This is a genomic window from Anoxybacillus tepidamans PS2, from assembly GCF_000620165.1.
Lineage (GTDB): Bacteria > Bacillota > Bacilli > Bacillales > Anoxybacillaceae > Anoxybacteroides > Anoxybacteroides tepidamans_A.
On record NZ_JHVN01000012.1, the window covers coordinates 1 to 57,671 of the forward strand.

Sequence of the window (57,671 nt, forward strand, 5' to 3'; positions counted from 1 at the left end):
TAGGTCATGTGTTGTTGGATTTGTTTACAGGTAAATCGAACGGAACGAAACCCTTCTAGGTATTGGATCATGAGGATTTTTACCAAGATTAAAGGGTCGATGGAAGGACGGCCTGTGTTCATCGAGTAAAACGGTTGGAGTAAGCGATACACATGATTCCAATCCATGAAACGATCGATTTGAACCAACACATGATTCGAATCGACCATGGACTCATACGCTCGACGGTTTTCTTGAATTTCTAAATTCGATCGGTAGGAATACATAGGGGAGCTCTCCTCATCGGTATTTCCTTCATATATATCATAAAAAAACGATTTTGTCGTTGACAAAATCGTTTTTCAACAGTCTGACACGCTGCCGTATTCATACGGCAGCGTGTCGTTATTGAAGCACTTTTTTCAATACACTTATATTCTCTTTCATAAGCGTAAAATAGTCTTTGTTTTTTTCTACATCTTCTTTTGTCCGCGTTTCTAAATTGTGAAGGCGGAGCACCTTTGCGCCTATTTCGTCTTTTACAACATCCGCCACTTTAGGCGTGACATTTTGTTCAAAAATAACATAGTGGATATGATGCCTTTCGGCTATTTTAACGATTTGTGCCAACTCTTTTTGTGACGGTTCGTTGCTTGGTGAAAGGCCGGTGATGCTTAGCTCCTTAATGCCGTACCGCTTTTCCCAATAGCCGTAAGCAGCGTGAGAAACAAGAATTTCTTTGTTTCGTGCGTTTTTAGTGACTGTTTGAAATTGTTGATCAAGCTGTTGCAATTGCTGCTTCAAAGAAGCAAAATTTTTCTCAAAGGTTTCTTTTGCTTCTGGTTTTAATTCGATAAGCGCATTTTTAATGTTTTCGGCGATTTGAATGGAAAGAACGGGATCAAGCCAAACGTGCGGGTCTTTATCGCCGTGGGCGCGCTCTGCTTCATGATCGCTATCATGCTCATGGGCAGAGTCAAGAAGTTTAATCCCTTTCGCTCCTTCGATCAATTTTACATGTTCGTCTTTTAGCATTTGAATCGTTTGGTCGACAAATCCTTCCATTCCTTTACCGACATAAATAAATGCATCCGCATCGGCCAAGTTTTTCATTGTCTCGGTTGTTGGCTCAAATGTATGTGCTTCGACCCCAGGAGGGTAAATACTTTCAGCTTTTATGTAATTGCCGCCAATTTTTTGCGCGAAATCTTGCAACGGATAAACGGTTGTATAAACGATAAGCGTGTTTTTATGTTTTTTTACATTTGGCGATGCCTCTTGTTTATTGCAGCCAAATAGTACCATTGTTATGGCAAGAATCATAGATAAAAGCGTTTTTCGCTTCATGAACGTTCCCCTTTCTCATTTTTACAAGGCAGAAGGTCAGCACTCCTCGTTTATTATATCGTAATCGTTACGATTTGAATAGACGTTCTTAAATAAAGTATGAGCTAACAGTGATTATTTTTTAGGAAAAATAAGGGGTTTTCAGCATATTTACCGAGAAGTTTCCCGTCTCTAAGCGAAACATAGGTGAGAGGAGGTCATCATCCCGATCCTTATCCCTATTAGCGCAATGTGCATACGCAAAAGATTGATTTTTCATGTAGGCGAAAAATAGCGCCATGAAAATAGTTAACACAATAAGGATGATTGTTTCCGCTTCGTCTGGCAGCGCTCGGCATAGCTTAAAATGCACGAAAATGATGTGATCAGCACAGGCAATGATGGGAAAAATGATTCAACGAAGCATAAGATAAGCAAGATGTTCAAAAAACATGGCATCGCTTGCGCCTATTGGACCCGAACATTCTAATTGACATGATGTGTACAGAAACGTTAGATTTAGTTATGAGTAGCTATACAAGCGATAAATTATTTTCGGTCCTCCCATTTTTCCGGAACAGGGTCGAATCCCCCTGGATGAAATGGGTGGCATTTGGCAATGCGCTTGATCGCCAGCCATCCGCCTTTTACGGCTCCAAATCGCTTAATCGCTTCAAGGCCGTAATGAGAGCATGTTGGGTAAAAGCGACATGTCGGCGGCTTGAGAGGAGAAATAGCGATTTGATAAAAACGGATGAGAGCGATGAATAGCTGTTTGAACATTGGAACCACACCTAGCGAATAAAATGTACTATAAACAATGTATCATAAATAATGCAGGACATCACTTTTACTGCCTTTTGAGTAATTCATATAAAATTGATGAAAAAAATCGGATTTATGTGTATCATAGTATTTAGAAAATGATTATAGGAGTGATACGATGCCTTCAGTAGAAAGCTTTGAACTCGACCATTGTGCTGTAAAAGCCCCGTATGTAAGACATTGCGGTGTTCATAAAGTCGGCAGCGATGGGGTTGTGAATAAATTTGACATTCGTTTTTGCCAACCGAACAAGCAAGCGATGAAGCCAGATGCGATCCATACGCTTGAGCATTTGCTTGCGTTCAATATTCGAAAGCACGCGGAGAAATACGATCATTTTGACATTATCGATATTTCGCCAATGGGCTGCCAAACAGGCTACTACTTAGTTGTCAGCGGCTCTCCAACAGTAGAGGAAATTATCGATTTACTTGAAGATACAATGAAAGATGCCGTAAACGCGACTGAAGTTCCAGCGGCAACAGAGCAGCAATGCGGCCAAGCGAAGCTTCATGACTTAGAAGGTGCCAAACGTTTAATGCGTTTTTGGTTAGAGCAAGATAAAGAGGAACTAAAAAAAGTATTTGGATAAAAATGAAGGCGGCTATGACTCGCCTTCATTTTTTTCTTTTTCTTCGATTCTCGAAAGATGGGGATTGTTGTCGACAGGGTCAACGGTATGTCGATACTGGTATGCTTTTGAAGTGGTCGCTACCGCCAACGCAAGTACGACAATAATGATAATGATCGAAATCGCTAAAATCGTAAACATCATTCTCAATTCTCCAGCTTTCTTTGTTTTCTTTTATTTTAACATACATACCGAGAACTCTTGAAACGACGTGTAGGTGGGAGAGGTTCATTGGATATGGCCAATAGAAGTAGAGCCCAGAAGATTGATTGAAAGAGAACAGTTTTTTTATTGATTGGGTATATACCTATGCTCCTTTCTTCCTAATTTCATAAGATAAATAAAGGATGAAAGGAGGGGAAGAAGTGAATAAATATTCGCTTTTTCTAGGAGTTTCGTTGATTGGTTCATTTGTTTCATGCCTATTTGGGGGCTTGGACTTATTAGTTGTTATTTTAGTTTGTTTTGTCGTTATTGACTACGTAACAGGCATTGTCGCAGGGGCTCTCGAAGGAAAGCTTTCAAGCGCATTTGGTTTTTGGGCCATTGTGCGCAAGCTGCTCATTTTTGTTTTAGTCGTCGTATCTCATTTGCTTGATTTGGCAATTGGATGGGACAATCATTTTATTCGTAACGCTACTGTGTTTTTTTACATGATGAATGAAGCGATTTCCATTGTGGAGAATGTGGGAAGAGCAGGATTGCCTGTTCCTGACTTTTTGAAAAAAACGATTACGTTACTGAAAGATCAGTCTAAATAGGCATAATTTTTCTTGTACCGTCCACACTACGAATAAGAAAGACGAAAAAGGAGATGGGTAGCGTGGCGGAGCAAAAAAAGAAAACGTATTACGTATCGATGGCCCACGGTGAAATTTCTCAGGTGAAAACGGCTTCCCCATGGGATTTTCAAATTGAAGCCACCGACGATGAAATTATTCAACTGCGCGAGTATTTTGATCAAAACTACTCAACTGACTGGCAAGGGTTTTGGCGGGCGCACGTTCCGTATGTACAATATCATTACGATCGTGAAAACGATGCGTACGATGACACGCTTAAAAAAATTTATCAGTTGATTTACAAGCTGGGAAATGAAGAAGCGAAACAGCATATTCGTTCGATGGGATGGGTTGAAGAATGAAGAGAGGTCACCGATTTTGGTGACTTTTTTATTATAGTACAGAAAGGGGATTATTTCCCTTGACAGAAAACAGAGGTTCATTATAATAAAAAATAAATTGAACCGAGAGATTGATAGCTAAATTATAGCGACAGATGGCTTTAGCGTTTTTGCTATAAAAGGACGTGGCAAAGGCGAAAAGCTTTAGGACTTGTCGGATCGTTAAAGCCGATCAGGATCGGTATGTTTCACTTTTAGCGAATAGTGGAGCATGCCGTTTTTGTTTAGAAGGGGGAGAAACGCACAATGAAATCTAAGGGAGAGATGGAAGACCAAATTAGCCGCACCCTGACACAATGGGAGAAGGAGTATTTAGGAAGAGGTCCGATATCTGTAAAAACAGATATTGTTCGCAATATGATCATCGTTCAACTGCGAGGGATTTTAACACCTGCTGAACAAAAGCTGGCGGAAACAAGAGAAGGGTTGCTAGCGATTAAACGAATTCGCTCGGATTTAATTGAATCTGGAAGCGAGCAACTAAGAGAAATCATTTCCAATATTACAGGAAAGCACGTTGTGAGCATTCATACGGATATTAGTACTCGCACTGGGGAACGGATGATTGTCTTTTTGTTGAATGACAACTTTGAGGAAGAATTTCAAAAATGAAAATAGACCGATCTTTCAATGATAGATCGCGCGCGGGGATATAAAAACCGGAAACACTTTTTGCTTCAAAAGCGTTTCCGGTTTTTTTACAAAAGTTTGTCTAAGCGTGTGCTCCCGAATCTGCTTCATTGTAATAGAAGCGCTATATGACTTTTTAACGATAAAGCAGCGAATTGAAAAGAGTGAAAATGAGCTACATCCAAGTATAATAAATAAGGAAACTATAACGATGGAGTTTGATGACTATGTTTGCTTTTCGGGATTATTATGGGAATGAAGTGCTGTTGTCGTTTGCTGATCACCCGTTCTCGCAAACGCCAGATCACGTCTGGGTCGTGTGCCGCTATCAACAGCAGTGGCTCTTGACCAATCACCGTGAGCGCGGTCTTGAATTTCCGGGTGGGAAAAGGGAAGAAAACGAAACGACTGAACAAGCGGCACTCCGTGAAGTTAAGGAAGAGACGGGAGGCATTGTTGAACGGCTGACGTACATTGGGCAATACCAAGTTGGACAAACCTTGACGAAAAATATTTACTTTGCGGAAGTGAAAGAGTTAAGCAAACAATCTACTTATTTGGAAACAAACGGCCCCGTGCTGCTTGATGAATTGCCGGATGATCTTACGAAAGATGAGCGATTTAGCTTTATTATGAAAGATAAGGTGCTCACTTACACGCTTGCAGAAATAAAGAGACGTTCTTTATAATCGAACGCCTCTAGCGATTTTTGATCAGTTTTTTTTCGATGAACGCAACGATTTGATACATAACAGTTGCCAAAAAAGCGATAATAAGCAAGCTTAATAGCACAAGGGTAAACTGAAACACTTGAAACCCGTAAATAATCATGTAACCTAATCCTTGTTTGGAAACGAGAAATTCGCCGACGATGACGCCGACCCATGACAACCCGACGTTGACTTTTAGAGTGGAAATAATGGTTGGAAACGATGCGGGTAAAACCGCTTCTTTAAAACATTGGAAGCGGCTTGCTCCGAATGTTTGCAATACTTTGAGATAGTTCGGGTCGACTTCGCGGAACGACGTATATACGACAATCGTGGTAATAATGACTGAGATGACGGTTCCCATTGCGATGATGGAAGAAAAGCTTGGGCCGAGCGCCACAATCAGAATAGGGCCGAGCGCCACTTTGGGCATGGCATTTAAAATCACTAAGTACGGGTCGGCAATTTTGGAAAACCGCGGAAACCACCAAAGCAATGTAGCAAGGCATGTGCCAAGCAATGTCCCTAGTACGAAACCGAGCACTGTTTCAAACAAGGTGACGCTGCTATGGACAAGGAGCGAACCATCGGCCAGCTTTTTGATAAATAATGCCCAAATGGCGGACGGAGAGCTAAATAAAAGCGGGTCGACCCATCTATAGTGGCTCGCTGCCTCCCAAAGCGCGAAAAATGCGACAAAAATCAATAACTGGTAAAAGCGTACATATCGTTTTTCTTTGCGGAGCGACGCGACGTATCGACGATGGAGAACGTCAATGCGGTTATTTTGCTGTTTCAAGGGAATCGAGCTCCTTCCAAAGAAATTGGAACAGTTCAGAAAATAATGGGTGTTTTCGAGCATCCAACGGGGATAATTGTCGCAATTCGCCCGGAACGAGAAAAGTGCGGACAAGGCGCCCTGGCTTGGCGGAAAATAAGAAAATGCGATCGCTCATGGCGATGGCTTCTCCGATATCGTGAGTGACAAGCAGGGCTGTTTTTCCGTAATCTTTCAGCGTTTGCCAGACGAGTTCCTCTAATTTTAGTTTTGTTTGGTAGTCTAACGCGGAAAACGGTTCATCGAGCAGCAATATTTTCGGATCGGTGGCCAACGTTCGCACTAACGCTGCTCGTTGGCGCATGCCGCCTGACAGTTGCTGCGGATAGTAGTGTTCCGTTCCTTGTAATCCGATCCGTTCTAGAAGCGAAAGCGCATTTTTCCTTCGTTCCGCCGTGTCGATCCCCATAATTTTTAATCCAAGAAATAGGTTCTCCTGGATCGTTTTCCAAGGGAACAAATAATCTTGTTGCAGCATGTAGCCGACAGATGGATGAATGGAATGAATTTTTTCACCTTCTAACATGACCGTTCCTTCAGTCGGCTGAATAAGCGAGGCGATAATTGAAAGTAATGTTGTTTTTCCGCAGCCGCTCGGGCCGAGAAAAGAGACAAACTCTCCTTTTTCAATCGAAAGCGACACATTGTCTAATGCGGTAATAGCCGTTTTTTCGGTAAAATACGTATGACTGATGCGGTGGACGACTAAAAAGCTCATCATTTTCACCTGCCACGATTATTTAGCCATCGCTTTTTTCGCAAAAGACGTATTAACGAGTTTGGAATAATCAACATGCTTTGGCAGCTCTCCCGCTTCGTCCATAATCGCTTGCAAGTTGTTCCATTCTTTCTCGTCAAGAATTGGGTTTGTGGCGTAGGAACCTTGCTGTTTATAGCGATTCACGACTTTTTCAATCAGCTGAATATCCGTGTCTTTGAAATACGGTTGAATCGCTTGGGCGATTTCGGCGGCGCTGTGAGCTTCCACCCATTGCTGAGCTTTATAGAGGGCGCGTGTAAATTTTTCGATGGCATTTTTATTGTTTTTGATAAAGCTTTGTTTTGCCATAAACGATGTATATGGGACATGGCCGGACTCCGTCCCAAACGAGGCGACGATATAGCCTTTTCCTTGCTGCTCAAAAATGCTGGCGGTCGGTTCGAATAGCTGGACGTAATCGCCTGTGCCGCTGGCGAAGGCGTTGGCAATATTCGCAAAATCAACATTTTGAATCAACTGTAAATCTTTATGCGGATCGATGCCGTGTTTTTTTAAGACAAATTCACCAACCATTTGCGGCATGCCGCCTTTTCGCTGTCCAAGAAACACGCTTCCTTTTAGTGAATCCCACGAAAAATGGTCTATTTTTTTGCGGGAGACGAGAAATGTTCCATCGGTTTGCGTCAATTGGGCAAAGTTGATGGCGGGATCGTTTGTTCCTTGGCTGTATACGTAAATCGACGTTTCTGAACCGACTAAGGCGATATCTGCTCCTCCTGATAGAAGAGTCGTCATTGTTTTATCGCCGCCCCATGTCGTCGTTAATTCGACGTTGAGCCCTTCTTTTTTAAAAAAGCCTTTAGAGAGGGCAACATATTGAGGGGCGTAAAAAATCGAGCGCGTGACTTCAGCAACCCGGACCTTTGTCGTTTCTTTCTCTTGTTTGGCACAAGCCATTGGAATGGCTAAAACAACAACCAAAAATGAGATCATCGTAATGCGTATCCATTTTTTCACGGCCGTCAGACCTCCTTATGATGAAGTGGATATGTACCTTATCGTATGCTGATGAAAAAAATGTGTGAATGCCTATATGAAAAGGAGGAACGTCATGGATGGACAAATGATTGAGAAACAGCGTTTTCCATCTCCGAATCCGCATATTAATGTGTTTCTCGTCACCTATCTATCGCAAGGGTTGAAGGTGAAAGGGTTTTTAGCGGAGCCGAAAGCGGAAGGAACTTATGATGGGTTTCTGTACCTTCGCGGCGGCATTAAAAACGTCGGGAAGGTGCGCCTGGCGAGAATTACGCAATTTGCAGCGGAAGGGTTTGTCGTCATGGCCCCATTTTATCGCGGCAATCAAGGTGGGGAGGGAAACGAAGACTTCGTGGGAGAAGACCGCTATGACGCATTGGCTGCTTTTCGCCTTTTACAAGCTCACCCGAAAGTGGTTCGTGAGCGCATCCACGTATTTGGTTTTTCGCGTGGAGGCGCGATGGCGCTCTACACCGCTATTTTAGAGCGTTCCGTTTGTTCCGTTGTTGTCTGGGGAGGGGTATCGGACATCGAGCTCACTTATTGGGAACGGCTCGATTTGCGAAAAATGATGAAACGGGTCATTGGCGGCACCCCGACCAAATATCCGAACCGATATAAATGGCGCACGCCGCTTTATGACATCGAATACATCGAAGCACCTGTTCTCATTATTCATGGGGAACAAGACCGAAACGTATCCATTGAACACGCACATCGTCTAGAACGGCGGCTGAAGGAAACGGGGAAACGAGTGACAACATGGTATTTTCCTCACTTTACCCATTACTTTCCGCCAAAAGAAAATCGAGAAACGGTGCGGCGGCTGGCGGAATGGATGAAACGGCAATAGTCTGGTACTATAAAGAGAGAACGAATAGGAAAGGATGTATGTTCAATGGGGATGCCGTTGGAGTTTCAAACGATGATTGTAACAAAGGGGAAAGAAAAGCGCATTGAAGATAATTTGTTTGTGCTAGAAAAAGAAGGGTATCGCTTGTACCCGATCGATATTCCGCTTGAGGTGAAACGGACGCTGCAAAGCGAAGCGAGCGGACAAGCGGTTGTCAAAAAAATTGAACTTGCCAATCATCGCACGATTGTGACGTACGAGTTGATTTCGCTGCATTCGATTAACTAATCAGCGAAGCAAAACGATTTTGCCACAGGGCAAGGTCGTTTTTATTTTTGCATATAGAGTGTCCGTTTAGGTATATGGCGATTTTAGTATGATTGTGTCAATTGTTTTTCATTAGAATAGGTCAAATTATAATTTTATGAGGAAATAAAAAGAGTGTGTTTAGAGATTCTATCTGATATGACTTGTATTACTAGAAATCTATAAATTTTTCCATCTATCATATTGACATTTTTTACATTTTAGTAAAAAATATAATTGTATTAATATTACAAAAAATAAAAAAATTAACAGAGGGATTTTTATGAATTTATTAAAAAAACTATCTTTGGGTATTATTGGAGGTAGTCTACTACTAGGTATTAGCGTGTCGACTGCCTCTGCGGCCTATCCTGTTGATGCAAGCATTAGCCCTGCGAATGAAACAAAGATAGGCTCTTCGGCAACGTTTACAAAAAAGTTATCTTGGGGAGGTGGATCAACGAACGTATATTATGTATCTTACTATAATGGAATGACGACATCCTATTATGATCCACAAGCTAACTATTACTCTGCAACTGATAGTTCCTACTATACTAAAGGATCATTGAGTACAAAAACATGGAATACATCACTTTATGTTTCTAATGGTTCTTCGACAACTGTTTATGGAAGTGTGACATTGAAAGACCGTTAAGGATGACGTAGTGAAAATAGGGTAAAGTGACAACGAGGCTGTTCGATAAGAGACTAGTTCATGATTCATCGTTTCTGAAATCTAATATACGCGATGTTTCATGGCATGACTCTTTCAAATGTTTACACAGCCTCGTTTATTGATGAGGAGGAAAAAAGTGATCAGGCTAGAAAACATCAGCAAATCTTTTGAGCACCATTCTAATAAAATCAAAGTTTTAAACAGCATTGATCTTACAATTGACCAAGGAAGCTGGGTATCGATCGTTGGACCATCCGGTTCAGGCAAATCTACATTATTAAAAATTATATCTGGCTTATTAAAACCAGATACAGGAACAGTCAATTACCGTAATGTAAATATATACCAACTGAGTGAACGAGAAAAAAGCGATTTTCGCCGCCGTCACATCGGTTTTGTATTTCAAGACTTTAAATTGTTACCATATTATTCGGTTTTAGACAATGTTATTTTGCCTTTATATTACGATGAAAAAAAGAAGGATCTATATGAAAAAGCGAAAGTGTTGCTGCCATCGCTTGGCATTCAGGAGCCGCTGTTTTCTCGGTTGCCGAATGATCTATCCGGTGGGGAAAAGCAGCGTGTCGCTTTTGCTCGAGCGCTCATTGCCAATCCGGATGTATTAGTTTGTGATGAACCGACAGGAAATTTGGATCGCGAAAATCGTGATAACGTGATCGAGATTCTGCTCCAACTAACCAAACAAGGGAAGACAATTATTTTAGTCACTCATGATATGGAAGTAGCCGTTCATTCAGACAATATTTACTTGTTAAAGGATGGTTTTCTTCTGTCAAATGAGGTGAAGGTATGATTCGAATGGTTTGGAGTCGCCTCTTTCATCGAAAAATGGCGACTATTGCCATGTTGGCCGCCCTAATCAGCGTCTATACTTTGATTCCATTTGGCCTTTTCCAAGCGAAGGAAGCAAAATCGACTGTGAATCACAGCATTGAGCAATATGGAAGAGGTACATACGATTTATTAGTGCGCCCGGCCTCATCAAGAACGCAAGTGGAAAAAAAGCTTGGCATCGTCGAAGAAAACTATATTGGCGACAGCAAAGGAGGCATTTCTATTGAGGAATGGAGGCGTATTAAAGCGGACTCAATGATCGAAGTGGCTGCCCCAGTCGCTTCGTTAGGTTATTTTCGCGGAAAGCGACTTTCGTTGGAACTTCCTGTTTTGAAAAATCCAACAAGATTTACTTATCAATTTTATACATCAGACGGATATAAGAAATACCCAATCGGTCAACCCGGAATGCTCACCTATTTTGAGCAGTCTAGACCTGGAATGATCCAATATATTGTGAATCCATCGACGCAGTCTCATTTTTCTAGTATAGCCATGATGATACTTATGCCGGATAATTATTACCTTTTAACCGCCATTGATCCGGAAAGCGAACAGCAATTAACTGGCATTGATTTTTCCGAGTTAAAGAAGCCGCTAGAATTGGATAACAATCAAGATCCAAGAGCAGTGGCATTAAAAGCAATGCTAAAAAATTACGGAAATCCGCCAATTGTAAAGGTTCTTCAACGTGATAATTTGAACATCCCTATTTTTCTTCGGCTAAAAGCCGATACACTTCATGTGAGTACCGAGGATTATCTTCGCAAACTTCACTTACAAAAAGGACAATGGCTCATGGAAGCCCAACCAGAGCAGGTTACTTCAGCTTTAAAGGAGCTAGAAAAGGAACCCGCTACCCAATCTAAAACAATTGATTTAGATTTATCAAAGCTTCAAAAACCGTTTGATGGAACGGCATTGCTTCTCAACGATCAATGGCAGCCTTCCATCTCGCAACGATATATGGCCGATAGTGATACGTCCGTTTATTATGTAGCGTCGAAAATTGCTTATCATCGCCTTGATTCGATTCCGAAAGTGAACGTTGTACAATCTGGCGAGCCGCCATCTTATAAAAAAATAGAAAAACGTGGCGTTTCAATGTTAACATCCTTTAAGATTCCTTTTTTCATTGAGCAGGTAGGAACGTTTTCGCCTAAAACAGGATCTCACAGCAAACTCGCAGCAAGCCCGTTAGGCATTTACGGCGAAATGGAGGCGAAGACGGAAAACGGCCGCACATTAACGCCGACCACCATTCCAGGCAGCTTTATTCCCGCACCCGCCAGCGGTGTGACGACGTTGGAATCAGCCGAACTGATCAAAGGAAAGAAGCCAATTGACGCGATTCGCATTCGCGTAGCCGGAATCAAAAAATACGATGAAGCGGCACGACAAAAAATAGAGAAAGTCGCAACGAAGTTATTGAGGCAAGGATATGAAGTAGATGTAGTGGCAGGCGCTTCGTTTAAGGAAATGACGCTTGATGTTGAAAAAATCGGAAAGGTCAAAGAACCGTGGACGACGTTAGGAATAGCCCAGCAGTTGACATATAAATGGAATCATATGAATCTTTTAACAACAGTTCTTTTTACGTTGTTTGCGATGCTTTGGCTTGCCATGAGACTAACTTTTGAAAAAAACGTGTTGGTCCTTGAAAATGAATGGCTTGCCCTTATAGGATGGAGAGAGCAGCACATTCGTAACAGGAACTGTATAGAGCAATATGTACTCATGACGGTTGCCTTCGTTGTTTCTTTAGGCATTTTATACTTATTAGACATGGCTTTGCCATTGTACGGATTAGCCGCGGGCCTATGGGCATTTTCACTGATACTGGCAACTTATTTGCTTCAGCGGAGGGAGAAAGGAACACCCCAGATTGTGGCTGATCAACGTTTTGCTTCGCTTCGTTATTATCGGCGTTGGATTGTACCGACATCAGGAATTTTGCTGCTTTCGACTGTGCTGATGGCTGTGCAGGTATCCGCTTTGGCTTCTGCCTTGCAGACAACAGCAGTAACAACCTTAGGGGAATATGTGAGAGATGTGACTTTTTGGTTTCAAATCTCCGTTATTGTGTCTTCTGCCTATCTTGCCGTTATCGGCGTCAGTGAAGGAATCAATACATTATTAAGAGAAAGAAAAAGTGAATTTCAAATGTATCGTATGATCGGTTGGACACGCAACACCGTATTGTGGCATTTCGCGAAAGAAATTGTCATATGGGCGCTTTCTGCGATGGTTCTCGGGTTAGGGCTTGCAGGCACTGTTCTTTACTTGCTGCATATTTCGCTCATTTGGATTACCATTGGTCTGAGCAGCGTGTTTTTTGTATTAGCATTGATGATTGTAGCGATTGTATGCACAAGGCGATTGGAGACGGTTTAGTGCAGCAAACAGGCGTAACGGTAATTCCCTTCAAAGGGACCGCTATGCACAAAAGATATTTCCATTTAGATAAGAACAATACCATATTTGAGAATACCGGATGTACAATGAAAAACGGACTAGCGGTGTAATATAGGAACACGAAAAAGGTTGATCAATTCGAACAAATCTTTTTTGTCTAGGCGGAATGATTGGATGGTGCATAAAAATAAAAGAAACAGATGATTATTGATGTGAAAAAAGGACCAAAACAATAAATTTCTAAAATAAAAGATGAAATATTGATCAAGTTGTTGTATAATTAAAGCAAACTTAAAATATCGGAACATACGCATATCTTTTTATAAAGGGAGCTCTTCAAAAGCTAAGGTGGAATTCACCTAGGCTTGTTGAAGGGAAACCGAACTATAAAAAAAACGGGAGATCTCGCAACCATCTGTTAAGAGAGTGGTTGGATGAAGATAAACCGGCTATGGGGAATTGATTGGCAGCGTGCCGTCTTTTGATGCAAAAAAGGCGGTGTTGCCTCAATGACATAGCCGGTTTTTTCTTTTCTTTCCGAATTTAGGAAATGATGCGCGTGATGAGAAGGGGGAGGAGAACATGGTCTTGCACGAATTATTTGTATGGATCTGGTTTGCTGCACTCGTCGTTGTGCTAGTCAGCAGCGTTATGTTTTTGCATCCACGCATCCGAGAACGTTATGTGTACACTCATGTCGGTTTGCTATTACTGCCGGCGGCCGCAGCGCTCATCGGCTGGATCGGAGCCGGAGCAGGGGTGGAAATAGGCCCTTGGCGCTTTGACGGTCTGAGCTGGCTTATGGGTTTCTATATTTCGATGCTTAGTTGGATGATCCAGCGGTTTTCAATACGTTATTTGCATGGCGATCGCGCATACCGGCACTATTTTTGGCTGTTAACATGGACGGCGGTTGCCGCGTCTACGATATGGAGCAGCAATGATTTGCGCATTGTCGCTGTTTGCTGGGGAATGCCGTTCGTCGGTCTTGTTGCTTTGACATGGTTGAAAAAGGAATGGGCACCATCAAGGGCGGTTGCTATACAAATGGGAACGATGTTTCTCATCAGTTGGCTGGCGATCGCGGGTACGGCTGTGTGGCTCTGGGCGGCTTTCGGTGAATGGAAGTTGTCGTTCGTTTTATCTCCGTCACATGTTGGCAATCTTAGCATTTCGGAGAAACTAACGATGAACAGTCTGCTTTTGCTCGCTGCTATCATTCCAGCTGGGCAATGGCCGTTTCATCGCTGGCTGCTCGAATCAGCAGTGACGCCAACGCCTGTATCAGCGGTGATGCACGCTGGTCTTGTCAATGCGGGAGGCTTGTTATTGGCGCGTTTTTCTCCATTGTTTAACAATATTGAGGCGCATGTGCTACTATTTATTATCGCCTTTGTATCTGTTCTGCTCGGTACGGGTATTAGCTTTGTGCAAGTTGATTATAAACGGCAGCTAGTGGCATCGACGATGGCGCAAATGGGCGTAATGTTTGTTCAATGCGCGCTCGGCGCTTATGGGGCAGCGGTGGTTCATCTGATTTTGCACGGTTTGTTTAAAGCCACTTTGTTTTTGCAGTCTGGTTCTGTCGTGCCGCGCCCGGGACGCGCAGTGCGTCCGTCTTCGGTCGGATCTTGGTGGGGTGGCGCTTTGCTTGGTTTAGCGATAGGAGTACAATTTTGGCTCATATCGCCTGAAGAACCAAATCGTCTTTTCAGCGCTCTACTTTTGGGAGCGTCGATAACAGTGGCATGGGGGCGGCTTGCTGATTTCCGCGAAGGACGTTGGCTTGGATTGGCCGCTGTTGCGGTGATGGCGCTTATTTCGGAAGGAGTAAGACATCGCTTGACGATGTTAATTCAAGGAGCATTACCGTCTGGAAAGGTGCCGCCGTCTGCGCTCGAATGGTTGGCGTTTTCGTTGTTTGTGGTTGCGGCCATAGCCATTCTCTGGCTTGTCCGAAATCGTTCGTCCAGACTGTTTGTCCGCTTTTATATGTGGCTTGTTCATTTTGGCGAGCCACGCTTATCGGCTGTCGAACCACATCCGCACTATTTGAATGTTTATATGAAGGGGGGAGCTATCGATGAGTAAACACGCGATTTCACTTGAACGTCCGCGCGAACAAGAGAAACGAAAAGGAATTTCTATAGTGGAACGGCCGATAAAGGAGATTGTCGAACAGGCGAGCGCAGTTATTGCTCCGCTCTGGCCAATTTCCACGTTCATCGCCCGTCATCCATGGATGGGACTTGAACATTTGCCGTTTTCAGAGGTGGCGGACCGGTTTCAGCAGATGCAGGGCATTGATTTATATCCAACGATGGCATCCTTCTTCGCAGCGCACGCTAAGGGAGAAATCGCTGCAGAACTTCTTGAAAGCCGATTGCAGCATTGGATTGATGAACAGCATCTTCCAGTGTCGCGCCATAAAGCGGAACAATTGTGCCGTTCGCTTCTTTGGAACGAAACGGTGCCAGCCGAATGGCTCGCTTCCTCTGACTTGATCGAATTGGCTTCGGAAATGTCAGAATCCGTTGTTTCTTGGCGTCGTTCGGCTATTCAGCCAGCCAGTGCACGCGATAGCGAGCAAGGTCGTCGGCTTGACCAACAAATGATCAAATGGTGCAAACTATTTTTAGATGAAGGACAGTCGGCTTGGGAGCTGCCGTTTCGGGATCGCGGTTTGTTCGGCGCTTGGCGACAGTTAGCAAACTATGATCCAGCGTTGACGAAAGAAGAGCGCAAGCGGCTTTCCGACTGGCCAGATGATCCAGAACGAGCATTGCAGCGCGCCCTATCATACCTTGGCGTTGACGAGGAGAAGATATTACACTATCTTGAAGCGCATCTTCTCGCCTTGCCTGGATGGACTGGTATGTTGTTATGGCGTTCTCGGCAAGCGGGCCAGGGTGTTGCGTTGCTAGTAGATTACTTAGCAATTCGTCTCTCACTTGAATGGGCATTTGCTGCACCGCATTTGCCGCTAGATTTTACAATAAACAATGACAAAGGTACCTCTGATGTGCTTCCATTATTAGCTGCCTGGATCCATTGGGGAGACATGACGGTTACACAATGGCGACAGTTGAAATCGGAAGAACAAGGCGCCCGTTTAACATTCGCTGACCGCTTTTGGCGAGTTGGTCGTTACCAGCTTTGGTTGGAAGCGTGGGAAGAAACGTATGAAGAACAACTAAAGAAAGCGATGATGTCGAATTGCCCTGAAAATCAGCAGGAGCCTGTCGCTCAATTTCTTTTTTGCATCGATGTCCGGTCCGAGCCGTTTCGCCGATATATTGAACAGGCGGGACCATTTGAAACGTACGGCTGTGCCGGCTTTTTCGGATTGCCAATCCGAACGCGCGAACTTGATAGCCATCACACCCACCCGTCGTGTCCAGTGATTGTTGAACCGCAGCAGGAAATTTGCGAATTAGCTGCACCGGAACACGTTGCTTCCTATCGGCAAAGACGCAATGTGTTCCGCTTTGTCGGACACATATTTAAAAAAGTGAAACAACATTTATTAGCCAGTTTATTGCTTCCAGAAATGAGCGGATCTTGGCTTGGACTGCATACAATTGCGCGCAGCATCGCTCCTTTGCAGGCTGGTCATTGGATTCGCGAAGTGGAAGAGACGGTCGAGAAAAAACCGCAGACGGTATTGTCGTTGGAACGCCAGGGGCAATCAGATACTTCTGGTTTGCCGGTCGGCTTCTCCACAGAGGAGCAAGTTCAGTACGTTAAACAACTGCTTAGCAGCATTGGATTGACCTCATCGTTTGCCCCATTGGTTATCGTATGCGGTCATGAAGGCGCGACGGTGAACAATCCATACGCTTCGTCGCTCGATTGCGGGGCATGCGGCGGGGCAGCAGGTGCGTTTAACGCCCGCGTGTTTGCTGCGCTTTGCAATTTACAAGAAGTGCGCCAAGGGCTTGCTAAAGAAGGGATTGTTATTCCGGATGAGACGGTATTTGTGGCCGCTGAACATATTACGACGGTCGATGAGCTTCGCTGGCTTGAAGTGCCATCGTTATCCGAGAGAGCACAAAACGCCTTTAGCATGGTAGAAAGCGTGCTCCCAGAAGTAAGTCGCATGGCGAACAACGAGCGGTCTACAAAACTGCCGCACGTCGGCGAAAAGCCGAGCGATCCAGTGTCTGACGCACAGCGTCGCGCTGTTGATTGGAGCGAAATTCGTCCGGAATGGGGGCTAGCTGGAAACGCTGCGTTTTTAATCGGTCGTCGCGAACTGACGAAATATAGCCGTTTAGATGGAAGAGTATTTTTACACAGCTACGATTGGCGGGAGGATCCAACGGGCGAAATCCTCGCCAACATTATCGCTGGTCCGGCGACTGTTGGCCAATGGATTAATTTGCAGTACTACGCCTCCACCGTCGTTCCGCACTATTACGGAAGCGGCAGCAAAACGACGCAGACAGTCACAGCTGGTATCGGTATTATGCAAGGAAATGCAAGCGACTTGCTTGCTGGATTACCGTGGCAGTCAGTCGCCTCCTCCGATCGGGAATTGTTCCATTCGCCGCTTCGTTTACTTGTTGTTATCGAAGCGCCGCGGCATTATATTGAGAACTTGCTTCGCACCGATGCATCATTTTATCAAAAAGTTAAAAACAGTTGGCTTCGTCTTGCTTCGATTGATCCGGATAACGGAGAATGGATTAAATGGGAGCCATCCATGCTTTGACGATGAAAACCGCTTGTTGAATTGTTTCGACAAGCGGTTTTTATAGAGAAAATGAATTTGTGTAATAAAATTGCCGGTTACGTACGTGCTGTAGAAATGGTTATGCAATCAAATAGAGCAAATAGTGCCACTATTTGTTCGTCTACGCGGAAATTTATCGGCGGATGAATTTCGATTGATTGGCGAATGAAGCTCCCCCATCTACACGCCGTTAAGAAGTGAGAGACTTCTCGGTAGGTATGTTAAATGAACACGGTTTGATTATGAAGAAAGCAAGAGAAGCATATTTGTATATATAGTAAAAGAGGATGTCCCGTTGTCTTTGGGACACCCTTATTGTCTTTAGGCGATTGGTCCACCCAATTTTTCGATGTTTGGATCGATGTTCGCAAATTTTTTGAAGTTTTCGCGGAACTTCTCAGCAAGCTCTTTTGCTTTCCGTTCGTATGCTTCTTGATCAGCCCACGTGTTTTTCGGCAGTAATACTTCGTCAGGTACACCTGGAACGTGCGCTGGAATTTCAAGGCCGAAGATCGGGTCTTTCACTGTTTCAACGTTGTTAAGTTCGCCCTCAAGTGCGGCTTGCACCATCGCGCGTGTATATTGCAGCTTCATGCGGCTACCGACACCGTATTCGCCGCCCGTCCATCCTGTGTTCACTAAGAACACTTGCACGTTGTGCTCGTCGATTTTTTTGCCGAGCATTTCCGCGTAACGAGTCGCTGGAAGCGGCAAAAACGGAGCGCCGAAGCAAGTTGAGAACGTGGCTTGCGGAGACGTGATGCCGCGTTCTGTACCGGCCAATTTGCTTGTATAGCCACTTAAGAAATGATACATTGCTTGTTCTTTTGTCAATTTGCTAATTGGCGGAAGCACGCCGAACGCGTCTGCTGTCAAGAAAATAATTGTTGTCGGATGACCAGCAATGCTAGGGTCAACGATATTATCGATCGATTGAATCGGATACGCTGCGCGCGTATTTTCTGTAAGCGCCGCATCATCATAGTTCGGAATGCGTGTATTTTCGTCAACAACCACATTTTCAAGTACCGCTCCGAAGCGAATCGCATCAAAAATTTGCGGCTCTTTTTCACGAGTAAGGTTAATACATTTTGCATAACAACCGCCTTCGATGTTAAACACTCCGCTACTTGACCAACCGTGCTCATCATCACCGATCAAGCGGCGTTTTGGATCAGCAGAAAGCGTTGTTTTTCCTGTTCCGGAAAGCCCGAAAAAGAGCGCGACATCGCCTTCTTGGCCAACGTTCGCCGAGCAGTGCATCGATAAAATATCTTGCTCTGGGAGAAGGTAATTCATAACCGAGAAGATCGACTTTTTAATTTCGCCCGCATATTCCGTTCCGCCAATTAATACGATGCGGCGTTCAAACGAAATAATGATGAACGTTTCGGATTTCGTTCCGTCGACCGCAGGGTCCGCTTTAAAGTTTGGAGCGGAAATGACCGTAAATTGCGCTTCATGTGTTTGCAATTCTTCTTGCGTCGGACGGATAAAGAGCTGATGGGCGAACAGGTTATGCCAAGCGAATTCATTGATTACTTGGATTGGCAAGCGGTATTTTGGATCGGCCCCTGCAAATCCTTTAAATACGAACACTTCTTCTTTAGTCATTAAATAATCAAGAACTTTGTTGTATAATTTATCAAAAGCTTCTTCTGAAATTGGTTGGTTTACTGTTCCCCAATTAATTTTTGTTTTTGTTGAAGCTTCTTCTACGATATATTTATCTTTAGGAGAACGTCCTGTGTATTTTCCCGTTGTTGTGGCAACAGCGCCAGTTGCTGTTAGCACCCCTTCTTTACGCGCTAAAATTTTTTCTACTAGCTGTGGAACAGATAAATTTTGTTGTATATTTTGCTGTTGCAGTAGCACCGCTAATTTATTTGTGACGTCAACAGTACTCATGTACAAAACCTACCTTTTTGTTTTTGATTTATAACCTTGAAAATAGTATAACACATTTAAATAAATATTCCATACTATTTAGCGTAATTTTTTGCTTTTATTTTTGTCCATTTTGTTACAAACTAATATGGAAATTAGCATATAAAAAATTTTGCCGAATCTTGTTGACTTTTCTTTATTATTTAAGATAAGATAACATATTGAACGGTTACTCTTATCCCGAGTTGGTGGAGGGACAGGCCCAATGAAACCCAGCAACCGTCACAACAATTGTACATGTGAAATGGTGCTAACCTGTGGCAAGGCAGAGCCCTTGAACGATAAGAGTGAAAGGCGCGATATGAAAACAATCACCTTTCCTCGACATCGAAGGAAAGGTTTTTTCGTTTATAGAAGCGGGGAAATGAGTGCCGTATCAATTTTTCAGCGATAAGAGGCGCAAGGACGGCGTCTCTCGAACATGAACAATAAAGAGGAGGAAACGAAAGAATGTCAGCCAAACGCCGTTTATTTACTTCTGAATCTGTTACAGAAGGCCACCCTGATAAAATTTGCGACCAAATTTCCGACGCGATTTTAGATGCGATTTTAGCGAAAGATCCAAACGCCCGCGTAGCATGCGAAACGAGCGTAACGACTGGTCTCGTATTAGTGAGTGGGGAAATCACGACATCAACGTACGTAGACATTCCGAAAATTGTCCGCGATACGATTCGTGAAATCGGTTATACTCGTGCGAAGTTCGGTTTTGACGCTGATACGTGCGCAGTTTTAACGTCAATTGATGAGCAATCTCCAGATATTGCTATGGGGGTTGATAAGGCGCTAGAAGCGCGCGAAGGTCAGATGACTGACGAAGAAATCGAAGCGATCGGCGCAGGCGACCAAGGATTAATGTTTGGTTTTGCTTGCAACGAAACGAAAGAGTTGATGCCGCTTCCGATTTCGTTGTCACATAAATTAGCTCGCCGTTTAGCGGAAGTTCGCAAAGAGGACATTCTCCCTTATTTGCGTCCAGACGGAAAAACGCAAGTGACAGTTGAGTACGATGAAAATGGAAAACCAGTGCGCATCGACACGATTGTTGTCTCTACACAACATCATCCGGAAATCACGCAAGAGCAAATCGTTCGCAATATTAAAGAACACGTTATTAAACCGGTCGTTCCAGCAGAATTGATCGACGAAAATACAAAATACTTTATCAACCCAACAGGCCGTTTCGTTATCGGCGGTCCTCAAGGGGATGCAGGATTAACAGGACGCAAAATCATCGTTGACACATACGGCGGCTACGCTCGTCATGGTGGCGGTGCGTTCTCTGGAAAAGACCCGACAAAGGTTGACCGCTCGGCAGCTTATGCGGCTCGCTATGTGGCGAAAAATATCGTTGCGGCTGGTCTTGCAGAGAAATGTGAAGTACAATTGGCTTATGCGATCGGTGTAGCGAAGCCTGTATCGATTTCGATCGACACATTCGGCACTGGAAAAGTGTCAGAAGATATTTTAATTGAAGTGGTGCGCAACAACTTCGACCTTCGCCCAGCCGGAATTATTAAAATGTTAGATTTACGCCGTCCAATTTACAAGCAAACGGCTGCTTACGGCCACTTTGGACGCACAGATATCGATCTTCCTTGGGAGCGCACAGACAAAGCGGAAGCGTTAAAAGAACAAGCTTCGGCGTTGGCGAAGTAATGAAGAATGGAAAAGAGAGTTGCATCTTTATGTAACTCTCTTTCTTTTTTGCGCCCTATTTATGGATTGGGTGAAACGAATGTTTTGCCGGCTTCGACTAATTTATTGTAACCAATGGTTAAAATAAATGTAACGTTTCAAATGGACAAATATATGATATAATTTTCGAGTTGAATATAATGAAGTAGGTGAAACGGCATGTGCGGTTTTATTGGTTGTATTCATGACCATCCAAATCCAATTGATGAACAGTGGAAGCAAACATTTGAAGAAATGAATGATATGATTACACATCGCGGTCCCGATGACGATGGATACTTTTTTGATGAGCACGTCAATTTTGGCTTCAGACGTCTCAGTATTATCGATTTAGAAGCTGGACACCAACCGCTATCGTATGAAAACGAGCGGTATTGGATTATTTTTAACGGTGAAATTTACAACTACATCGAGTTGCGCGATGAATTGTTGGAAAAAGGTTACGAATTTGCGACACATTCCGATACGGAAGTCATTATCGCCTTATACAGCGCTGAGAAAGAGAAAGCGGTTGAAAAGCTTCGCGGCATGTTTGCTTTTGTCATTTGGGACAAAGAGGAAAAAACGATTTTTGCGGCGCGCGATCCATTCGGCATTAAGCCATTTTTCTATATGGAACAAGACGGTCGCACGTTTTTTGCTTCCGAGAAAAAAAGCATTTTACATGCACTCGAAAATGAACTGCTGAATTATGAAGCGCTACAACATTATTTAACGTTCCAATATGTCCCTGAGCCGATGACGATGTCAGTGGGGATTCAAAAATTAGAGCCTGGTCATTACATTCAAAAGAAAATTGGCGAACCGCTGACGATCCATCGTTACTGGAAAGCAAATTTCCATCCGCTCGTTCAATCGGAAGACGAGCTTGTAAAACAAATTCGCGACGTGTTGTTTGATTCTGTGAAAGTGCATATGCGCAGCGATGTGCCGGTTGGATCATTTTTATCTGGAGGTATTGATTCATCACTGATCGCTTCTATTGCAAAACAATTCCATCCAGGCATTAAAACATTTTCTGTCGGCTTTGAGCGGGAAGGCTTTAGCGAGATTGACGTGGCGAAAGAAACGGCTGAAAAACTAGGTGTTGAAAATATTAGTTATGTCATTTCGCCGCAGGAATATATGGACGAGTTACCGAGAATTATGTGGCATATGGATGACCCGCTTGCGGATCCTGCCGCTGTGCCGCTTTATTTTGTGGCGCGGGAGGCGAGAAAGCATGTGACGGTCGTTCTTTCAGGCGAAGGGGCGGACGAGTTGTTTGGAGGCTATAATATTTATCGCGAGCCACAGTCGCTAGAAATCTTCGAACGAATGCCTGATGCGGCCAAATCTGCTTTGCGAGCGATTGCCCGTATTCTTCCGGATGGGGTGAAAGGAAAGAGCTTTATTGAACGCGGTTTAACACCAATGGAAGAACGATATATCGGCAATGCGAAGATGTATAGCGAAGAAGAAAAACGCTGCTTGCTGAAAGACTACCGCAGCGGGTTGGATTATACTGCGATTACGCATCCTCTTTATCAAGAGACAACTCATTATCCGCCAGTGAACCGCATGCAATATGTAGATATTCATACATGGCTGCGCGGCGATATTTTGTTAAAAGCGGATAAAATGACAATGGCGCATTCTTTAGAATTGCGTGTTCCGTTTTTGGATAAAGCCGTGTTTGAAGTGGCAGCAAAAATTGCTCCTGAATGGAAAACTGCCCATAACACGACGAAATATATTTTGCGGAAAGCAGCAGAAGGCATTGTTCCAGACCATGTGCTACACCGGAAAAAACTTGGCTTTCCTGTGCCAATTCGCCATTGGCTGAAAAACGAAATGTACGATTGGGCTAAAAATCTCATCAAGGAAAGCGGTACAGACCATTTATTCCATAAAGAGCAGCTATATCGCCTTCTTGATGAGCATTGCGCAGGCAAAGCTGATCACAGCCGGAAAATTTGGACGGTCCTTGCTTTTCTAATTTGGCATCAAGTATATGTTGAAAAAAAATATGACTTTTCCCATTTATACAAAAAAGACAAACAACCGTTATCAATCTAATTTGATTGATACGTAATTGCTTGTCTTCCCATTTGCGTCCAAGCGTCTAAAAAGTCGGCCTTGGGCGCTTTTTTATTTTTTTCGCTTGTAAGCGGATCGTTAAAATAAACGTAGTCATTGTCATACCCAGTGATGACAACTGAGTGCTCATAATATGTGATTTTGATTGGTCCGCTCGGTGTGTCCCAATCGCGGAATGCTGAATCCGGGAGTTTTTTGAATGTGCTGTTTGTAATAATCCAAATCGGTGAACCGTTTGAGAGATATTGCTGCAACTCGCTAAAATCGCTGCCTGTTAAATTAACGATTTTGTTCGGTAAATATTTTTTAGCCAGTTCTTCAATCGGTTCATTATACACGCCGAGCCCTGGCTTTGTAAGTGAATACATATCGCCAACAAACCCGTCGTGCGGATTTCCAAAATACACTTTTCCGTTTCGGCGCTGAAACGGTGTTGGATCTTTTCTAATCTGTTGCGCGAGCATAAGTTTATCAACTTTGACGCCTGCATCCTCTAACAGCATCGCCAAGCTTGTTACTTCACATCCTCGCGGTAATTCCGGAAGCTGAGAAATGATTGGAACATCAAGCAATACAAACGGTTTTATTTCTTCACCCACAAACTCGGAAACAACTCTGCGCAGCTTTGCTTCTTCTTTTATGAAATCCGAATGCTTCCATTTTTCGATAACTGTCTTAATTTCTTGATTTAACAGCAGCGGAATAACAAGAATGGCCATGCAAAAAGAAACAATGGCTACCTTCCACATCGATTTCATGAAATATACAATGATTCCCAGAAGGAGGGCGGCCAATAGAAATGATAAAATAGACGACATATTGTGCCCCCTTGCTTTTTGAGATCGTTCGTTATACTAAACATATAATTGTGTTTATATGATCAAAATACGTAAATAGAACTTTTTTATAAATAAAAACGAAGTTCATACAGCCAAAAAGAAAGAATAGCTTTGCACGGTTACCGCTTTTGCAGCGATTTATAGTATTGTCCTCTCTCGACATATTCGCGGCGAATGCGCTCCATTTCTTTTTCATCCTCTTCTGTCAGCTCACGCACGACTTTGGCTGGACGTCCAAAGGCAAGGGTGCGCGGCGGAATTTTTTTTCCTTGGGGAACAAGGCTGCCGGCGCCAATAAACGCCCCTTCACCAATTTCCGCACCATCTAAAACAATCGATCCCATGCCGATTAATGCTTTTTTACGGACAATGGCGCTATGCAAGATCACTTGATGTCCGACCGTTACATCGTCTTCGATAATGAGCGGATTGTTTGGACTTTGGTGCAAAATCGAGTTATCTTGAATATTGACGCGGTTGCCGATGATCGTTGGAGCGACGTCACCGCGGATGACGGTGTTAAACCAAATGCTCGTTTCTTCGCCGATGATGACATCGCCGGTAACAGTCACATAATCAGCAATAAACGCGGATTCGGCAATTTGCGGGTGTTTACCATTATAAGGATAGATCATTCGTTTCTTCCTTTCTTTTAAATCAAAGTATGTATTTACTATAAGTGTACAAACTTTTTTTATATTCGTAAATGTAAAAGGGGGACTTTTTATGTGGAAATGGGAAGCAGATGAGGCAAAAGGTGTTGTTGTCATCGTTCACGGCGCGGCGGAGCATCATGGCCGCTATAAATGGCTGACTGAAATGTTTCGTTTAAACGGTTTTCATGTGGTAATGGGGGATTTGCCGGGACAAGGAACGACGACAAGAAGAAAAAGAGGACACATTCATTCATTTGACGAATATATCAATGAAGTAGAAGATTGGATTCAAGCAGCGAAAGATTTTCATCTTCCTATCTTTTTGCTAGGCCATAGCATGGGCGGTCTTATTGTAATCAGAGCGCTGCAAGAAAAACGTCTTCCGATTAGCGGAGCCATCCTTTCCTCCCCATGTTTAGGATTAGTTACATATCCAGCGAAAGGACTCGATTTATTATCGAGAATTTTAAATTATGTGACTCCGTCCATGCTATTTGATTCGGGATTGTCAGTAGAAGTAGCGACTAGAAATGAAGAAGTGCGTGAGATGGATAAAAACGATTCACTTTATGTGACAAAAGTGTCTGTCCGCTGGTATCGTGAACTTATTAAGGCAATGCAACTTGCCCATCGAAATATCGCTAAGTTTTCGGACATTCCATTGTTGCTCATGCAAGGGGGAGACGATAAAATTGTGGATAAAGCGATTGTCAAACAATGGTTTGACAATTTACCGATATCGGAAAAGGTGTATAAAGAGTGGAATTTCTTATATCATGAAATCTTCAATGAACCTGAGAGAGAAGATGTATTTCTATATGCAAAGACGTTTTTAGAAACGCAGTTGCAGCTACAAAAATCATTGTAACGGTACTAGTTGGGGTGAGCTTGTTGAGTATTCCTACACATCCGATTTCTCTAATGAAAAAAGTGTATCGCAATGTATTTCCAATCGTGCACCGCGAGTTGGCGTATTGGAAACAAAAAGCGAGCGCTATTCCCGATCCGGAGTTGCGGAGGCAAGCGTTAGCCAGCATTGAAACGAAAACGTTTCATTGCGAGGGAGGAGCTATTTTGGCGCTGCTGGCAGAGGCGAATATCGACGCCTGCATCCGCTTTATTGTCGCCTACCAGACCATTAGCGATTATCTTGATAATTTATGTGACCGAAGCACGTCGCTCGACCCGCTTGACTTTCGGACGTTGCACGACTCAATGCCGGATGCTTTGCGGATCGATGCAATTCCCGTAAATTATTACCGCCATCGCAACGAACAAAATGATGGAGGATATCTTCATGAACTCGTTTATACGTGTCAAAATGTGTTGAAACAAGTGAAGCATTATGAAATTATTGCTCCGTTATTAGCGGAACTAGCGGGTTATTATTGCGACTTGCAAGTACATAAGCATGTGAAACAAGAGGAGCGAGTACCGCGCCTCGAACGATGGTTTGAACAACATAAACAAAATCTCCCGCCGATGGAATGGTACGAATTCTCGGCGTGTTCCGGTTCGACATTAGGCATTTTTTGTTTAGTCGCTTACGCGTTTACCGATTCATTTAATGAAGAAATGGCAAGGCGCGTACGCAACGGTTATTTTCCGTATATTCAAGGATTGCACATTTTGCTCGATTACTTTATTGATCAAGAAGAAGACCGGGTAGGCGGGGATTTAAACTTTTGCTTTTATTATCCAAACGATTCGGTTTTGTATGAGCGTTTTTGCCATTTTATTGAAGAGGCGGATCGCCATGTAGATGAGCTGCCGCACGGTGCATTTCATCGCCTCATTCATCGCGGGCTGTTAGGGCTATATTTATCGGATCGCAAGGTGACCGAACAGCGCCACATTCGCAGGCTGGCTAAACAATTGATCCGCTGCGGCGGTGCGGTTTCCCTCTTTTTTTACTGGAATAGCCGCATGTATCGAGCATGGCAAAAATGGGGGAAATAAGAAAGAGGCTGTTGCTAGCAGAACAGCCTTTTAACATATCTACCGAGAAGTCTCCCACCTCTAAGCGAAGTGTAGGTGGGGAAGGTTCATCGTTTTTCAATAGCAATAATAAAAGGTGGATGGTTTATTTGGTTGATAAATTCATATCGCAGTACGTGAGCTTGTTTTTGGTCTAGCGTTTGCACATATTCAAGCAATGCGTCCCGCTCGATCGCCCCTTCTGGATGTCCATGATAAACGACTAAGACGATGATGCCTTCAGGAGCTAGAATGTGCAATAGTTGTTCTATCGCTCGAATGGTGGATTCCGGTTTCGTGACGATTTGTTTGTCGCCCCCTGGCAAATAGCCGAGATTAAAGATGGCGCCAGTAATGCGTCCGTGATAGTGTGCCGAAATTTTCTCGATCAGCTTATCATGGCTCGCCTGAAATAATGTTACTTGTTCAAGCATTCCATGTTCTTGCAGGCGCTTGGCGGTATTTTCAATCGCTTCGGATTGTATGTCAAATCCAAAAACATGTCCTTTTTTTCCGACTCGTTCTGCTAAATAAAGGGTGTCATGTCCGTTGCCAACTGTTGCATCGACCGCGATGTCGCCTTCTTTAACAGCTAAATCGATGAGCGAGCGGGCAAATGGGAGAATGCGCATAAGCTTCATATTGCTTTCAACTCCTTTTTATAATATTTTCCTTGATAGCTGTCACGCCGTTTCAATTCTTTGTCGATGGCGTTTAATACTTCCCATTTGCTGACGCTCCACATCGGGCCGATCATTAAGTCAATCGGGCCATCTCCAGTGACGCGGTGGATGATCATTTCCGGAGGCAGCACTTCTAATTGATCGCAAACGAGGTGAATGTACTCATCGAACGATAAAAACTGAAGTAATCCTTTTTCGTATTGTTTTACCATCGGTGTTCCTTTTAACAAGTGCAATAAATGAATTTTAATGCCTTGTACGTCCAAGCGGGCGACCGTTTTCGCCGTTTCCATCATCATATCGTAGTTTTCAAGGGGCAACCCATTGATGATGTGGGTGCAAACACGAATGCCGTGCTTGCGGAGTTTATTCACTCCTTCGACGTAGCAGTCGAAATCATGAGCGCGATTAATAAGGAGTGCGGTACGTTCATGAACCGTTTGTAAGCCAAGCTCCACCCAGAGATATGTTCGTTCATTCAATTCCGCCAAATATTCGACGACATCATCCGGAAGGCAATCGGGGCGAGTGGCAATTGATAAGCCGACGACACCTTCAAGGTTTAAAACGGTTTCGTATTTTTCACGCAGCACATCGACCGGGGCATGCGTGTTTGTGAAGGCTTGAAAATACGCTAAATATTTTCCTTCTTTCCATTTGTTATGCATCTTTTCCTTAATCGTATGGAACTGCGTGACTAAATCATCGGCGCGATCGCCTGCAAAATCGCCGGATCCAGCCGCGCTGCAAAATGTACATCCTCCATATGCCACTGTGCCGTCGCGATTTGGACAATCGAAGCCGCCATCCAAAGAGATTTTAAACACCTTATGTCCAAACGTTTGCCGCAAATGGTAGTTCCACGTATGATAACGTTTCTGATCGTTGCTATATGGAAATGGGTTCATGGAAGTTCCCCCTTTGTTTGCGTTACATCATTTCAGCATTGTAGCACGATTTATCTAAAAAATCGACTGCTTCCAATCATTGACGTCATAAAGAAATCACAAATAATGCACATTAAAAGGGAAACGACTATTTTTGAGCTGGAGGGAACAAAAATGGCGACGCGGCAATCAGTCGAACAATTTTTGCAGCATTGCGAAGATGTTATTCGTTATGCGCAAGAGCAATATAATGAAGCGCAAAGACAAGAGCATTATAACGATACGGAATACACGAATGCTCAACAAAGGCTGGAGGAGGCCGTGAATGAATTGGCGCACTTGGCGTTAAGTTGTAACGCCCAACAACGTGAACAGCTTCACCGGATGCGTTTGCAGCTTGAGCAGCTGCAAAATGACATGATTTTGTTGGATCATTAAAGGAGGACGCTATGAAAAAGCGTTCGAAGCAAAACAATCCGGAACAAAAAACAAGAAATGGAATCAATAATAACGATATCGAGTTGGGAACGGATTTCGATCCGATCAAACAGTCAAAAAAAGCGTATGAGCAAACTGGCGGGCAGCCGCAAAAATCAAAGCAGCATATCGAGCAGTAGCGTTTCAAGGAGCTTCCTAATCGGATTTAGGGAAGCTCTTTTTTATATTAAGTGTTTTCACGATTTTGAACGTGTCAGTTGAGCTGTTATGATTGCAATTTTATATTTATATGTCCGGGAGACAGTACTTTTATTTTTCATATTGCGTCTCTTTTTGAAAATGATTACAATTTATTTTGGGACTCGAAATAATTTAAGGAGGAAAAATATATGCCCCGCGCTCTTTGGATGTTAATGATTGGAATGGCTGTTTACGTAACAGGGGCTTCTTTTTTATGGCCTTTAAATGCCATTTATGTTCATGACGAGTTACATAAACCGCTCTCGGTAGCAGGGATCGTGTTGATGTTAAATTCTGCTGCAACGATTGCCGGCAATTTATTAGGGGGCGTGCTATTTGATAAGTGGAGCGGCTTTCGTACGTTGATGATGGGTGCTGCGACGACGCTTGCAGCGATTGTTTCTCTCATTTTTTTTCACGGCTGGCCTCATTACCCAATTTTTCTTACTATTATTGGATTGGGAGCAGGAATTGTATTTCCTGTTATGAACGCCTATGCAGGTGCTGTTTGGCCGGAAGGGGGAAGAAAAGCGTTTAACGCGATATATGTGGCGCAAAACGTAGGGGTAGCGGCCGGTTCAGCGCTAGGGGGATGGATCGCATCGTATTCATTCGATTGGATTTTTGTGGCGAACTCTCTTATGTATGATTTATTTTTTATTTTAACATACCTACCGAGAAGTCTCCCACCTCTAAGCGAAGTGTAGGTGGGGGATGAATCGGCTGTTTTTCTTCCTAAAACAGAACGTATGTGCTATAATTACCTTAGACAAGTTGTAATGAAAGGAGGAATCACGATGCTCCGCGGTCAAAAAGTCGCCTTTCGTGCCTCCAAGAGGGATCTCGAACGGCTATGGACCTGCAACCGAGAGTCAGCTCGCGTTTGGAATGAGTGCCTCCGGCTCGCCAAAGACTATTTCCTTCAATACGGCCGCCGCATCTCAAAAAGCGAACTGCAAAAGCACACGAAAGGCCGCTTCCATCTCCACAGCCAGTCGATCCAAGCCGTTTGCCACCAATATCTCTTCGCGCGACAATCGGCACAAGCCGCTATTCAAAAAGGACTTCACCATGCTCGCTACCCATACAAACAAAAGAAATTTTTCAACACGAAATGGGCGAAAGATGGGTTCAAAGTGTACGAAAATGGAACCATTGCGTTATCGATGGGCATCCATGGTGGAAAAAGAGAAGAACCGATCCTCGTCCATGTCTCCCGCTTACCCAAAGGAACGATCAAGGAAATCGAATGTTGTTATAACCACGGTTGGTATTTGGCCATCACCTACGACGACGGTCGGGAAGCGAAAGCGTATCAACCGGGCCGTTCCGTCGGTGTCGATCTCGGTGAAATCCATACGATCGGCGCCTTTTGCGAAAACGGTCAAGCGCTCTTGATTACAGGGAGAAAGGTGCGCTCGCTTCATCGGTTGCGAAACAAGAAATTGGCTGACATTCAACGACGGCAATCCAAATGCCAAAAAGGCTCCCGAAGATGGAAGAAGTATGAACGAGCCAAACGATATCTCCTATCCAAATCCGAACGCCAGCTGCGGGATGCGCTTCATAAAACGACCAAGCAATTCGTCGATTGGTGCCTCGCTCAATCTGTTTCCGACGTATACATCGGAAATGTCGAAGGAGTCGAGCGACACACGAGAAAGAAAAAGAAAGTGCACCGGAAGCAGGCGCAAAAACTCTCCAACTGGTCATTCGGAAAAGTGAAGCAATATTTGGCTTACAAACTAGCCCAACAAGGCATTCGTCTGAAAGAAATTGATGAATCGTATACAAGTCAGACATGTCCTGTCTGCCAAAAGAGAAGAAAAAGTTCCACCCGAATCTTTGCCTGTTCTTGCGGGTATCAAGAACATCGGGACATTCATGGCGCCCGCAACATTTTGAGCAAGGCGATCCATCAACAGATCGTTCTGTGGGATATGCGAACGACGCTCACGTATCTACGGATTGCCTAAGCAAGAAGTAGTAGACGGGTCGGACCGCCCCATCGGTGACAGGCCGATGTTGCTTACTGAATCGGTCGAGAAGGCTTCCGGTATTCCTATCGAGCCGGAGAAGACCGCCTTCTTCTGCGTTGAAGCTTCTTCGATCGAGTGGTAAGAAACTCCCACCTCTAAATGAAATGTAGGTGGGAGAGGTTCATTTTTATGGCAAGCGAGCTCATTTTGGCACTTTGTTGCCGCGATGGTTGTGCTGACAATTGCTGAAATGCTTGTTTGGCCGGCCATTCCGGCTGTAGCTAGCCAATTGGCTCCCCAAGGAAGAGAAGGTTTCTACCAAGGGGTTGTGAACAGCACGGCAACGGCCGGTCGAATGGTTGGCCCCGTTCTAGGCGGATTTGTTGTTGATGCCGCTGGTATGAAACGTTTGCTCGCTTTGCTGCTTGTATTCCTTCTTATTTCCGTTTTTACGACTTCCATTTACGATCGGAAGTTAAGCGGTGAACGAAAAGCAAAAAAGAAAGCGGTAGGGATGATGTAAAAAGCACTCGGAATCAATCCGAGTGCTTTTTATTGACAATCATCGTATAGTTCGATATATATCTAATTAGATGATTATCAAATTTTTTGGGGGGAGCACCTATGCAATTAAACCGATTAGTCAGCTTTTTTAAAACGATAGGTGATCCGACGCGCCTACGCATCATTAAGCTGTTAGCGGAAGGACCGCTGCACGGGCAAGCAATTGCCGGCAAGCTCGGCTTGACGCCGCCGACGATTACGCATCATTTGCACAAGCTGCGCGAAGTGAACGCGGTGTACGAGCGCCGCGACGGTAATACGATTTATTTTTACTTAAACGAATCGGTTATAAAGCACTATGCATCAGCTTTAATGGATTTATCTAAACAAGACGAGGTGAAAAAGGAGATAAAGGATCTTATGGCTGAACGGCAAAAGGTGATTGACAATTTCTTTGCGAATGACGGGCGGCTGAAACATATTCCGGCGCAGCGGAAAAAGAAGCTAATTGTGCTTGAGCACATTTTAAAAGGGCTGCAAAAAGGAAAAAAATACGGAGAAAAAGAGTTGAACGAGTATATCAAAAAATTTTATGATGATTACGCTACGATTCGACGAGAATTTATTATTAACAACTATATGTATCGTGAAAACGGAATTTACGAGCTGAATCCGGAAGAAATGTGGGCAAAGATTGAATAAGGGAGAGCGAGATAGCAATTGAAAAAGTTCCTCATATAATGAAAAACAGCATGCAGTGTAATGAATTATTTGGATGACACTTGCAACGAAGCAATAAATTTCTTAAAATAATGATTATAATAAAATATTGCCAAATAACGGTGAAAAGGAATAGTAATGAACAAAACGGAATGCAGAGAGTTGACGGTCGGTGCGAGTCAACCGATGTTTGTTCATGAACTCGCCTTTGAGTTGCGGATGTGAACAGCTTTATGCCGAGTAATGTCCGCCGTGAATCTGCGTTAACGAATCGAGCGAGCGCATGCTTTTGTGCGCTAACTAGGGTGGTACCGCGGGAAGTTCAACCTCTCGTCCCTTGTACGGAAGGGCGCGAGGTTTTTTTATTTTCTATTTTGTTAACACTTGTGAAATAGAAAGAGAAGGATGGGAGGACACGACATGAGTTTCAATCACCGTGAGATTGAAAAGAAGTGGCAGAAGTATTGGGAAGAAAATAAAACGTTTAAGACGACGGAAGATGATGCGAAACGAAAATTTTATGCATTGGATATGTTTCCGTATCCGTCTGGTGCTGGTCTCCATGTAGGTCACCCAGAAGGATATACAGCAACTGATATTTTGGCGCGCATGAAGCGCATGCAAGGCTATAACGTGCTTCATCCGATGGGATGGGATGCGTTTGGCTTACCGGCTGAGCAATACGCATTAGACACTGGAAATGATCCAGCCGAATTTACTGAGAAAAACATTAATAATTTCCGCCGCCAAATTAAATCGTTAGGCTTTTCTTATGACTGGGATCGCGAAGTAAATACAACTGATCCAAATTACTATAAATGGACGCAATGGATTTTCTTAAAGCTGTACGAAAAAGGGTTAGCGTATATCGACGAAGTGCCTGTCAACTGGTGCCCAGCGCTTGGAACGGTTTTGGCGAATGAGGAAGTTATAGACGGAAAAAGCGAACGCGGCGGGCATCCGGTGATCCGTAAGCCGATGAAACAATGGATGCTTCGCATTACGGCGTATGCGGATCGCTTACTTGAAGACTTAGAAGAACTCGATTGGCCAGAGAGCATTAAAGAAATGCAACGCAACTGGATCGGCCGTTCAGAAGGAGCGCATGTCCATTTTGCGATTGATGGGCATGATGAAACGTTCACCGTCTTTACGACTCGCCCAGATACGTTATTTGGCGCGACTTACGCCGTGCTTGCTCCTGAGCATCCGCTCGTCGAAAAAATTACGACGCCTGAACAAAAAGAGGCAGTAGAAGCATATTTACAACAAATTCAAAGCAAAAGCGACCTTGAGCGCACAGATTTGGCGAAAGAAAAAACAGGTGTATTCACAGGCGCCTATGCAATTAATCCAGTAAACGGGGAAAAATTGCCGATTTGGATCGCTGACTATGTGTTGATGAGCTACGGCACAGGGGCCATCATGGCAGTGCCGGCGCATGACGAGCGCGACTATGAATTTGCGAAAAAATTCCACTTGCCGATTAAGGAAGTCGTCGCCGGCGGCGATGTAACAAAAGAACCGTACACAGGTGACGGTGAGCATATCAACTCTGAGTTTTTGAATGGGTTAAATAAAGAAGAAGCGATTAAGAAAATGATCGAATGGCTCGAGGCAAACGGAAAAGGCGAAAAGAAAGTATCGTATCGCCTTCGCGATTGGCTATTTAGCCGCCAGCGTTATTGGGGCGAACCAATTCCGATCATCCATTGGGAAGACGGCACGATGACGCCAGTGCCGGAAGAAGAGCTTCCGCTTGTGCTTCCGAAAACAGACGAAATTAAGCCATCTGGAACAGGCGAATCGCCGCTTGCCAATATTGAAGATTGGGTGAATGTCGTCGATCCAAAAACAGGGAAAAAAGGCCGCCGCGAAACGAATACGATGCCGCAATGGGCGGGAAGCTGCTGGTATTACTTGCGCTATATCGACCCGAACAACAGCGAGCAATTGGCCGATCCGGAAAAATTGAAAAAATGGCTGCCTGTAGATATCTATATTGGCGGTGCGGAGCATGCGGTGCTTCACTTGTTGTATGCTCGCTTCTGGCACAAATTTTTATACGATATCGGCGTCGTGCCAACGAAAGAGCCGTTCCAAAAACTGTTTAATCAAGGCATGATTCTTGGTGAAAACAACGAAAAAATGAGCAAATCGAAAGGCAACGTCGTCAATCCGGATGATATTATTGAAAGCCATGGCGCCGACACATTGCGTTTATACGAAATGTTCATGGGGCCGCTTGAAGCGTCGATCGCTTGGTCGACAAAAGGTCTCGATGGTGCCCGTCGCTTCTTGGACCGCGTTTGGCGTTTATTCGTTGAAGAAAACGGCGAGCTCAATCCGAAAATCGTCGATCAGGCAGAAGGTGATACGCTTGAGCGAGTGTACCATCAGACAGTGAAAAAAGTAACTGAGGATTACGAGGCGATTCGTTTCAATACCGCGATTTCGCAATTAATGGTATTCATTAATGAAGCGTATAAAGCGCCTGTTCTGCCAAAAGCATATATGGAAGGGTTCGTGAAATTGTTGTCTCCAGTTTGCCCGCATATTGCCGAAGAGTTATGGGAAAAGCTTGGGCATACGAATACGATTGCCTATGAAGCATGGCCGGCTTATGATGAAGCGAAACTCGTCGAAGATGAAGTGGAAATCGTCGTACAAGTAAACGGTAAAGTGCGTGCGAAATTACATGTACCAGTCGACGCCTCAAAGGAACAGCTCGAGCAAATCGCGATGGAAGACGAGAAAATTAAAGAACAAATCGAAGGAAAGACCGTGCGTAAAGTCATCGCTGTTCCAGGAAAATTAGTAAACATTGTCGCGAATTAATTGAGTCGAATGAGTCTATCCCCCGCTGCCCGTTAGGCGGGGGACTATATTGATAAAAGAAAGGAGACTGTGTCATGGAAGAAATTAAAGAAATTACAGCGGAAGAGCTTAAACAAAAGCTAGAAAGAGGAGAACGCTTAAATTTAGTAGATGTGCGTGAAGATGAAGAAGTAGCACAAGGCATGATTCCAGGCGCAAAACACATTAAAATGGGCGATATTCCGAATCGATTGAATGAGTTCAATAAGGATGAGGAATACATTTTTATCTGCCGTTCGGGAGCGCGCAGCGGCAACGTTTGTTATTATTTACAAGAGATGGGTTATAAAGTACGCAATATGGTTGGCGGCATGCTGGCGTGGGATGGAGACGTTCAATAAAAAAAGGGGCTGGTCGCAAAAAGTCGGTTGAGCGACTTTTTGCGACCAGCCTAAATGTCGTTTGAAAGTTTTAGATCAATAATCTGGGAAGATAACGTTAGGGGTTACTGAAGGGCTTGTGTTTGATGCAGCCAACCCAACCCCCAACACTGTCACCATCGCAAGGATGGAAGTTAAAATCATTTTTTTCATAGTGACATTCCTCCTTTTAAATAATAAATTGTTTTCTTTTTTTGTTAGCTAATTGATAATAATAGCTGCTTTTTTTATATAAAAATTTTTTTGCATACATATCCGCAAGTTTTTCGTAACAGTCCGTTAAATAAAGCCAATCGTACGTTTGTTCAAAAAACGGAATGACGACATCTTCAAGATATTTCTGCAATTCTTCTTCTTTTTTATGTATCTCCAAATAGAGACAATGGAATTTATGCGTAAGATGTTCAGCAATTTTTATTTCCCCAAGCTTTGCAATAGAGTTTGAAATCCACTTGATCGCGGATGGAATATCGTTACATAGAGCATATTCGTTAGCAAGGTGATACGTAGTTGTTAAATATTCAAGTTCATTTTTCTCATAGTCTAAGCTTTTTAAATAGTAGTCGATCGCTTTTTGCCGATCGCCTTTTATTGTATGTAAATAACCAAGGTTGTGAAGAGTTTTTCCAATGATGTTTGTTAAATTCAATGATCGGGCGATGTTTAGAATATTGTGAAAGTAATGTTCGGCTTGGTTGAATTGCCGAATAAATACATAACTAATACCAATGGCAAGCTGACAATCAATGCTTCTTAAATACTGCGAAGAGGAATTGAATAGTTCGAGCGCTCGATGGCCGTATATTAATGTTAGCGAAGGCCGACGTAAATGACAGTAAGTAAGAGCTAAATAATAAATTAGCTCAGGTTCCGTGTAGCGCATTTTATCGCTGATGTTTTTAGCTGCTTCGAACTTTTTAATCCCGTCTTCATATTGTTGGTGAAGGCATAAATAAATGCCGTAAAAACAATAGAAATAAAGCAACTGCCCGTTTGAAAGCTTTTCTTTTATCTCATCAAAATATTCGAGCAATTCTAAAGCTGAAGTCAGTTGCTTCTTATAAAGGTAATAACGTAATAGAGTTAGTTTGTAATTAATAATGAGATTGATATTTTCGATAGATTTAACTTTTTCTGGAAGTATGTTGGCATAGTGATCAGCTCTTTCAGTATCACGATCAATGATTGACTGATACCACGACAAAATCTCCTCGTTGAACTGCCTCTGTTCGGAGATGATATTTTCGTAGCTGAGTCCTAGCCTTGCGAGCAACATCGCAACGATTTCCTGATTTGCAACAATCTTGTTGTTTTCGAGTTTGCTTAAATAAGGAACTGAGCATATTCCTTTTGACAGCTCTTCTTGCGTAATGCCTTGCTGTTGGCGATTAATTGCGATAATCGCTCCCATATTTACTTCTATATTATCCCTTAAAATGTACATATGCAATGCCCAACCCCTTTTTTTGTATTGAGAAAATCAATGAGAAAAAACATCTATTACACAATCTTTTTTGAGTAATTTTCTCAATATCGTTTCCGGTGTTTGTGCCTATATATTTTATTTTAACATATCTACCGAGAAGCCTCCCACCTCTAAGCGAAGTGTAGGTGGGGGATGAATCGGATGTTTTTCTTCATAAAACAGAACGTATGTGCTATAATTACCTTAGACAAATTGTAGCGAAAGGAGGAATCTCGATGCTCCGCGGTCAAAAAGTCGCCTTTCGTGCCTCCAAGAGGGATCTCAAACGGCTGGTGGCCTGCAACCAGGGGTCGGCTCGCGTCTGGAATGAGTGTCGCCGGCTCGCGAAAGACTACTTCCTTCAACACGGCCGCCGTATTTCAAAAAGTGAACTGCAAAAGCACACGAAAGGCCGCTTCCATCTCCACAGCCAGTCGATTCAAGCGGTTTGCCACAAGTATCTCTTCGCACGACAATCGGCACACGCCGCCATTCAAAAAGGACTTCATCATGCTCGCTACCCATACAAACAAAAGAAATTCTTCAACACGAAATGGGCGAAAGATGGGTTCAAAGTGTACGAAAATGGAACCATTGCCTTATCGATGGGCATCCATAATGGAAAAAGAGAAGAACCGATCCTCGTCCATGTCTCCCACTTACCCAAAGGAACGATCAAAGAGATTGAGTGTTGTTATAACCACGGTTGGTACTTGGCTATCACCTACGACGACGGTCAGAAAGCGAAAACGTATCAACCGGGATGTTCCGTCGGTGTCGATCTCGGTGAAATTCATACGATCGGCGCCTTTTGCGAAAACGGCCAAGCCCTCTTGATTACAGGGAGAAAGGTACGTTCACTTCATCGGCTCCGAAATAAGAAATTGGCCGACATTCAACGACGACAATCCAAATGCCAAAAAGGCTCCCGCCGCTGGAAAAAGTACGAACGAGCCAAACGATACCTCTTATCGAAATCGGAACGCCAACTGCGGGATGCGCTTCATAAAACGACGAAACAATTCGTGGACTGGTGCCTCGCTCAATCGGTGTCGGATGTATACCTCGGAAACGTCGAAGGAGTGCAGCGACACACGAGAAAGAAAAAGAAAGTCCACCGGAAGCAAGCACAAAAGCTCTCCAATTGGTCGTTCGGAAAAGTGAAGCAATACTTGGCTTACAAACTAGCTCAACAAGGTATTCGTTTGAAAGAAACCGATGAGTCTTATACCAGTCAGACATGTCCTGTCTGCCAAAAAAGACAAAAAGGTTCCCGACGAATCTTTGCTTGTTCTTGCGGGTATCAAGAACATCGGGACATTCATGGCGCCCGCAACATTTTGAGCAAGGCACTTTATCAACGAATGGTCCCGTGGCACATGCCAGCGACGCTCACGTATCTACGGATTGCATAAGCAAGAAGTAGTAGATGGGTTGGACCGCCCCATCGGTGACAGACCGATGTTGCTTACCGAATCGGTCAAGAAGGCTTCCGATGCGAGCATCGAGCGGAAGAAGCCTGCCTTCTTCTGCGTTGAAGCTTCTTTGATCGAGTGGTAAGAAACTCCTACCTCTAAATGAAATGTAGGTGGGAGAGGTTCATTTTACTCTATAAAATGTATAAAGTATATTGAGAAAATGAGACTTTGTAAGTTTTACTATAAAAATACGAATATGGAAATTTCTCAATACAATTATATTATTAGCGATCATAATATTCAAAATGTACTAAAATTGAAGAGGTGATTGAATGAAAAAGAAATTTTTATCTTTAGGTTTAGCGGCGGGGCTAACCGCCCAAGCATTCCTTCCGTACAACGCTTTAGCAGCCACAGCAAAAGAACACATTTCGTGGAATCAGCAATTTAAAACCCCTCAATTTGTCTCCGGCGAGTTATTAAAAGCAAGCAGCGTATCCCCAGAGGAATTAGTTTACCAATATGTTGAGAACAACAAGGGCATGTTCAAATTGTCTAACCAAAACGCGAAAGAAGCGCTCCAATTGAAGGAGAAGAAAAAAGATGAATTAGGCTTTACATTTATGCGGTTTCAACAGACGTATAAAGGTGTTCCCGTCTTTGGCGCAACAGTGACAGCACACGTGAAAGATGGTACGCTTACGGCTTTATCGGGCACAATAATGCCTGACTTAGACACAAAAGCTTCATTGAAGAGCGAAAAGAAGCTAACAGCTAAAGAAGCGCGCGCCATCGCTGAAGCGGATGTAGTGGAAAACGTCACAAAACAAGTACCGCAATATGAAGAAGGAAAAGATACGGAGTTTGTTATTTATGTCAATGGTAATCAAGCGAACTTGGCCTATGTAGTGAATCTTAATTTCTTAGACCCGGTGCCGGGAAACTGGATCTATATTATTGACGCGGTTGATGGGAAAATTTTAAATAAATTCAATCAAATTGATACAGTGAAGTCCGGCGGTGTTAAACCAGTAACAGGAACAGCAACTGTCGGAGTAGGTAAAGGTGTGCTCGGCGACCAAAAATATATCAATACAGTTTATTCTACTTCTTATTATTTGCAAGATAATACGAGAGGAAACGGAATCTATACGTATGATGCGAAAAACCGTTCTGTGCTTCCAGGAAGTTTATGGACGGATGCGGATAATCAATTTTTTGCCACTTATGATGCACCTGCTGTTGATGCTCATTACTATGCAGGCGTAACGTATGATTACTATAAAAATGTTCATAACCGCCTCAGTTATGATGGAAACAATGCGGCGATTAAATCTTCGGTCCATTATAGCCGCAATTATAACAACGCGTTTTGGAACGGGTCGCAAATGGTGTATGGCGATGGCGACGGTCAAACGTTTATTCCATTTTCCGGTGGAATCGACGTTGTTGCTCATGAACTGACGCATGCAGTGACAGATTATACAGCGGGTTTAATCTATCAAAATGAATCGGGCGCCATTAATGAATCGCTGTCCGATATTTTTGGCACATTAGTTGAATATTACGCAAACAAAAATCCAGATTGGGAGATTGGGGAGGATATTTATACGCCGAACGTGCCGAACGACGCGCTTCGCTCAATGTCCGATCCTACAAAATACGGTGATCCAGACCATTATTCAAAACGTTATACAGGAACGCAAGATAATGGCGGCGTTCATACGAACAGCGGCATTATTAACAAAGCGGCGTACTTATTAAGCGAGGGAGGCACGCATTACGGAGTGACAGTAACGGGAATCGGCCGAGATAAAACGGGTAAAATTTTTTATCGTACGCTAACGCAATATTTGACGGCCAACTCCAACTTTAGCCAGCTTCGGGCAGCAGCTGTGCAGGCCGCAACGGACTTATACGGAGCTACAAGCCAAGAAGTGAATTCCGTAAAGAAAGCGTTTGATGCGGTAGGAGTGCAATAGATTAATGAAAATATTTTAGGAGCGGAGTGTCTATGCTTTCGCTCCTTTGTTTTACAAAAAATCATCAGCTGACAAAGGTTTTTTCAATGATTGATGGAATATATGGTTAAGGAGGATTGACATTATCATGGAAAATAATTTTCGGTTATTTATAAATATTTCCGCTCAGAGAATGTGCCAGCATTATTTGCCAAAACTGCTAGAAGCGATTCGATGTTTAGACGAAAAGGAGCTTTGGCTGTGCGAGACAGAAGAAACCAATTCTATTGGCGGGATTGTGTTGCATATTTGCGAGCATATTCGAAGAAACACGTTGCAGCTCTCAAATTCAGCTATACAGTTTTCTAGCGGAATTGAAGAATATTTTCCTAATGTTCATTGGGCTTCCGCGCCATTATGCGAATATGTACAAAAAACATTTGCAGAATGGCAGAAGGAAATGGAAGAACTTCTCGAGAATCCTGACAAACTGGACATGCATCGCATCTATCATCTAGTCGAGCATACGGCTTATCACCTTGGACAAATAATTGACCGCACGAAGCGGTTGAAACGAATTTCGTTTCAGTTTTGCCAGAAAGGGCTGAACGAAAAATCGCTAAGGGAGATGATCGAAGCAAAATGTATAAAGTGAAAATCTTTGATGAAGAGCACGAAAAAGATTTGGAAATAGCGGTGAATAAATTTTTAGCTGGGCTCCAAGAAGGCCAGCTCATTGATATTAAATACGACGTCGCTTTAATGGAATCAGAAGGGGAACAAATTTATTGTTTTTCGGCGATGGTGATTTATCGAGCTTAGTTGCAGAAAGACTAGTTTGATTGTTCGTAACATATTCATCAAGAAATCTCCACTTTAAAACGAAATGGAAATGGGGTCGCAAATCAAGCCGATATTTTGATGATGAAACGAGTTGATTAATTAAATACTGGAGGGAATGTCGTGCTAGGAATACAAGTAAAGAAATCCAATGACAATTTAGTGATCCGCTGGCTGTTATCGAAAATAGAAATACCTATTTCCGAGGTTGCAACAGTAACGCTTGATGATACATATGGCGGAGAGGAAAAAGAAGCGATTAGAATCGGTGCTCCATATGGCACTTGTGATAGAGTTGTAATTCGAACGAATCGTAGCACTTATATTTTGTTTACCGATCATGCTCGTTCCATTCGCGATAAAATTTGTTCGTTGATAAACAAATAGTTTCAGCGGAAACGAAAGGAACAATCGAGCTTTAAAACAAGCAACAATGCATCCTTAAGACAAAGGATACATTGAGCCTAGCTGAGATAGCTAGGCTCGATGCGATAATGCGTATTTGGCGGCGTTGGTTCCGGCGAGCCGTCCGGTGACGAAGGCGGCGGTAATGTTATATCCGCCGGTGTAGCCGTGGATGTCTAAAATTTCCCCACAAAAATAAAGTCCCTCCATCAGCTTTGAGGCCATTTCTTTTGGATGGATTTCCTTCACCGATACGCCCCCGCCGGTGACGAATGCTTTTTCGAGCGGCAATGTGCCGTGGACGTGAAAGGTAAAATTTTTGCAGCTGGAAACAAACGCGCGCACTTTCTCATGTGAGAGCATACCCGCCGGCGCTTGCGGGTCGATTCCGTTTTTCTCTAGCAAAAATAATAAATATCGTTCTGGAAGCAGCCCTTTCAATACATTTTTGATTGCCTTTTTCGGCTCGTTCTTGATCGTGGCGCTGATTTTTTGAAACAATGCTTCTGCATTGTCGTCAGGAAGCGCATCGATGCTCATCGTCACCGCATCGGATTTTTTTAATTCTTTGACGACGAATTGGCTGCAGCGGAGCGCGGCCGGACCGGAAATGCCAAAATGGGTAAAAATCATGTCCATTCGGTGGGTCACGACCGTCTTTCCTTTTTGATTAAGCACGCTCAACGCGATATTGCGCAGGGAGAGCCCTTGTAGCGTTCGCTCTTGGATAAAGCGTTCGTTGGATGTAATCGGCACTTCGGTCGGGAATAGCTCTGTCACGGTATGTCCCGCTTTTTCCGCCCATGCGTAGCCATCTCCGGTCGAGCCGGTATGGGGAACGGATTTTCCGCCGACGGCGACGACGACGCTGTCAGCTGCGAAGAACTCTCCTGTTTTTAATGTAACACCGACCGTTTTCCCGTTTTCATATTCAACATCGGCGACGGGACTGTTTAAACGAGTATGTACACCTAGCCTCTGCAGCTCGTTAATCAGCGCGCGAACAACAGATTGGGCATCGTCTGTCACCGGAAACATCCGGCCGTGATCCTCTTCTTTCAACGCAACGCCGAGGCGTTCAAAAAATCGAATAATATCCTCATTGTTAAAGACTGAAAACGCGCTATATAAAAAACGGCCGTTGCCTGGGATATGCTTGATGATCTCATCGACGGGCAGCCGGTTTGTCACATTGCAGCGTCCGCCTCCAGAAATCGCGAGCTTGCGGCCGAGCTTGTCCCCCTTATCAATGAGAAGAACGTTCGCTTTTTGTTCCGCTGCCGCAATGGCCGCCATTAAGCCAGATGGTCCGCCGCCGATGATGATAACATCGTACTTCATTTGCCTCACCGTCCTTTCTTTTTCTATTATAGTCAAGAGAATAAAATTTCTCGACTGCGTGGTGAATGTGATAAAATACAGTAGTTGTGAAAAGTTGCATTCTAGGGAAGGGATGTTATGTCAGCTTCAAAATTGCTGCGTGGAACGTTTATTTTGACAGCAGGCGTCTTGCTTTCGCGCATTCTTGGATTAGTGTATGTAGTTCCGTTTCATCCGCTTGTTGGCGAGCGGGGAGGAGCGCTTTATTCGTATGGATACGTGCCGTACCAAATTTTTATCAGCCTTGCTACGGCCGGGGTGCCGCTTGCGGTTTCAAAATTTGTCTCGAAATATAATGCGTTAGGGGAATACCGCACTGGTTACCGGCTTTTCCGCTCAGGGCTATTGTTGATGACGATCACAGGCATCGTTGCGTGTGCGATTCTTTATACAATCGCTCCATGGATTGCTCCGTTTGTCATTGACAAACAAATAGAAGGAAATTCTGTTGCTGATGTTGTCACAGTTATTCGTGCCGTCAGCTTCGCTTTAATTATCGTGCCGGTGATGAGTTTAATCCGTGGTTTTTTCCAAGGACATGAGTCAATGGGGCCGACTGCTTTGTCACAAGTCGTAGAACAGTTGATTCGTATCATTTTCTTGCTAGCGAGCTGCTATATTGTGTTGCGTGTCATGCACGGTTCGCTTGTGACAGCAATCAGTTTGGCGACATTTGCGGCGTTCGTCGGTGCGCTCGGCGGGCTTGCGGTGCTCGTTTGGTATTGGTGGAAACGAAAAGCGCATTTAGCACAACTGCTTGAACAAGACCGGGGACAGCTTCATCCGCCGCTAAAAGACATGTATAAAGAGTTAATTATGTATGCTGCTCCGTTTGTGTTTGTTGGGCTCGCGACACCGCTTTATCAGCTCATTGACCAGTTCACGTTTAACCGGGCGATGGCAAGTATCGGGCTTGCGAAAATTTCTGAGGAAGCGTATTCCATTTTTAATTTATGGGCGCAAAAGCTTGTTATTATTCCGGTGACGCTAGCGACGTCTTTTGGATTGACGCTCATTCCAACGATTACAAAAGCGTATGTCTCCGGTGACCGGAAATCGTTGCGCAAATATTTAAACCAAACGTTTCAAGTTGTGATGTTCTTAACTGTTCCGGCAGTTGTCGGCATGGCGATTTTAGCAGAGCCGGTGTATGCGGCATTTTACAGTCATGATTCGCTCGGTGAGCAAGTGCTTCGTTGGTATGCGCCGACTGCGATTTTATTTGCGATGTTTTCTGTTACCGCTGCGGTATTGCAAGGAATCAATCAGCAGCGCTTTACTGTTGTGAGCCTGACGCTCGGGCTGTTAGTGAAGCTTTCGCTGAATACATTTATGATTGAAAAGTTCGCCACCATCGGCGCGATTTTAGCAACAACGTTCGGTTATTTGATTTCAGTCGTGTTCAATTTATTAATCATCAAAAAATACACAAACTATCGTTATAATTTTGTCATTCGCCGGACCGTTTTAATAACGATTTTTACAGCGATCATGTCCGCGGGAGCGGCGGCCATGCTGCATTTGTGTAAATGGATGTTCCATTATCAAGGCGGAAGAGTCGAATCGGTAGTCATTGTGATCATTTGCGCGGCGGTTGGTGCCGTGATCTATTTCCTATTAAGCGAGCGAATCGGGCTCATTGCCTCTTTGTTCGGCAATCGTTTTGCGTTTTTGCAAAGGAAAAAGAAGGCGGTTTCGTAACCGTCCTTCTTTTGTCTCAAGCGTCAAAATCCATCCGTATAAGGGATGCCGAGCTGCCGTTCGACGCGCTGAAGCCGGCGATTAAGGCGGTTGATTTGATTGGCTTGGCGCTCAAGGGTTCTCTCAATTCGGTTTAACCGTTGTTCAATGTTTCCAGGATAGCCTGGGTATCCACCTGGATGGCCTCCGGGAGCACCTCCAGGGTAACCGCCAGGGGTGCCTCCAGGATAGCCGCCAGGAAATCCCCCTGTATACGGCGAAGTGCCTGGTTGTTGTTGGCGATAGTCCGTCATGGGCAAATCTCCTTTCTGATTTTTTCTTAAGCATTGTATGTGGATATGGGAAGATGCGGACTAGACAAACGCCCAATTTTCATTTTGGTTCTGAAAGGAGCGTTCACATTGGGATTACGAATCGATAAACTGCTGGCGAACATGGGATATGGAACGCGCAAAGAAGTAAAAAAACTATTAAAATCCGGCGTCGTTAAAATTGATGATGTAATTGTTAAAGACCCAAAAACACAAGTGAATCCGGATGTGCAAATTGTCACTGTATGGGGAGAGGAAGTAGAGTACAAAGAATTTATTTATTTAATGATGAATAAGCCGCCGGGAGTGATTTCCGCAACAGAGGACGACGTAGAAGAAACAGTTGTCGATTTACTCGAGGAGGAGGATAAAGTATTTGAGCCATTTCCGGTTGGACGGCTAGATAAAGATACAGAAGGATTACTTTTGTTAACAAATGATGGACAGCTCGCTCATCAGTTACTGTCACCGAAAAAGCATGTGCCGAAAACGTATTTCGCCGTTATTGATGGCGAGGTTACTGAGGAAGATGTTGCCGCGTTTCGCCGTGGAGTGATTCTTGACGATGGGTATGAGACGAAGCCAGCGGGACTAGTCATTTTAAAGTCTGGAATTCGTTCAGATGTGGAAGTGACAATTACAGAGGGAAAGTTTCATCAAGTGAAAAGAATGTTCCAAGCGGTGGGAAAGCGTGTCGTTTATCTAAAGCGGCTGCAAATGGGGCCGCTGTCTCTTGATCCGTCTCTCCAACCCGGGGAATACCGGGAATTGACGGAGGAGGAAGTGGAGCTTTTGAAAAACTTTTCCCCGCAGGAAGAGATAAAAAAAGGGAACCTCTAAGGTTCCTTTTCTATATGCATCATATGTTACATTCTTTAGTTACGGCATGTTGAGGCTAATGGCTGCCTTATAACCCCTCACCTTTTTCTCTAATGACCAACTAAGAGGACATTCTCACTTTTTTATTAGTTGTCGTCCACTTGCCCTTGCTTGGACTGTGAACTAGGTCATTATATGCCAACACGTTTAAATCACGCTGAATCGTTCGTGGAGTGATGCCAAATTCATCAACGAGTTCCTGTGTCGTTACGGTGCCTCTCTCGCTGATAAACATGTAGACCGATTTGATACGCGTTAGCATCCGATGAGTCGAAGGTTTCAAAAGACCACTCCCTATCATTGCATAATTCGCATGGCACAACATCATCGCTGCTTCTAAGTGAGAGATTATTTTTTGTTGTTTCTTTTTACTACTATTTTACACGAATACAACCGAAACATGCTACACATTTGCTTCGATTTATAAAATATTTCAACATTTTTCATCTGTTTGTAACGAAAGTGTAATATACCACCTTTTGACTTTTTTTAGATATTTGTGATACGTTGACAAGCGAGGATATCGAGAAGGAGTGAACGAGTGTGAGCATCAATTGGATGCAGGAAGTGCTCAAGCGAAAAGATGAACTGATTCGGGATACACAGGAATTTTTACAAATTCCGAGCGTGCTTGATGAGGAAAGTGCGACAGAAGAAGCGCCGCTTGGAAAAGGGATCAATGATGCGTTGCAATTTTTATTAAAGCGAGGAGAGAAAGAAGGACTTATTGCGAAAAACGTCAATGGATTGGCTGGACATTTGGAGATGGGACAAGGTGAACAACTAATAGGGATTTTATGCCACGTAGATGTCGTTCCGCCTGGAGACGGCTGGACGAGCGACCCGTTTTCTGCGGACATCCGAGACGGGAAAATATATGCGCGTGGAGCGATTGACGATAAAGGACCAACAATGGCAGCGTTTTACGCGATGAAAATTATAAAAGAACTTGGTTTGCCGCTCAATAAGCGAGTCCGGATGATTATTGGCACAGACGAAGAAAGCGATTGGCGGTGTGTAGACCATTATTTTCAGCATGAAGAAATGCCGACGATGGGGTTTGCGCCGGATGCCGATTTTCCGATCATTTATGCAGAAAAAGGCATTGTTGATTTTGATTTAAAACAAGAAGTGTCCCATTCGCATGTAGAAGCGGAAGTAAAGCTTCAATCGTTGAAGGCTGGAAGACGATATAATATGGTTCCAGATTGGGCCGAGACGGTTTTGCAGGCGGACAACGGTTTGCTTGTTGACATTGAGCAACGTTTTCTTCATTTTCTCGCATCTAATCATTTGAAAGGAAAGGCAGTGGTAGGGGAAGGTGTGACCACGCTTCAGCTTGAAGGGATTTCTGCGCATGCGATGGAGCCAGATCAAGGAAAAAATGCCGGTTTGTTGCTGGCAAACTTTTTGACAGGAATATCGCTTGATTCACAGGCGCAATTGTTTGTTCATTTTCTCGACCGCTATTTCAATGGCGATTCGCGCGGAAAGAAACTAGGGATCGCTTACTCAGATGAGATTACGGGAGATGTAACAGTTAACGTCGGCATCCTTTCTTACAACGCGGAGTCGGGAGGAAAAATAGGGATCAATTTGCGCTATCCGGTAACGTGCGATATAGAAGAAACAAAGAAAATACTCGAACAATTGGCGCAGCAATCCGGATTTATATTAGAAAGTTTCAGCGATTCAAAACCGCATCATGTCGACCGAAATCACATGCTCGTTCAGACGTTGCAGCGCGTGTACGAAGAGCAGACGGGAGAGCGGGCCGAGCTTTTGTCGATCGGCGGCGGTACATATGCCCGTTCTTTAGAGGCTGGCGTAGCGTTCGGGCCACTGTTTCCGGGAAGGCCTGACGTTGCTCACCAAAAAGACGAATATATTATTATTGATGACTTGCTGAAAGCAACTGCCATTTATGCTCAAGCGATTTACGAACTTGCGAAGTGAAAATCCTTCCAGAATATGTTACAATAAAAACAAATACCGCTCGATCATGGGCGGTGTTTTTTCTGAGTATGGAAAGGACGGGGGACAACATGGAGTTTGCTGTAAGGCGCGAAGGATCAGCGCTGAAAATGATTTTTCCGTTATTTTATTTTTCTACTTTTTTTGGATTTGGGTCGCTTTTTCCGCTTTTATCGGTATATTTAAAAAATGAGATTGGGCTTTCAGGAACTCAAATTGGGATGGTTATGTCGATTAGCCCGATTGTTATGATTTTTGTTCAGCCTCTTTGGGGAATGATTAGCGATTATACGAGAAAGCCTGTGACTGTATTAACGATTGCGCTTGCCGGTACGGCTTTGATCGGTCTCATTTATTCTTCGATTCATCAATATATATGGATTGTAGTTGTTGCTGCGCTTTTAGCGTTTACGCAAAGCGCCATTGTTCCGCTTTCAGATAGCATTGCGTTGGGCTATGTACAAAAGATGGAAGGAAATTATGGATCAATCCGTCTATGGGGAGCCATTGGATTTGCGGTAGCGGTTCTTGCGGGCGGTTGGTTGTCGGAAACCTTTTCTCTAACCGTAATTTTTTATGTGTTTGCCTTTATTTTATTACTCTCAGCTGCTCTTGCTTGGAAGCTGCCGCGCGAAAGCCGGCCGATGAAGATGACAATCGGCCAAGGAATGGCGCAGCTGTTTAAAATTCCGAAGTTTGTTTTGTTTTTAATCGTTACATTTCTTGTATTTGGGCCGATTTATGCCAATAATTTTTATTTCAGCGTGTTTGTAAAGGAAATGGGCGGGACGCTGACAGGAATCGGGTTCGCTTTTTTGCTAGCGGCGGGAAGTGAAGCGCCATTTATGAAAATTGCCGATGGATTGATTCGCCGATACGGACTGCTGTTTATTTTAGCATTTGCAGCCACCATTTCTGCTCTGCGTTGGTTTTTTTATTTTTTTGAACCTTCGTTGCCGCTCATTTATGCGACAACTGTCGCTCAAGGGTTTTCCGTCGGTTTATTTATTCCGGCCGCTTTGCAATACGTGCGGGATATCGCGCCGGAAGAGGTGAAAGTGACTGCTGTTTCGCTATACTCAGCGGTTGGAAACGGATTAGGAAGCTGGTTTTGCACATTTGTAGGCGGATATATTTTAGAACACAGCCATGTTGGAAATATCTATTTCTTTTTTAGTTTATTAACGTTTGCCGGCCTTGCGATTTTAGCGTTCATCGTAATGAACGAAAGGCGAAGCGTAAAGGATATCTCATAAGGGATATCCTTTTTTTATAGAAGGGAATTTGATAAAATTTAGAAAATTACAGGGATAGGTGAAGAAAAGCAATGAAAAAAACTCATTACTTCATAGCGGTTCCATTAACGGATGGAGTTAAAAAAGAGTTAGCAACATGGAGTCGAAGCATAGCTTCGCAGTTTCCATTTCGTACGTGGGTACATCAAGAAGATTATCATCTCACGCTCGCTTTTCTAGGAGATGCTTCTAGTGAAAAGAGAAAAGCGGTTTGCGAAGCGATGAAAGCGATCGGGAAACAACATGCGCCATTTTCATTAGAATTAGAAAGAATAGGGGTCTTTGGCAACCCTCAGGCGCCACGCATTTTATGGAAGGGAGTGAAGCGAGAAGAAGGCTTGTTTGCGCTTCAACAAGACGTATACGAAGCGTGTAAACAGATTGGATTTATGCTCGATGACCGGCCCTTTGCTCCACATATTACAGTGGCCCGGAAGTGGCAAGGAGAAACAAACTTTTCATTAGAGGAGATTAGGTATGTTGACCGCGTTCAAGGCCATTTTGCCGTTGATCAAATCGTGCTTTATCAGACGCATCTTGATCGCGTGCCTAAATATGAAACAATCGCTACATTTCCCCTTATAGATGAGAAAGGAGAGGAAAAGTGAAGAGGGCAGTTGTTGTGATAGTGCAAGTTGCTGGGTTGTATGGAATATATTTATTTGGCACGTGGTTGCAACATCTTTTTCGTTTGCCAATTCCCGGGAGCATTATCGGGATGCTGCTATTGTTTGTGTTGTTAATGACGAACGTTGTGAAAGCACGGTGGCTTGAAGCGGGAGGGCAATTTTTATTGTCGTACCTGTCGCTTCTATTTGTCCCGGCAACAGTTGGAATAATCGATTACTTCTCGTTGTTTCGCGGCAGGGGGCTGCTATCTGTTATCGTTGTAGCGCTCAGCACGCTCGCTGTTATGGCAACAAGCGGCGCACTCGCCCAATGGGGAGCGCAAAAAGAACGTTCCGCTTCGTTTATTCAAAAAAATTCAAAGGGGATGCATGGGTAATGAAAAGCGCAATTGGATTTATTTTTTTGACCGTTGTTGTTTATCAAGCAATGAAACGGGTCTATGCGCGCTTTAATACTCCGCTTTTTTCCCCGATTGTCACGACGGCAAGTATCATTGTGGGCGTCCTTTTATTTCTACATCTTCCATACGCAACATATATGGAAGGGGGAAAATGGATCGGAAAACTTCTAGGTCCTGCGGTGGTGGCGCTCGCCTTTCCTTTGTATAACCAGCGTGAAACGCTAATGCGGCTTTTTATCCCGATCGTGCAAGCAGTGCTAGCCGGAGTAGTAATGGGAATTGCTAGCGGTGCATGTCTTTCACTTCTTTTTCGTGTTGATAAGATCCTATTACTTTCGCTCCTGCCTAAATCGGTGACTTCTCCGGTTGCTATGGATATTGCGAAGGAAATCAACGGCATTCCGTCATTGGCTGTTGTGTATGTAATGATTGCAGGAATTTTCGGTGCTCTATTTGGTCCTGCCCTATTGCGAACACTGAAGATCACAGATCCAATTGGCATCGGCATAGCGTTAGGGTGCGCTTCTCATGGAATCGGGACGGCGAAAGCACTTGAAATCGGAAAAGAGGAGGCGGCGATTAGCTCCATCGCGATGACGTTAAGCGCCGTTTTAGCTGCTTTTCTTTGTCCGCTGGTTGTTTCTGTTTTATTATAGAAACGAGAATGTTGAGTTCGGAGGGTGCTTGTGTGGGACAACTAATTAAACTGCAAGATTACATCTCAAGATATGAAAACGATGTGTATCGCTATGCAAGCGAATTTATTCGTCTTAAAAAAAAGCAATGGGAAAGAATAAAAGAAGAGTGGGAGAACGGGGAAACGAACGATGCTCCTATTGATTCTTCTTGGGAATGGCTTGAGGAGAAACGATCTGTTTTTCAAACCATCAGAGGATGGTTCAAGCGTTCCGAGGAGGAAAGGACGGACGAAGGGTTAAACAGCCAGGAAACATCTTGTGACGAAGACGAGTTTTTTTCATCGATGTTTGTGACAGAACCAAAAACAGTTGATGAATTGAAGCTCTTGTTTCTTGAAAAAGTGTTTGAATTGCAAATGAAATGGGCGAGCTCGACGCTAAAGCATGTATCGATCGTCGACAGAAAATTTTATTACGAAGAGCCGCTAAAATATTTTCTACAACGCTTCCCCGATACGTATTTATGTTTATATAAGCCTGTTTTCTTAGCAAAAAACGCTCCTGTCGAACTGGATACCGTGCTATTAAGTCCGTTGGCTACATGGTGTATCTCGTTTGCGGAGGGTGAAATTATTGTCGGTTCAACCGAACGGTTTTGGACAGAGATTGAGAAGAACGGTGAAAAGAAACGGATCAATCCGCTGATCTCGCTGCGCCGCACCGAAAAAATTATTTCTGATTTATATGACCGTTATGAAATTGAGTTGCCGATTAAAAAAGTGATCTTAAACCGATATGGATATATTGATTACCGCTATGCTCCGGGTGATGTGGAACTAATTGACAAGCGCTACTATGAACAATGGTTTTCTTCCTTGCGGAGCTCAACGGCTCCTCTAAAACATATGCAATTAAAAGCGGCTTCACATTTATTAAGGCATTGCTATAGCCATTATTATGAGCGGCAATGGCAGGAGGATGAACAATAGGAGGTGCTGCGTTGCTGACGGTTCACCGAACGTTCGAAGCGTATATAGATACGATGACAATAATTACGATATTAATGCCGAAATCATATTGCCCTGAAATCATCCAATCGTTTATTATTCAGAAGCCAAACGGAGAGCGGTGCGGCCTAAAAATAAACAAAAACGAAGACTTAGGTGCAAACATTAAATATGAGTGTTCTGTCGACTTTCCCATCGATATTGGAAAAGAGTATTTAATTTATGAAGAACGCGGGGCATTTACGGATTTGCAAATTGGTGCGGTCATTCGCACTCCTGAATTTGACGAGCAATTTTATTATAGCGGCAATGATCTTGGCATCACATATACACCGCATGCAACGACGTTTAAGCTCTGGGCGCCGACGGCAACGGAAGTAAAAATAAAGCTGCGTGACGCAGAGAAAGAAAAAGAAGAGCAGATTCCGCTTCAACGCATTGAAAACGGAGTGTGGATGGTCACAATTCCAGGTAACCTTGAAGGGATATATTATACGTATTTAGTATGTATAAATTTAGTGTGGCGCGAGGCGGTTGATCCGTATGCAGTCGCCGTTTCTGCTAATGGAGAGTATGGCGTGGTAGTGAATTTAGCGAAAACGCGTTTGCCGAAACCGGCGTTACCCCCGCTCTTGTCACCGACGGATGCCATTATTTACGAAATGCACATTCGCGATTTTACGATTCATCCACACAGCGGTGTTTCCTATAAAGGAATGTATTTAGGTTTAACGGAGCTTGGAACATTTGGACTGAACCGAACGGCTACCGGTCTTTCCTATTTGAAAGAGCTGAGGGTTACCCATGTGGAACTTCTGCCATTTAATGATTTTGCTGGAGTGGACGAACGGAATCCGGCAAAAGAATACAATTGGGGATATAACCCTCTTCATTACAACGCTCCAGAAGGGAGTTATGCAACAAATCCATTTGATCCATATGCCCGCATTTATGAGTTAAAGAAAGCAATTCGCGCATTGCAGACGAACGGGATTCGCGTCATTATGGATGCCGTTTATAATCATGTATACATTCGCGAACAATCCTCGTTTGAAAAAATTGTTCCTGGCTATTATTTTCGCCATGATGCGCACGGCATGCCGTCAAACGGAACTGGTGTCGGGAACGATCTTGCGTCTGAGCGAAAAATGGCGAGGAAATTTATTGTCGATTCCGTACGTTTTTGGATGGAGGAATATGGAGTTGATGGCTTCCGCTTTGATTTGATGGGCATTTTAGATATAGAAACAATGAAAGAAGTAGAAGCGGCTACCCGCGCTATCGATCCATCTGTCATTTTGTTGGGAGAAGGATGGGATTTACCGACTCCTTTGCCAGCAGATCGGAAAGCAACGATGCAAAATGCCGATCAGCTTCCGGGCATCGCTTACTTTAACGATCGGTTTCGCGACCATGTGAAGGGAAGTACGTTTGATTTATATGAACGCGGGTTCGCCCTTGGAAACGAAGCTCACCGCGAACAAACGAAACAAGCCATTAGAGGGAGCATAGGAAAGGACAAAGGACAGGGGCTTTTTCTACACCCAACGCAAACAATCAATTACGTGGAGTCACACGATAATCATACGCTTTGGGATAAAATGAGCGTTGCAAATCAGGGGGAAAGCGAGGCTGTTCGAAGAAAACGGCAAAAATTAGCGACTGCCATTGTTTTGCTGTCACAAGGAGTTCCGTTTTTGCATAGCGGCCAGGAATTTTACCGAACGAAACAAGGAATAGGAAATAGCTATAACGCTCCAGATGTTATCAATCAACTTGATTGGAGCCGAAAAAGTCAATATGAGGAAGATGTCCGATATGTGCAGGGGCTCATTCGATTGCGCAAATCTCATCGTGCGTTTCGGCTGGCGACGGCTGAGGAAATTGTGAAACATCTCGTATTCATTGAACCGTCACTTCCAACTGTGATTGCTTATCATCTGCGCAACGTCCAATCATATGGAGCATGGAGCGATATATTCGTTATTCATCATAATCAAGAAAAAGAGGAGCTTATTTCACTTCCAGATGGAGAAGCGTGGTATGTTCTATGCGACGAGAGACGTTGTGGAACCGTACCGTTATATTCCGTAAAAAAGGAAGTGTATGTCCGGGGGATCAGCACAGTTGTTCTCGTGAAAATGACTTACTTGACGAAAAAAGCAAATCACATATAAAATCTATTAAGACAGCTATTGTCTGAGTGGTGCTGTCTCTTATTTTTTATGAGTTGAAGGTGAACTTGCTTGGAACAGTTACTGGGAAAGGAGTGGGATATCACTCCTGCTGGTGGAACTACTGGAGATGCATATGTTGCTGAATATGAGGGACGAAAATTATTTTTAAAGCGCAACTCTTCCCCATTTCTTGCGGTATTGTCTGCGGAAGGGATCGTTCCGAAGCTCGTCTGGACAAAGCGGATGGAAAATGGGGACGTGATCACGGCTCAACAATGGCTGGACGGAAGAGAGTTAAAGCCTCATGATATGGGAAGTGAACAAGTAGCGAGTTTGCTTAAGAAAATTCATCGCTCGCAAGATTTGGTGGAAATGTTAAAGCGGTTAGGTAAAAAGCCTTTGTTGCCGCATGCGATGGTTGATAAGCTGCGCTTAATGTTAAACGAATGGAGTGGCGAGCCCCTGATAAAGGAAGCCTTTGTTTGGCTCGAGCGGCAGTTGCCTTTGCTTCGATGTGACGAGTTCGCTGTTTGTCATTGCGATATGAACCATAATAACTGGTTGCTTGCCGAGGATGGCCAACTGTATTTAATTGATTGGGACGGGGCGCTCATCGCTGACCCCGCCATTGATATTGGGATGCTTCTGTACTCTTATATTCCGAAAGACAAATGGGAAGAGTGGCTTCGCTTTTATGGGCTTGAATTAACCGATGATTTACGTACGCGAATGAAATGGTACGTTGTGATACAAACGTTATATACGATTATGTGGCAAAAAGAAAAGAAAGCAGAAAAACAAATGCAGCAATCGCTGCATTTCCTCGAAAAAGTGTTATCTTCTTAGGTTAGTTGATCGATCCATTCCGATAATTGCTGCTGATGTGAAGAAATGTGGGAATCCAAGTTTGGGCTGTACTTTCCAGCTTGTCCATAGTCATAAATAGAGGGAAGGACGTTTTTTACATGCATCCCAACTTGCTCATTGCCCATCAATGATTTTACGAGCCGTTCAATTTGCTCGCACTCCGAGACCGTACCGCAGCAATCGGTTTGATGATTTGATAAAATATCTTTCAAAACAGTCATTTGATGCTGATGATTTAAAGGCATACGCAATCATCCTTTTTTTCTTACTATACGCGAAACACATTTGTTTTATACGATGTTAGAACAGTCGTTCAAGCGGCTGTTTTTCTTTTTTATATTGCATACTGGATAGGATTCGTGATATCGTTGACAACGATGACAAAGAAATAGAGGTGTTATTGGTATGCGCTTGCGTAACAAACCTTGGGCAAAAGATAAAATTGCTGCTTATCCGCAATATGTCGTTCCAAATCCAGAGCAACATAAAGGAAAATGGAGCGAATTGTTTGGAAACAATAATCCAATTCATATTGAGATTGGAACGGGAAAAGGACAGTTTATTACAGGGATGGCAAAAGCGAATCCTCATATTAATTACATCGGAATTGAGCTTTATGAAAGCGTCATTGTGTCTGCTTTAGATAAATTAATTGAAAACGATTTGCCAAATTTAAGGCTGCTCAATGTCAATGCGAAAGACTTAACCGGCTTTTTTGCAGGTGGGGAAGTAGAGCGCATCTATTTGAATTTTTCGGACCCATGGCCGAAAAAGCGTCACGAAAAACGGCGTCTCACATACCGTTCATTTCTGGAATTGTATGAGCAAATATTAGTTGATGAAGGAGAAATTCATTTTAAGACGGACAACCAAGGCTTATTTGAATATTCGCTTGTTAGCTTCTCACAATACGGTTTGCTGTTAACGTATGTAAGTTTAGATCTTCATCAAAGTGATTTTGTCGGCAATATTATGACTGAGTATGAAGAAAAATTTGCGGCAAAAGGAAATCGAATTTACCGATGCGAAGTGAAATATCGAGCGAAAAATCGATAAGGCTGCCTGCACAGTAGCAAGGCGGCCTTTATTTTTTGTTTTCGAAATATTTATATAAATGGTACACTACTATATGAGGTGATGGGAAATGGAGCAACTGAAAGTAGGAGATGTGCAGATTACATGGTTAAACGGAGGGGTCACGCATTTAGACGGGGGAGCGATGTTTGGCGTTGTGCCGAAGCCGCTCTGGTCGAAAAAATATCCGTGCAATGACAACAATCAAATTGAATTGCGTACAGACCCGCTCTTGCTCCAAGTAGACGGCAAGAACCTGCTGATTGACTCGGGAATTGGAAACGGGAAGCTGTCCGATAAACAAAAGCGCAACTTTGGTGTGACAGAAGAGTCAAGCGTAGAGCAGTCGTTGCAAAAGTTAGGTTTAACTGTGCATGATATTGATTTTGTTTTAATGACGCATATGCATTTTGATCATGCTTGCGGTTTAACAAAGTGGGAAGAGGAAAGGCTCGTGTCCGTGTTCCCGAATGCGCAAATTTTCGTATCGCAGGTGGAATGGGATGAAATGAGGCAGCCGAATATTCGCTCGCGTAATACATATTGGAAAGAAAACTGGGAAGCCATCGCGGAACAAGTGGTGACTTTTGAAGAAAAAATCGAGGTCATTTCCGGTATTCAAATGGTTCATACGGGCGGCCATAGCGATGGGCATTCTGTCATTCTGATTGAGTCAAAAGGGGAAATGCTTGTCCATATGGGCGATTTAATGCCGACGCATGCCCATCAAAATGTGTTATGGGTGCTTGCATTCGATGATTACCCGATGACATCGATTTTTCAAAAGCAAAAATGGATTCCATATGCAGTTGAAAAGTGCGCGTGGCTTAGCTTTTATCACGACGCTTATTACCGGGCGCTTAAATGGGACGCAAACGGGGAAATGATTGCGAGCATCATGCGGGAACGCTAACGGGAAAAGGGCTCTCTCGATAAAGAGAGGCCTTTCTTTTCAAAGTTTCTTTGTTTCAATGATCGTTCCAGTATGTGCGTCCATAACGAATTCATACTGCTCCTCACCGCGGCAAATACCGCCTTTATATACTTTGTAGGCGATATTGTTTTTTTCATACGGTTCTGGATTTGTTTGAATCCATGAACCGCTGATTGGGGCCAAACGTTGAAAAGCGTCTTTCGCCAATGAGAGCGCTTTTTCTGATGAGATGATTTTGTTGTTGCGCGTTGATTGAATGGCATAGGCAACAGCAAATCCGACGAAAGCGCCCGCGATAAATTTTCTCCAGCTCATGTTTTTCCCTCCAATATAGTCATCTGTTATTTAGTATATCTAATTTTTCGAAACAATGTGGGAAAAGTGGAAAGTATCTCATTCGTTCGCTAAAATAAAAAGGGAGACAAGAAAAAGGGGTTAAGAATCAATGAACGTAGAAACGCTTCAGCTTTTTAAAACATTGACGGAATTGCCAGGGGCTCCCGGCAATGAACATGAGGTTCGCCGATTTATGCGAAAAGAGCTGCAAAAATACGCGGATGAAGTGGTACAAGACCGCCTCGGCGGCATTTTTGGAGTGAAGCACGGCAATGAAAACGGTCCCGTTGTCATGGTGGCAGGTCATATGGATGAGGTCGGCTTCATGGTCACTTCTATTACGAATAACGG

59 protein-coding genes, 1 pseudogene, 1 riboswitch and 1 other annotated feature (1 of these 62 running past the window's edge) are annotated in these 57,671 nt (G+C 43.7%); of the genes and pseudogenes, 42 read left to right on the forward strand and 18 right to left on the reverse strand.

The annotated features are described in order from the left end of the window. From N667_RS18595 to yidD, 3 genes are all read right to left on the reverse strand, one after another. Positions 1–266, reverse strand: a 266-nt coding sequence (locus N667_RS18595; RefSeq protein WP_035098760.1) for a transposase, incomplete at its 3' end; no start/stop codon positions are given. Between the two features lie 118 nt (positions 267–384). Continuing rightward, on the reverse strand, positions 385–1,326 hold the full coding sequence (locus N667_RS0110660) for a metal ABC transporter solute-binding protein, Zn/Mn family (RefSeq protein WP_027409559.1): 942 nt from the start codon (positions 1,324–1,326) through the stop codon (positions 385–387). A 528-nt stretch (positions 1,327–1,854) separates the two neighbouring features. Continuing rightward, complete coding sequence (gene yidD, locus N667_RS0110665) at positions 1,855–2,088, reverse strand: membrane protein insertion efficiency factor YidD (RefSeq protein WP_027409560.1); 234 nt, start codon at positions 2,086–2,088, stop codon at positions 1,855–1,857. Between the two features lie 160 nt (positions 2,089–2,248). On the opposite strand from yidD, the gene N667_RS0110670 reads away from it, so the two are divergent. Then, positions 2,249–2,722 (forward strand): S-ribosylhomocysteine lyase, encoded by a 474-nt coding sequence (locus tag N667_RS0110670; protein ID WP_027409561.1) that lies wholly within the window; start codon positions 2,249–2,251, stop codon positions 2,720–2,722. Positions 2,723–2,734: 12 nt separating this feature from the next. On the opposite strand, the gene ytzI is transcribed toward N667_RS0110670, so the two are convergent. Beyond that, positions 2,735–2,905 carry a YtzI protein gene (ytzI, locus tag N667_RS19465; RefSeq protein ID WP_332248968.1) on the reverse strand — a complete coding sequence of 57 codons (171 nt, stop codon included), beginning with the start codon at positions 2,903–2,905 and terminating at the stop codon, positions 2,735–2,737. 221 nt (positions 2,906–3,126) lie between these two features. On the opposite strand from ytzI, the gene N667_RS0110680 reads away from it, so the two are divergent. From N667_RS0110680 to ytkD, 4 genes are all read left to right on the forward strand, one after another. After that, positions 3,127–3,522 (forward strand): phage holin family protein, encoded by a 396-nt coding sequence (locus N667_RS0110680; RefSeq protein WP_027409562.1) that lies wholly within the window; start codon positions 3,127–3,129, stop codon positions 3,520–3,522. Between the two features lie 62 nt (positions 3,523–3,584). Next, complete coding sequence (locus N667_RS0110685; protein ID WP_027409563.1) at positions 3,585–3,905, forward strand: hypothetical protein; 321 nt, start codon at positions 3,585–3,587, stop codon at positions 3,903–3,905. A gap of 285 nt (positions 3,906–4,190) precedes the next feature. After that, positions 4,191–4,556, forward strand: a complete 366-nt coding sequence (locus N667_RS0110690) for a DUF2294 domain-containing protein (protein ID WP_027409564.1) — start codon at positions 4,191–4,193, stop codon at positions 4,554–4,556. A gap of 245 nt (positions 4,557–4,801) precedes the next feature. Then, positions 4,802–5,263, forward strand: a complete 462-nt coding sequence (gene ytkD / locus N667_RS0110695; RefSeq protein WP_027409565.1) for an RNA deprotection pyrophosphohydrolase — start codon at positions 4,802–4,804, stop codon at positions 5,261–5,263. Positions 5,264–5,273: 10 nt separating this feature from the next. Here ytkD and N667_RS0110700 read toward each other — a convergent pair whose 3' ends face one another. Genes N667_RS0110700 through N667_RS0110710 form a run of 3 tightly spaced genes read right to left on the reverse strand, consistent with a single transcriptional unit; the run spans position 5,274 to position 7,836 of the window. Then, complete coding sequence (locus N667_RS0110700; RefSeq protein ID WP_409978184.1) at positions 5,274–6,089, reverse strand: ABC transporter permease; 816 nt, start codon at positions 6,087–6,089, stop codon at positions 5,274–5,276. Beyond that, a complete protein-coding gene (locus tag N667_RS0110705) occupies positions 6,067–6,840 on the reverse strand; it encodes an ABC transporter ATP-binding protein (RefSeq protein WP_027409567.1) in 774 nt (257 codons plus the stop codon). The genes N667_RS0110700 and N667_RS0110705 overlap by 23 nt, the downstream gene beginning before the upstream one ends. An 18-nt stretch (positions 6,841–6,858) precedes the next feature. Beyond that, positions 6,859–7,836 carry an ABC transporter substrate-binding protein gene (locus N667_RS0110710; RefSeq protein ID WP_084279138.1) on the reverse strand — a complete coding sequence of 326 codons (978 nt, stop codon included), beginning with the start codon at positions 7,834–7,836 and terminating at the stop codon, positions 6,859–6,861. A gap of 118 nt (positions 7,837–7,954) precedes the next feature. Here N667_RS0110710 and N667_RS0110715 point away from each other — a divergent pair, with 118 nt between their 5' ends. The 7 genes from N667_RS0110715 to N667_RS0110745 all read left to right on the forward strand — a co-directional run bounded on the left by N667_RS0110715 (position 7,955) and on the right by N667_RS0110745 (position 17,703). Further along, on the forward strand, positions 7,955–8,734 hold the full coding sequence (locus N667_RS0110715) for an alpha/beta hydrolase family protein (protein WP_027409569.1): 780 nt from the start codon (positions 7,955–7,957) through the stop codon (positions 8,732–8,734). A gap of 45 nt (positions 8,735–8,779) precedes the next feature. Next, the gene (locus N667_RS0110720) at positions 8,780–9,022 is read left to right on the forward strand and encodes a DUF2584 domain-containing protein (RefSeq protein ID WP_027409570.1); all 243 of its coding nucleotides are present in this window, start codon (positions 8,780–8,782) and stop codon (positions 9,020–9,022) included. A 301-nt stretch (positions 9,023–9,323) separates the two neighbouring features. Beyond that, a complete protein-coding gene (locus N667_RS19795) occupies positions 9,324–9,698 on the forward strand; it encodes a hypothetical protein (protein ID WP_156936118.1) in 375 nt (124 codons plus the stop codon). Between the two features lie 157 nt (positions 9,699–9,855). Further along, entirely contained in the window at positions 9,856–10,533 is a 678-nt protein-coding gene (locus N667_RS0110725) for an ABC transporter ATP-binding protein (RefSeq protein ID WP_027409571.1), read from the forward strand. Continuing rightward, on the forward strand, positions 10,530–12,968 hold the full coding sequence (locus N667_RS0110730) for an FtsX-like permease family protein (RefSeq protein WP_027409572.1): 2,439 nt from the start codon (positions 10,530–10,532) through the stop codon (positions 12,966–12,968). Before N667_RS0110725 ends, N667_RS0110730 begins: the two co-directional genes overlap by 4 nt. Before the next feature lie 603 nt (positions 12,969–13,571). Then, the gene (locus tag N667_RS0110740) at positions 13,572–15,080 is read left to right on the forward strand and encodes an NADH dehydrogenase subunit 5 (RefSeq protein WP_027409573.1); all 1,509 of its coding nucleotides are present in this window, start codon (positions 13,572–13,574) and stop codon (positions 15,078–15,080) included. Then, entirely contained in the window at positions 15,073–17,703 is a 2,631-nt protein-coding gene (locus tag N667_RS0110745) for a DUF2309 domain-containing protein (RefSeq protein ID WP_027409574.1), read from the forward strand. Before N667_RS0110740 ends, N667_RS0110745 begins: the two co-directional genes overlap by 8 nt. 342 nt (positions 17,704–18,045) lie before the next feature. Here the strand turns inward: N667_RS0110745 and pckA are convergent, their stop codons facing one another. Then, positions 18,046–19,632 carry a phosphoenolpyruvate carboxykinase (ATP) gene (gene pckA, locus N667_RS0110750; protein ID WP_027409575.1) on the reverse strand — a complete coding sequence of 529 codons (1,587 nt, stop codon included), beginning with the start codon at positions 19,630–19,632 and terminating at the stop codon, positions 18,046–18,048. A 211-nt stretch (positions 19,633–19,843) separates the two neighbouring features. Further along, a riboswitch (SAM riboswitch) is annotated at positions 19,844–19,959 on the forward strand. Between the two features lie 162 nt (positions 19,960–20,121). Here pckA and metK point away from each other — a divergent pair. Continuing rightward, positions 20,122–21,330, forward strand: a complete 1,209-nt coding sequence (metK, locus tag N667_RS0110755; protein ID WP_027409576.1) for a methionine adenosyltransferase — start codon at positions 20,122–20,124, stop codon at positions 21,328–21,330. Between the two features lie 198 nt (positions 21,331–21,528). Continuing rightward, positions 21,529–23,427: an asparagine synthase (glutamine-hydrolyzing) gene (gene asnB / locus N667_RS0110760; protein WP_027409577.1), complete on the forward strand. Its 1,899-nt coding sequence runs from the start codon at positions 21,529–21,531 to the stop codon at positions 23,425–23,427. On the opposite strand, the gene N667_RS0110765 is transcribed toward asnB, so the two are convergent. Together N667_RS0110765 and N667_RS0110770 are read right to left on the reverse strand one after the other, a co-directional pair. Next, positions 23,424–24,266, reverse strand: a complete 843-nt coding sequence (locus tag N667_RS0110765; protein WP_027409578.1) for a C39 family peptidase — start codon at positions 24,264–24,266, stop codon at positions 23,424–23,426. The two genes, asnB and N667_RS0110765, sit on opposite strands and share 4 nt — an antisense overlap. A gap of 140 nt (positions 24,267–24,406) precedes the next feature. Further along, complete coding sequence (locus N667_RS0110770) at positions 24,407–24,922, reverse strand: gamma carbonic anhydrase family protein (RefSeq protein ID WP_027409579.1); 516 nt, start codon at positions 24,920–24,922, stop codon at positions 24,407–24,409. 91 nt (positions 24,923–25,013) lie between these two features. Here N667_RS0110770 and N667_RS0110775 point away from each other — a divergent pair, with 91 nt between their 5' ends. Beyond that, on the forward strand, positions 25,014–25,811 hold the full coding sequence (locus N667_RS0110775) for an alpha/beta hydrolase (protein WP_027409580.1): 798 nt from the start codon (positions 25,014–25,016) through the stop codon (positions 25,809–25,811). A 23-nt stretch (positions 25,812–25,834) separates the two neighbouring features. After that, on the forward strand, positions 25,835–26,902 hold the full coding sequence (locus N667_RS0110780) for a tetraprenyl-beta-curcumene synthase family protein (protein WP_027409581.1): 1,068 nt from the start codon (positions 25,835–25,837) through the stop codon (positions 26,900–26,902). A gap of 86 nt (positions 26,903–26,988) precedes the next feature. Here the strand turns inward: N667_RS0110780 and N667_RS0110785 are convergent, their stop codons facing one another. Together N667_RS0110785 and N667_RS0110790 are read right to left on the reverse strand one after the other, a co-directional pair. Then, on the reverse strand, positions 26,989–27,561 hold the full coding sequence (locus N667_RS0110785; protein WP_027409582.1) for a class I SAM-dependent methyltransferase: 573 nt from the start codon (positions 27,559–27,561) through the stop codon (positions 26,989–26,991). Next, positions 27,558–28,511: a TIGR01212 family radical SAM protein gene (locus tag N667_RS0110790; protein WP_027409583.1), complete on the reverse strand. Its 954-nt coding sequence runs from the start codon at positions 28,509–28,511 to the stop codon at positions 27,558–27,560. The genes N667_RS0110785 and N667_RS0110790 overlap by 4 nt, the downstream gene beginning before the upstream one ends. Positions 28,512–28,664: 153 nt before the next feature. Between N667_RS0110790 and N667_RS0110795 the strand changes: the two genes are divergently transcribed. The 8 genes and pseudogenes from N667_RS0110795 (at position 28,665) to N667_RS0110830 (ending at position 35,589) form a co-directional block, all read left to right on the forward strand. Beyond that, entirely contained in the window at positions 28,665–28,928 is a 264-nt protein-coding gene (locus tag N667_RS0110795) for a YtzC family protein (protein ID WP_027409584.1), read from the forward strand. 11 nt (positions 28,929–28,939) lie between these two features. After that, complete coding sequence (locus tag N667_RS0110800; protein WP_027409585.1) at positions 28,940–29,107, forward strand: hypothetical protein; 168 nt, start codon at positions 28,940–28,942, stop codon at positions 29,105–29,107. A 210-nt stretch (positions 29,108–29,317) separates the two neighbouring features. Next, positions 29,318–29,863: pseudogene (locus N667_RS18600) on the forward strand (MFS transporter); the annotation flags it as partial. A gap of 102 nt (positions 29,864–29,965) precedes the next feature. Next, the gene (locus tag N667_RS0110810) at positions 29,966–31,144 is read left to right on the forward strand and encodes an RNA-guided endonuclease InsQ/TnpB family protein (protein WP_027409586.1); all 1,179 of its coding nucleotides are present in this window, start codon (positions 29,966–29,968) and stop codon (positions 31,142–31,144) included. A 229-nt stretch (positions 31,145–31,373) separates the two neighbouring features. Continuing rightward, complete coding sequence (locus N667_RS0110815; RefSeq protein WP_027409587.1) at positions 31,374–31,670, forward strand: MFS transporter; 297 nt, start codon at positions 31,374–31,376, stop codon at positions 31,668–31,670. Between the two features lie 101 nt (positions 31,671–31,771). Further along, positions 31,772–32,353 (forward strand): metalloregulator ArsR/SmtB family transcription factor, encoded by a 582-nt coding sequence (locus N667_RS0110820; RefSeq protein ID WP_027409588.1) that lies wholly within the window; start codon positions 31,772–31,774, stop codon positions 32,351–32,353. A 131-nt stretch (positions 32,354–32,484) separates the two neighbouring features. After that, positions 32,485–32,712, forward strand: a binding site (T-box leader). A 79-nt stretch (positions 32,713–32,791) separates the two neighbouring features. Next, positions 32,792–35,209: a leucine--tRNA ligase gene (gene leuS / locus N667_RS0110825; protein ID WP_027409589.1), complete on the forward strand. Its 2,418-nt coding sequence runs from the start codon at positions 32,792–32,794 to the stop codon at positions 35,207–35,209. 74 nt (positions 35,210–35,283) lie between these two features. Further along, entirely contained in the window at positions 35,284–35,589 is a 306-nt protein-coding gene (locus tag N667_RS0110830; protein ID WP_027409590.1) for a rhodanese-like domain-containing protein, read from the forward strand. A gap of 208 nt (positions 35,590–35,797) precedes the next feature. Here the strand turns inward: N667_RS0110830 and N667_RS0110840 are convergent, their stop codons facing one another. After that, complete coding sequence (locus tag N667_RS0110840) at positions 35,798–37,072, reverse strand: helix-turn-helix domain-containing protein (protein ID WP_232223958.1); 1,275 nt, start codon at positions 37,070–37,072, stop codon at positions 35,798–35,800. 257 nt (positions 37,073–37,329) lie between these two features. Between N667_RS0110840 and N667_RS0110845 the strand changes: the two genes are divergently transcribed. From N667_RS0110845 to N667_RS0110865, 5 genes are all read left to right on the forward strand, one after another. After that, positions 37,330–38,508, forward strand: a complete 1,179-nt coding sequence (locus N667_RS0110845) for an RNA-guided endonuclease InsQ/TnpB family protein (RefSeq protein WP_027409592.1) — start codon at positions 37,330–37,332, stop codon at positions 38,506–38,508. 335 nt (positions 38,509–38,843) lie between these two features. Beyond that, entirely contained in the window at positions 38,844–40,493 is a 1,650-nt protein-coding gene (locus N667_RS0110850) for a M4 family metallopeptidase (protein WP_027409593.1), read from the forward strand. Between the two features lie 127 nt (positions 40,494–40,620). Continuing rightward, positions 40,621–41,127: a DinB family protein gene (locus N667_RS0110855; RefSeq protein WP_027409594.1), complete on the forward strand. Its 507-nt coding sequence runs from the start codon at positions 40,621–40,623 to the stop codon at positions 41,125–41,127. Further along, positions 41,115–41,294, forward strand: a complete 180-nt coding sequence (locus N667_RS0110860; protein ID WP_027409595.1) for a sporulation protein Cse60 — start codon at positions 41,115–41,117, stop codon at positions 41,292–41,294. Before N667_RS0110855 ends, N667_RS0110860 begins: the two co-directional genes overlap by 13 nt. Before the next feature lie 141 nt (positions 41,295–41,435). Next, positions 41,436–41,699 (forward strand): hypothetical protein, encoded by a 264-nt coding sequence (locus N667_RS0110865; RefSeq protein ID WP_027409596.1) that lies wholly within the window; start codon positions 41,436–41,438, stop codon positions 41,697–41,699. 90 nt (positions 41,700–41,789) lie between these two features. Here the strand turns inward: N667_RS0110865 and N667_RS0110870 are convergent, their stop codons facing one another. Further along, positions 41,790–43,058, reverse strand: a complete 1,269-nt coding sequence (locus N667_RS0110870; protein WP_027409597.1) for an NAD(P)/FAD-dependent oxidoreductase — start codon at positions 43,056–43,058, stop codon at positions 41,790–41,792. A gap of 117 nt (positions 43,059–43,175) precedes the next feature. Between N667_RS0110870 and N667_RS0110875 the strand changes: the two genes are divergently transcribed. Beyond that, complete coding sequence (locus tag N667_RS0110875) at positions 43,176–44,798, forward strand: polysaccharide biosynthesis protein (RefSeq protein WP_027409598.1); 1,623 nt, start codon at positions 43,176–43,178, stop codon at positions 44,796–44,798. Positions 44,799–44,821: 23 nt separating this feature from the next. Here the strand turns inward: N667_RS0110875 and N667_RS0110880 are convergent, their stop codons facing one another. Then, complete coding sequence (locus tag N667_RS0110880; RefSeq protein ID WP_035098764.1) at positions 44,822–45,091, reverse strand: hypothetical protein; 270 nt, start codon at positions 45,089–45,091, stop codon at positions 44,822–44,824. A gap of 108 nt (positions 45,092–45,199) precedes the next feature. On the opposite strand from N667_RS0110880, the gene N667_RS0110885 reads away from it, so the two are divergent. Continuing rightward, entirely contained in the window at positions 45,200–45,949 is a 750-nt protein-coding gene (locus N667_RS0110885) for a pseudouridine synthase (protein ID WP_027409600.1), read from the forward strand. A gap of 100 nt (positions 45,950–46,049) precedes the next feature. Here the strand turns inward: N667_RS0110885 and N667_RS19470 are convergent, their stop codons facing one another. Further along, positions 46,050–46,271, reverse strand: a complete 222-nt coding sequence (locus N667_RS19470) for a DeoR family transcriptional regulator (protein ID WP_084279132.1) — start codon at positions 46,269–46,271, stop codon at positions 46,050–46,052. A gap of 260 nt (positions 46,272–46,531) precedes the next feature. Between N667_RS19470 and pepV the strand changes: the two genes are divergently transcribed. The 8 genes from pepV to N667_RS0110925 all read left to right on the forward strand — a co-directional run bounded on the left by pepV (position 46,532) and on the right by N667_RS0110925 (position 54,955). Beyond that, entirely contained in the window at positions 46,532–47,944 is a 1,413-nt protein-coding gene (gene pepV / locus N667_RS0110890) for a dipeptidase PepV (protein WP_027409601.1), read from the forward strand. 89 nt (positions 47,945–48,033) lie between these two features. After that, positions 48,034–49,218 (forward strand): MFS transporter, encoded by a 1,185-nt coding sequence (locus N667_RS0110895; RefSeq protein ID WP_027409602.1) that lies wholly within the window; start codon positions 48,034–48,036, stop codon positions 49,216–49,218. 71 nt (positions 49,219–49,289) lie between these two features. Continuing rightward, positions 49,290–49,865, forward strand: coding sequence for an RNA 2',3'-cyclic phosphodiesterase (gene thpR, locus N667_RS0110900; protein WP_027409603.1), 576 nt, complete (start codon positions 49,290–49,292; stop codon positions 49,863–49,865). Next, positions 49,862–50,263, forward strand: a complete 402-nt coding sequence (locus N667_RS18605; RefSeq protein ID WP_035098766.1) for a CidA/LrgA family protein — start codon at positions 49,862–49,864, stop codon at positions 50,261–50,263. Before thpR ends, N667_RS18605 begins: the two co-directional genes overlap by 4 nt. Further along, on the forward strand, positions 50,263–50,943 hold the full coding sequence (locus N667_RS0110910) for an LrgB family protein (RefSeq protein WP_027409604.1): 681 nt from the start codon (positions 50,263–50,265) through the stop codon (positions 50,941–50,943). The genes N667_RS18605 and N667_RS0110910 overlap by 1 nt, the downstream gene beginning before the upstream one ends. A gap of 32 nt (positions 50,944–50,975) precedes the next feature. After that, positions 50,976–51,914: an NERD domain-containing protein gene (locus N667_RS0110915; protein ID WP_027409605.1), complete on the forward strand. Its 939-nt coding sequence runs from the start codon at positions 50,976–50,978 to the stop codon at positions 51,912–51,914. Between the two features lie 11 nt (positions 51,915–51,925). Next, positions 51,926–54,109: a type I pullulanase gene (pulA, locus tag N667_RS0110920; protein ID WP_027409606.1), complete on the forward strand. Its 2,184-nt coding sequence runs from the start codon at positions 51,926–51,928 to the stop codon at positions 54,107–54,109. A 69-nt stretch (positions 54,110–54,178) separates the two neighbouring features. Continuing rightward, positions 54,179–54,955: a phosphotransferase family protein gene (locus N667_RS0110925; RefSeq protein ID WP_027409607.1), complete on the forward strand. Its 777-nt coding sequence runs from the start codon at positions 54,179–54,181 to the stop codon at positions 54,953–54,955. Here the strand turns inward: N667_RS0110925 and N667_RS0110930 are convergent. Continuing rightward, positions 54,952–55,221 (reverse strand): YtzH-like family protein, encoded by a 270-nt coding sequence (locus N667_RS0110930; protein ID WP_027409608.1) that lies wholly within the window; start codon positions 55,219–55,221, stop codon positions 54,952–54,954. The two genes, N667_RS0110925 and N667_RS0110930, sit on opposite strands and share 4 nt — an antisense overlap. A gap of 160 nt (positions 55,222–55,381) precedes the next feature. Between N667_RS0110930 and trmB the strand changes: the two genes are divergently transcribed. Then, a complete protein-coding gene (gene trmB, locus N667_RS0110935) occupies positions 55,382–56,032 on the forward strand; it encodes a tRNA (guanosine(46)-N7)-methyltransferase TrmB (RefSeq protein ID WP_027409609.1) in 651 nt (216 codons plus the stop codon). A gap of 88 nt (positions 56,033–56,120) precedes the next feature. Beyond that, a complete protein-coding gene (locus N667_RS0110940; protein ID WP_027409610.1) occupies positions 56,121–56,963 on the forward strand; it encodes an MBL fold metallo-hydrolase in 843 nt (280 codons plus the stop codon). Positions 56,964–57,002: 39 nt separating this feature from the next. On the opposite strand, the gene N667_RS0110945 is transcribed toward N667_RS0110940, so the two are convergent. Then, positions 57,003–57,299: a PepSY domain-containing protein gene (locus N667_RS0110945; protein ID WP_027409611.1), complete on the reverse strand. Its 297-nt coding sequence runs from the start codon at positions 57,297–57,299 to the stop codon at positions 57,003–57,005. Positions 57,300–57,429: 130 nt separating this feature from the next. Between N667_RS0110945 and N667_RS0110950 the strand changes: the two genes are divergently transcribed. Then, a protein-coding gene (locus N667_RS0110950) for a M42 family metallopeptidase (protein ID WP_027409612.1) crosses the window boundary here: on the forward strand, positions 57,430–57,671 show its 5' end (the start). 832 nt of this gene lie beyond the right edge of the window; only the first 242 of its 1,074 coding nucleotides appear in the window; the start codon lies at positions 57,430–57,432; the stop codon falls past the right edge of the window.

Bases quoted from the DNA above. Each gene is read 5' to 3' on its own strand.
- N667_RS0110855 (WP_027409594.1), top strand. From the start codon at position 40,621: ATGGAAAATAATTTTCGGTTATTTATAAATATTTCCGCTCAGAGAATG.
- N667_RS0110765 (WP_027409578.1), bottom strand. From the start codon at position 24,266: ATGTCGTCTATTTTATCATTTCTATTGGCCGCCCTCCTTCTGGGAATC.
- pckA (WP_027409575.1), bottom strand. From the start codon at position 19,632: ATGAGTACTGTTGACGTCACAAATAAATTAGCGGTGCTACTGCAACAG.
- N667_RS0110740 (WP_027409573.1), top strand. From the start codon at position 13,572: ATGGTCTTGCACGAATTATTTGTATGGATCTGGTTTGCTGCACTCGTC.
- N667_RS0110860 (WP_027409595.1), top strand. From the start codon at position 41,115: ATGTATAAAGTGAAAATCTTTGATGAAGAGCACGAAAAAGATTTGGAA.
- ytkD (WP_027409565.1), top strand. From the start codon at position 4,802: ATGTTTGCTTTTCGGGATTATTATGGGAATGAAGTGCTGTTGTCGTTT.
- N667_RS0110770 (WP_027409579.1), bottom strand. From the start codon at position 24,922: ATGATCTATCCTTATAATGGTAAACACCCGCAAATTGCCGAATCCGCG.
- asnB (WP_027409577.1), top strand. From the start codon at position 21,529: ATGTGCGGTTTTATTGGTTGTATTCATGACCATCCAAATCCAATTGAT.
- N667_RS0110840 (WP_232223958.1), bottom strand. From the start codon at position 37,072: ATGTACATTTTAAGGGATAATATAGAAGTAAATATGGGAGCGATTATC.
- N667_RS0110775 (WP_027409580.1), top strand. From the start codon at position 25,014: ATGTGGAAATGGGAAGCAGATGAGGCAAAAGGTGTTGTTGTCATCGTT.
- leuS (WP_027409589.1), top strand. From the start codon at position 32,792: ATGAGTTTCAATCACCGTGAGATTGAAAAGAAGTGGCAGAAGTATTGG.
- N667_RS0110670 (WP_027409561.1), top strand. From the start codon at position 2,249: ATGCCTTCAGTAGAAAGCTTTGAACTCGACCATTGTGCTGTAAAAGCC.
- N667_RS0110880 (WP_035098764.1), bottom strand. From the start codon at position 45,091: ATGACGGACTATCGCCAACAACAACCAGGCACTTCGCCGTATACAGGG.
- N667_RS0110850 (WP_027409593.1), top strand. From the start codon at position 38,844: ATGAAAAAGAAATTTTTATCTTTAGGTTTAGCGGCGGGGCTAACCGCC.
- ytzI (WP_332248968.1), bottom strand. From the start codon at position 2,905: ATGATGTTTACGATTTTAGCGATTTCGATCATTATCATTATTGTCGTA.
- yidD (WP_027409560.1), bottom strand. From the start codon at position 2,088: ATGTTCAAACAGCTATTCATCGCTCTCATCCGTTTTTATCAAATCGCT.
- N667_RS0110795 (WP_027409584.1), top strand. From the start codon at position 28,665: ATGGCGACGCGGCAATCAGTCGAACAATTTTTGCAGCATTGCGAAGAT.
- N667_RS19795 (WP_156936118.1), top strand. From the start codon at position 9,324: ATGAATTTATTAAAAAAACTATCTTTGGGTATTATTGGAGGTAGTCTA.
- N667_RS0110730 (WP_027409572.1), top strand. From the start codon at position 10,530: ATGATTCGAATGGTTTGGAGTCGCCTCTTTCATCGAAAAATGGCGACT.
- N667_RS0110785 (WP_027409582.1), bottom strand. From the start codon at position 27,561: ATGAAGCTTATGCGCATTCTCCCATTTGCCCGCTCGCTCATCGATTTA.
- metK (WP_027409576.1), top strand. From the start codon at position 20,122: ATGTCAGCCAAACGCCGTTTATTTACTTCTGAATCTGTTACAGAAGGC.
- N667_RS0110815 (WP_027409587.1), top strand. From the start codon at position 31,374: ATGGTTGTGCTGACAATTGCTGAAATGCTTGTTTGGCCGGCCATTCCG.
- trmB (WP_027409609.1), top strand. From the start codon at position 55,382: ATGCGCTTGCGTAACAAACCTTGGGCAAAAGATAAAATTGCTGCTTAT.
- thpR (WP_027409603.1), top strand. From the start codon at position 49,290: ATGAAAAAAACTCATTACTTCATAGCGGTTCCATTAACGGATGGAGTT.
- N667_RS0110660 (WP_027409559.1), bottom strand. From the start codon at position 1,326: ATGAAGCGAAAAACGCTTTTATCTATGATTCTTGCCATAACAATGGTA.
- N667_RS0110910 (WP_027409604.1), top strand. From the start codon at position 50,263: ATGAAAAGCGCAATTGGATTTATTTTTTTGACCGTTGTTGTTTATCAA.
- N667_RS0110895 (WP_027409602.1), top strand. From the start codon at position 48,034: ATGGAGTTTGCTGTAAGGCGCGAAGGATCAGCGCTGAAAATGATTTTT.
- N667_RS0110870 (WP_027409597.1), bottom strand. From the start codon at position 43,058: ATGAAGTACGATGTTATCATCATCGGCGGCGGACCATCTGGCTTAATG.
- N667_RS0110810 (WP_027409586.1), top strand. From the start codon at position 29,966: ATGCTCCGCGGTCAAAAAGTCGCCTTTCGTGCCTCCAAGAGGGATCTC.
- N667_RS0110940 (WP_027409610.1), top strand. From the start codon at position 56,121: ATGGAGCAACTGAAAGTAGGAGATGTGCAGATTACATGGTTAAACGGA.
- N667_RS0110710 (WP_084279138.1), bottom strand. From the start codon at position 7,836: ATGATCTCATTTTTGGTTGTTGTTTTAGCCATTCCAATGGCTTGTGCC.
- N667_RS0110830 (WP_027409590.1), top strand. From the start codon at position 35,284: ATGGAAGAAATTAAAGAAATTACAGCGGAAGAGCTTAAACAAAAGCTA.
- N667_RS0110705 (WP_027409567.1), bottom strand. From the start codon at position 6,840: ATGAGCTTTTTAGTCGTCCACCGCATCAGTCATACGTATTTTACCGAA.
- N667_RS0110945 (WP_027409611.1), bottom strand. From the start codon at position 57,299: ATGAGCTGGAGAAAATTTATCGCGGGCGCTTTCGTCGGATTTGCTGTT.
- N667_RS0110820 (WP_027409588.1), top strand. From the start codon at position 31,772: ATGCAATTAAACCGATTAGTCAGCTTTTTTAAAACGATAGGTGATCCG.
- N667_RS0110875 (WP_027409598.1), top strand. From the start codon at position 43,176: ATGTCAGCTTCAAAATTGCTGCGTGGAACGTTTATTTTGACAGCAGGC.
- N667_RS0110745 (WP_027409574.1), top strand. From the start codon at position 15,073: ATGAGTAAACACGCGATTTCACTTGAACGTCCGCGCGAACAAGAGAAA.
- N667_RS0110790 (WP_027409583.1), bottom strand. From the start codon at position 28,511: ATGAACCCATTTCCATATAGCAACGATCAGAAACGTTATCATACGTGG.
- N667_RS0110800 (WP_027409585.1), top strand. From the start codon at position 28,940: ATGAAAAAGCGTTCGAAGCAAAACAATCCGGAACAAAAAACAAGAAAT.
- N667_RS0110930 (WP_027409608.1), bottom strand. From the start codon at position 55,221: ATGCCTTTAAATCATCAGCATCAAATGACTGTTTTGAAAGATATTTTA.
- N667_RS0110690 (WP_027409564.1), top strand. From the start codon at position 4,191: ATGAAATCTAAGGGAGAGATGGAAGACCAAATTAGCCGCACCCTGACA.
- N667_RS0110845 (WP_027409592.1), top strand. From the start codon at position 37,330: ATGCTCCGCGGTCAAAAAGTCGCCTTTCGTGCCTCCAAGAGGGATCTC.
- N667_RS0110715 (WP_027409569.1), top strand. From the start codon at position 7,955: ATGGATGGACAAATGATTGAGAAACAGCGTTTTCCATCTCCGAATCCG.
- N667_RS0110720 (WP_027409570.1), top strand. From the start codon at position 8,780: ATGGGGATGCCGTTGGAGTTTCAAACGATGATTGTAACAAAGGGGAAA.